At 60.6% G+C, this 52,864-nt stretch carries 61 protein-coding genes and 1 riboswitch (1 of these 62 cut by a window edge); of the genes, 36 read left to right on the top strand and 25 right to left on the bottom strand.

Translation table 11 applies throughout. From position 1 onward, the window contains the following. From ACZRN6_RS31305 to gatC, 4 genes are all read right to left on the bottom strand, one after another. Positions 1-368, bottom strand: partial view of a septal ring lytic transglycosylase RlpA family protein gene (locus tag ACZRN6_RS31305; protein ID WP_322147506.1) — the 5' portion only. Its footprint begins 4 nt before the window's first position; only the first 368 of its 372 coding nucleotides appear in the window; its start codon is at positions 366-368; the stop codon falls past the left edge of the window. A gap of 159 nt (positions 369-527) precedes the next feature. Beyond that, positions 528-1,973 (bottom strand): Asp-tRNA(Asn)/Glu-tRNA(Gln) amidotransferase subunit GatB, encoded by a 1,446-nt coding sequence (gene gatB, locus ACZRN6_RS31300; protein WP_322147504.1) that lies wholly within the window; start codon positions 1,971-1,973, stop codon positions 528-530. A gap of 10 nt (positions 1,974-1,983) precedes the next feature. Then, a complete protein-coding gene (gatA, locus tag ACZRN6_RS31295; RefSeq protein ID WP_464009646.1) occupies positions 1,984-3,435 on the bottom strand; it encodes an Asp-tRNA(Asn)/Glu-tRNA(Gln) amidotransferase subunit GatA in 1,452 nt (483 codons plus the stop codon). A gap of 16 nt (positions 3,436-3,451) precedes the next feature. Continuing rightward, on the bottom strand, positions 3,452-3,739 hold the full coding sequence (gene gatC / locus ACZRN6_RS31290; protein ID WP_032860102.1) for an Asp-tRNA(Asn)/Glu-tRNA(Gln) amidotransferase subunit GatC: 288 nt from the start codon (positions 3,737-3,739) through the stop codon (positions 3,452-3,454). A 210-nt stretch (positions 3,740-3,949) separates the two neighbouring features. Between gatC and mreB the strand changes: the two genes are divergently transcribed. From mreB to tldD, 8 genes are all read left to right on the top strand, one after another. After that, the gene (gene mreB, locus ACZRN6_RS31285) at positions 3,950-4,987 is read left to right on the top strand and encodes a rod shape-determining protein MreB (protein WP_002555108.1); all 1,038 of its coding nucleotides are present in this window, start codon (positions 3,950-3,952) and stop codon (positions 4,985-4,987) included. 140 nt (positions 4,988-5,127) lie between these two features. Then, positions 5,128-6,246 (top strand): rod shape-determining protein MreC, encoded by a 1,119-nt coding sequence (mreC, locus tag ACZRN6_RS31280; protein WP_464009650.1) that lies wholly within the window; start codon positions 5,128-5,130, stop codon positions 6,244-6,246. Beyond that, entirely contained in the window at positions 6,246-6,734 is a 489-nt protein-coding gene (mreD, locus tag ACZRN6_RS31275) for a rod shape-determining protein MreD (protein ID WP_322147457.1), read from the top strand. Before mreC ends, mreD begins: the two co-directional genes overlap by 1 nt. A 50-nt stretch (positions 6,735-6,784) precedes the next feature. Beyond that, positions 6,785-7,381, top strand: a complete 597-nt coding sequence (locus tag ACZRN6_RS31270; RefSeq protein ID WP_464009645.1) for a Maf family protein — start codon at positions 6,785-6,787, stop codon at positions 7,379-7,381. 70 nt (positions 7,382-7,451) lie between these two features. Continuing rightward, entirely contained in the window at positions 7,452-8,909 is a 1,458-nt protein-coding gene (gene rng / locus ACZRN6_RS31265) for a ribonuclease G (RefSeq protein ID WP_464009644.1), read from the top strand. Positions 8,910-8,985: 76 nt separating this feature from the next. Then, positions 8,986-12,801: a YhdP family protein gene (locus tag ACZRN6_RS31260; RefSeq protein WP_464009643.1), complete on the top strand. Its 3,816-nt coding sequence runs from the start codon at positions 8,986-8,988 to the stop codon at positions 12,799-12,801. A gap of 48 nt (positions 12,802-12,849) precedes the next feature. Continuing rightward, positions 12,850-13,698, top strand: coding sequence for a carbon-nitrogen hydrolase family protein (locus tag ACZRN6_RS31255; RefSeq protein WP_322147451.1), 849 nt, complete (start codon positions 12,850-12,852; stop codon positions 13,696-13,698). 16 nt (positions 13,699-13,714) lie between these two features. Then, entirely contained in the window at positions 13,715-15,157 is a 1,443-nt protein-coding gene (tldD, locus tag ACZRN6_RS31250; RefSeq protein WP_063027147.1) for a metalloprotease TldD, read from the top strand. Positions 15,158-15,202: 45 nt separating this feature from the next. Here tldD and yjgA read toward each other — a convergent pair whose 3' ends face one another. Continuing rightward, a complete protein-coding gene (gene yjgA, locus ACZRN6_RS31245; RefSeq protein WP_003216092.1) occupies positions 15,203-15,724 on the bottom strand; it encodes a ribosome biogenesis factor YjgA in 522 nt (173 codons plus the stop codon). Positions 15,725-15,832: 108 nt separating this feature from the next. Between yjgA and pmbA the strand changes: the two genes are divergently transcribed. From pmbA to ACZRN6_RS31215, 6 genes are all read left to right on the top strand, one after another. Further along, complete coding sequence (gene pmbA, locus ACZRN6_RS31240; protein ID WP_464009642.1) at positions 15,833-17,179, top strand: metalloprotease PmbA; 1,347 nt, start codon at positions 15,833-15,835, stop codon at positions 17,177-17,179. A 148-nt stretch (positions 17,180-17,327) separates the two neighbouring features. Beyond that, complete coding sequence (locus ACZRN6_RS31235; protein WP_010170602.1) at positions 17,328-17,723, top strand: hypothetical protein; 396 nt, start codon at positions 17,328-17,330, stop codon at positions 17,721-17,723. Next, on the top strand, positions 17,716-19,092 hold the full coding sequence (locus ACZRN6_RS31230; RefSeq protein ID WP_464009641.1) for a class II fumarate hydratase: 1,377 nt from the start codon (positions 17,716-17,718) through the stop codon (positions 19,090-19,092). Before ACZRN6_RS31235 ends, ACZRN6_RS31230 begins: the two co-directional genes overlap by 8 nt. A 27-nt stretch (positions 19,093-19,119) precedes the next feature. Next, positions 19,120-19,563 carry a hypothetical protein gene (locus ACZRN6_RS31225; RefSeq protein WP_322147448.1) on the top strand — a complete coding sequence of 148 codons (444 nt, stop codon included), beginning with the start codon at positions 19,120-19,122 and terminating at the stop codon, positions 19,561-19,563. Between the two features lies 1 nt (position 19,564). Then, positions 19,565-20,176 carry a superoxide dismutase gene (locus ACZRN6_RS31220; protein ID WP_322147447.1) on the top strand — a complete coding sequence of 204 codons (612 nt, stop codon included), beginning with the start codon at positions 19,565-19,567 and terminating at the stop codon, positions 20,174-20,176. A gap of 31 nt (positions 20,177-20,207) precedes the next feature. Next, positions 20,208-21,101: a ZIP family metal transporter gene (locus tag ACZRN6_RS31215; protein ID WP_322147446.1), complete on the top strand. Its 894-nt coding sequence runs from the start codon at positions 20,208-20,210 to the stop codon at positions 21,099-21,101. A 108-nt stretch (positions 21,102-21,209) separates the two neighbouring features. Here the strand turns inward: ACZRN6_RS31215 and ACZRN6_RS31210 are convergent, their stop codons facing one another. The 10 genes from ACZRN6_RS31210 to ACZRN6_RS31165 form a co-directional block, all read right to left on the bottom strand. After that, positions 21,210-21,482 (bottom strand): HPr family phosphocarrier protein, encoded by a 273-nt coding sequence (locus ACZRN6_RS31210; protein ID WP_233319858.1) that lies wholly within the window; start codon positions 21,480-21,482, stop codon positions 21,210-21,212. Between the two features lie 16 nt (positions 21,483-21,498). Beyond that, entirely contained in the window at positions 21,499-22,356 is an 858-nt protein-coding gene (gene rapZ / locus ACZRN6_RS31205) for an RNase adapter RapZ (RefSeq protein WP_322147443.1), read from the bottom strand. A 2-nt stretch (positions 22,357-22,358) separates the two neighbouring features. Further along, positions 22,359-22,823, bottom strand: a complete 465-nt coding sequence (gene ptsN / locus ACZRN6_RS31200) for a PTS IIA-like nitrogen regulatory protein PtsN (protein ID WP_322147441.1) — start codon at positions 22,821-22,823, stop codon at positions 22,359-22,361. 12 nt (positions 22,824-22,835) lie between these two features. Beyond that, positions 22,836-23,141: a ribosome hibernation-promoting factor, HPF/YfiA family gene (hpf, locus tag ACZRN6_RS31195; protein WP_017138237.1), complete on the bottom strand. Its 306-nt coding sequence runs from the start codon at positions 23,139-23,141 to the stop codon at positions 22,836-22,838. A gap of 75 nt (positions 23,142-23,216) precedes the next feature. Next, positions 23,217-24,710 carry an RNA polymerase factor sigma-54 gene (locus ACZRN6_RS31190; RefSeq protein WP_322147440.1) on the bottom strand — a complete coding sequence of 498 codons (1,494 nt, stop codon included), beginning with the start codon at positions 24,708-24,710 and terminating at the stop codon, positions 23,217-23,219. Positions 24,711-24,894: 184 nt separating this feature from the next. Then, positions 24,895-25,620: an LPS export ABC transporter ATP-binding protein gene (lptB, locus tag ACZRN6_RS31185; RefSeq protein ID WP_088422736.1), complete on the bottom strand. Its 726-nt coding sequence runs from the start codon at positions 25,618-25,620 to the stop codon at positions 24,895-24,897. Next, positions 25,620-26,192, bottom strand: coding sequence for a lipopolysaccharide transport periplasmic protein LptA (gene lptA, locus ACZRN6_RS31180; protein ID WP_464009640.1), 573 nt, complete (start codon positions 26,190-26,192; stop codon positions 25,620-25,622). The genes lptB and lptA overlap by 1 nt, the downstream gene beginning before the upstream one ends. After that, entirely contained in the window at positions 26,179-26,751 is a 573-nt protein-coding gene (gene lptC / locus ACZRN6_RS31175; protein WP_322147438.1) for an LPS export ABC transporter periplasmic protein LptC, read from the bottom strand. Before lptC ends, lptA begins: the two co-directional genes overlap by 14 nt. An 8-nt stretch (positions 26,752-26,759) precedes the next feature. After that, on the bottom strand, positions 26,760-27,284 hold the full coding sequence (locus ACZRN6_RS31170; protein ID WP_010170579.1) for a KdsC family phosphatase: 525 nt from the start codon (positions 27,282-27,284) through the stop codon (positions 26,760-26,762). Then, positions 27,285-28,259: a KpsF/GutQ family sugar-phosphate isomerase gene (locus tag ACZRN6_RS31165; protein ID WP_322147436.1), complete on the bottom strand. Its 975-nt coding sequence runs from the start codon at positions 28,257-28,259 to the stop codon at positions 27,285-27,287. Positions 28,260-28,305: 46 nt separating this feature from the next. Between ACZRN6_RS31165 and ACZRN6_RS31160 the strand changes: the two genes are divergently transcribed. The 11 genes from ACZRN6_RS31160 (at position 28,306) to hisC (ending at position 36,625) form a co-directional block, all read left to right on the top strand. Continuing rightward, positions 28,306-28,527 carry a hypothetical protein gene (locus ACZRN6_RS31160; RefSeq protein ID WP_322147435.1) on the top strand — a complete coding sequence of 74 codons (222 nt, stop codon included), beginning with the start codon at positions 28,306-28,308 and terminating at the stop codon, positions 28,525-28,527. 24 nt (positions 28,528-28,551) lie between these two features. Further along, complete coding sequence (locus ACZRN6_RS31155) at positions 28,552-29,361, top strand: ATP-binding cassette domain-containing protein (RefSeq protein ID WP_322147434.1); 810 nt, start codon at positions 28,552-28,554, stop codon at positions 29,359-29,361. Then, positions 29,361-30,158, top strand: a complete 798-nt coding sequence (mlaE, locus tag ACZRN6_RS31150) for a lipid asymmetry maintenance ABC transporter permease subunit MlaE (RefSeq protein ID WP_003216131.1) — start codon at positions 29,361-29,363, stop codon at positions 30,156-30,158. Before ACZRN6_RS31155 ends, mlaE begins: the two co-directional genes overlap by 1 nt. After that, on the top strand, positions 30,158-30,625 hold the full coding sequence (gene mlaD, locus ACZRN6_RS31145) for an outer membrane lipid asymmetry maintenance protein MlaD (RefSeq protein ID WP_010170575.1): 468 nt from the start codon (positions 30,158-30,160) through the stop codon (positions 30,623-30,625). The genes mlaE and mlaD overlap by 1 nt, the downstream gene beginning before the upstream one ends. Positions 30,626-30,636: 11 nt before the next feature. Then, positions 30,637-31,290, top strand: a complete 654-nt coding sequence (locus tag ACZRN6_RS31140; protein WP_322147432.1) for an MlaC/ttg2D family ABC transporter substrate-binding protein — start codon at positions 30,637-30,639, stop codon at positions 31,288-31,290. Next, entirely contained in the window at positions 31,287-31,592 is a 306-nt protein-coding gene (locus ACZRN6_RS31135; protein ID WP_322147431.1) for an STAS domain-containing protein, read from the top strand. Before ACZRN6_RS31140 ends, ACZRN6_RS31135 begins: the two co-directional genes overlap by 4 nt. 114 nt (positions 31,593-31,706) lie before the next feature. Beyond that, positions 31,707-31,946 (top strand): BolA family protein, encoded by a 240-nt coding sequence (locus tag ACZRN6_RS31130; protein ID WP_017477722.1) that lies wholly within the window; start codon positions 31,707-31,709, stop codon positions 31,944-31,946. A 23-nt stretch (positions 31,947-31,969) separates the two neighbouring features. Beyond that, positions 31,970-33,235, top strand: coding sequence for a UDP-N-acetylglucosamine 1-carboxyvinyltransferase (gene murA / locus ACZRN6_RS31125; protein ID WP_177084230.1), 1,266 nt, complete (start codon positions 31,970-31,972; stop codon positions 33,233-33,235). Between the two features lie 246 nt (positions 33,236-33,481). Continuing rightward, positions 33,482-34,117, top strand: a complete 636-nt coding sequence (gene hisG / locus ACZRN6_RS31120) for an ATP phosphoribosyltransferase (protein WP_003188599.1) — start codon at positions 33,482-33,484, stop codon at positions 34,115-34,117. 126 nt (positions 34,118-34,243) lie between these two features. Further along, positions 34,244-35,569 carry a histidinol dehydrogenase gene (hisD, locus tag ACZRN6_RS31115; protein WP_322147425.1) on the top strand — a complete coding sequence of 442 codons (1,326 nt, stop codon included), beginning with the start codon at positions 34,244-34,246 and terminating at the stop codon, positions 35,567-35,569. A 3-nt stretch (positions 35,570-35,572) separates the two neighbouring features. Beyond that, positions 35,573-36,625 (top strand): histidinol-phosphate transaminase, encoded by a 1,053-nt coding sequence (gene hisC, locus ACZRN6_RS31110; RefSeq protein ID WP_322147424.1) that lies wholly within the window; start codon positions 35,573-35,575, stop codon positions 36,623-36,625. Between the two features lie 192 nt (positions 36,626-36,817). On the opposite strand, the gene ACZRN6_RS31105 is transcribed toward hisC, so the two are convergent. Further along, a complete protein-coding gene (locus ACZRN6_RS31105; RefSeq protein ID WP_322147422.1) occupies positions 36,818-38,092 on the bottom strand; it encodes a uracil-xanthine permease family protein in 1,275 nt (424 codons plus the stop codon). A 2-nt stretch (positions 38,093-38,094) separates the two neighbouring features. Next, positions 38,095-38,733: a uracil phosphoribosyltransferase gene (upp, locus tag ACZRN6_RS31100; protein ID WP_003216149.1), complete on the bottom strand. Its 639-nt coding sequence runs from the start codon at positions 38,731-38,733 to the stop codon at positions 38,095-38,097. Between the two features lie 165 nt (positions 38,734-38,898). On the opposite strand from upp, the gene ACZRN6_RS31095 reads away from it, so the two are divergent. The 4 genes from ACZRN6_RS31095 (at position 38,899) to ACZRN6_RS31080 (ending at position 40,941) form a co-directional block, all read left to right on the top strand. Continuing rightward, a complete protein-coding gene (locus ACZRN6_RS31095) occupies positions 38,899-39,456 on the top strand; it encodes a hypoxanthine-guanine phosphoribosyltransferase (protein WP_003216150.1) in 558 nt (185 codons plus the stop codon). A 3-nt stretch (positions 39,457-39,459) separates the two neighbouring features. Beyond that, positions 39,460-39,927, top strand: a complete 468-nt coding sequence (locus ACZRN6_RS31090; RefSeq protein WP_322147421.1) for a WbuC family cupin fold metalloprotein — start codon at positions 39,460-39,462, stop codon at positions 39,925-39,927. A gap of 35 nt (positions 39,928-39,962) precedes the next feature. Next, positions 39,963-40,448 (top strand): hypothetical protein, encoded by a 486-nt coding sequence (locus ACZRN6_RS31085; RefSeq protein ID WP_464009639.1) that lies wholly within the window; start codon positions 39,963-39,965, stop codon positions 40,446-40,448. Between the two features lie 205 nt (positions 40,449-40,653). Then, on the top strand, positions 40,654-40,941 hold the full coding sequence (locus ACZRN6_RS31080; protein ID WP_322147418.1) for a PA4642 family protein: 288 nt from the start codon (positions 40,654-40,656) through the stop codon (positions 40,939-40,941). Between the two features lie 53 nt (positions 40,942-40,994). On the opposite strand, the gene mqo is transcribed toward ACZRN6_RS31080, so the two are convergent. Continuing rightward, entirely contained in the window at positions 40,995-42,503 is a 1,509-nt protein-coding gene (gene mqo / locus ACZRN6_RS31075) for a malate dehydrogenase (quinone) (protein WP_464009638.1), read from the bottom strand. Between the two features lie 726 nt (positions 42,504-43,229). Continuing rightward, the gene (locus ACZRN6_RS31070) at positions 43,230-43,463 is read right to left on the bottom strand and encodes a hypothetical protein (RefSeq protein WP_322147416.1); all 234 of its coding nucleotides are present in this window, start codon (positions 43,461-43,463) and stop codon (positions 43,230-43,232) included. Positions 43,464-43,647: 184 nt separating this feature from the next. Here ACZRN6_RS31070 and ACZRN6_RS31065 point away from each other — a divergent pair, with 184 nt between their 5' ends. Beyond that, the gene (locus tag ACZRN6_RS31065; RefSeq protein WP_464009637.1) at positions 43,648-44,232 is read left to right on the top strand and encodes a YajG family lipoprotein; all 585 of its coding nucleotides are present in this window, start codon (positions 43,648-43,650) and stop codon (positions 44,230-44,232) included. A gap of 143 nt (positions 44,233-44,375) precedes the next feature. Here ACZRN6_RS31065 and ACZRN6_RS31060 read toward each other — a convergent pair whose 3' ends face one another. Further along, a complete protein-coding gene (locus ACZRN6_RS31060) occupies positions 44,376-44,585 on the bottom strand; it encodes a hypothetical protein (RefSeq protein WP_464009636.1) in 210 nt (69 codons plus the stop codon). Between the two features lie 181 nt (positions 44,586-44,766). Between ACZRN6_RS31060 and ACZRN6_RS31055 the strand changes: the two genes are divergently transcribed. Then, positions 44,767-45,024 (top strand): hypothetical protein, encoded by a 258-nt coding sequence (locus tag ACZRN6_RS31055; protein WP_322147413.1) that lies wholly within the window; start codon positions 44,767-44,769, stop codon positions 45,022-45,024. A 97-nt stretch (positions 45,025-45,121) separates the two neighbouring features. Here ACZRN6_RS31055 and ACZRN6_RS31050 read toward each other — a convergent pair whose 3' ends face one another. Beyond that, a complete protein-coding gene (locus tag ACZRN6_RS31050; RefSeq protein WP_464009635.1) occupies positions 45,122-46,285 on the bottom strand; it encodes a 1-acyl-sn-glycerol-3-phosphate acyltransferase in 1,164 nt (387 codons plus the stop codon). 145 nt (positions 46,286-46,430) lie between these two features. Here ACZRN6_RS31050 and ACZRN6_RS31045 point away from each other — a divergent pair, with 145 nt between their 5' ends. The 4 genes from ACZRN6_RS31045 to ACZRN6_RS31030 all read left to right on the top strand — a co-directional run bounded on the left by ACZRN6_RS31045 (position 46,431) and on the right by ACZRN6_RS31030 (position 48,475). Further along, complete coding sequence (locus ACZRN6_RS31045) at positions 46,431-46,610, top strand: CPXCG motif-containing cysteine-rich protein (protein WP_464009634.1); 180 nt, start codon at positions 46,431-46,433, stop codon at positions 46,608-46,610. 11 nt (positions 46,611-46,621) lie between these two features. Beyond that, entirely contained in the window at positions 46,622-46,882 is a 261-nt protein-coding gene (locus ACZRN6_RS31040) for a putative signal transducing protein (protein ID WP_010170538.1), read from the top strand. A 36-nt stretch (positions 46,883-46,918) separates the two neighbouring features. Next, positions 46,919-47,539: an SOS response-associated peptidase gene (locus ACZRN6_RS31035; protein WP_322147409.1), complete on the top strand. Its 621-nt coding sequence runs from the start codon at positions 46,919-46,921 to the stop codon at positions 47,537-47,539. Between the two features lie 117 nt (positions 47,540-47,656). Beyond that, positions 47,657-48,475 carry a M48 family metallopeptidase gene (locus tag ACZRN6_RS31030; RefSeq protein WP_322147408.1) on the top strand — a complete coding sequence of 273 codons (819 nt, stop codon included), beginning with the start codon at positions 47,657-47,659 and terminating at the stop codon, positions 48,473-48,475. A 160-nt stretch (positions 48,476-48,635) separates the two neighbouring features. Here the strand turns inward: ACZRN6_RS31030 and ACZRN6_RS31025 are convergent, their stop codons facing one another. The 3 genes from ACZRN6_RS31025 to ACZRN6_RS31015 all read right to left on the bottom strand — a co-directional run bounded on the left by ACZRN6_RS31025 (position 48,636) and on the right by ACZRN6_RS31015 (position 51,471). Beyond that, a complete protein-coding gene (locus tag ACZRN6_RS31025; RefSeq protein WP_003216166.1) occupies positions 48,636-49,220 on the bottom strand; it encodes a TMEM165/GDT1 family protein in 585 nt (194 codons plus the stop codon). An 87-nt stretch (positions 49,221-49,307) separates the two neighbouring features. Next, a riboswitch (yybP-ykoY riboswitch) is annotated at positions 49,308-49,429 on the bottom strand. 50 nt (positions 49,430-49,479) lie between these two features. Continuing rightward, entirely contained in the window at positions 49,480-50,478 is a 999-nt protein-coding gene (locus ACZRN6_RS31020) for a class I SAM-dependent methyltransferase (protein WP_322147407.1), read from the bottom strand. A 30-nt stretch (positions 50,479-50,508) separates the two neighbouring features. Then, on the bottom strand, positions 50,509-51,471 hold the full coding sequence (locus ACZRN6_RS31015; RefSeq protein WP_464009633.1) for a 2-hydroxyacid dehydrogenase: 963 nt from the start codon (positions 51,469-51,471) through the stop codon (positions 50,509-50,511). 87 nt (positions 51,472-51,558) lie between these two features. On the opposite strand from ACZRN6_RS31015, the gene ACZRN6_RS31010 reads away from it, so the two are divergent. Then, on the top strand, positions 51,559-52,191 hold the full coding sequence (locus ACZRN6_RS31010) for a LysE family translocator (protein ID WP_464009632.1): 633 nt from the start codon (positions 51,559-51,561) through the stop codon (positions 52,189-52,191). Positions 52,192-52,206: 15 nt separating this feature from the next. Here ACZRN6_RS31010 and ACZRN6_RS31005 read toward each other — a convergent pair whose 3' ends face one another. Then, the gene (locus ACZRN6_RS31005; protein ID WP_464009649.1) at positions 52,207-52,692 is read right to left on the bottom strand and encodes a DUF3304 domain-containing protein; all 486 of its coding nucleotides are present in this window, start codon (positions 52,690-52,692) and stop codon (positions 52,207-52,209) included. Positions 52,693-52,864 lie beyond the last annotated feature (172 nt).

Here is a 52,864-nt window from a genome sequence, read left to right as displayed (position 1 = left end):
TTGCTGAGGGCTTGCACGCGAACGCGTGCGGTGCCGCTGCTGATCATACCCAGCTGTTCGGCGGCCTTGCGTGAAAGGTCGATGAGACGCCCACGGGTGTGCGGGCCGCGATCGTTGACGCGGACAACGACGCTTCTGTTGTTGTCGAGGTTGGTGACCTTCACCTGTGTGCCAAAGGGCAGGCGACGATGGGCGGCGGTCAGGGCATTCTGGTTGAACGGTTCGCCACTGGCAGTACGATTGCCGTGGTGTTTGGCGCCGTAGTAGGAGGCGGTGCCGGTTTCGTCGTAGCCGTTGGGGTCGATGAGGCCGCTGGCGCAGCCGGTGAGCAGTGAGAACAGGGCCCAAAGGCCGAGTAGACGCTTCATTTTCAAGGTGTCCCCGAAATTAATGCAGTAACCGGCTCCTGTAGGAGCTGGCTTGCCTGCGATGCAAGCGCCTCGGTCTTTCGGATGCACCGAGGTGAGGCTATCGCAGGCAAGCCAGCTCCCACACTGGAGCCGGCTATTGCAGTGAGACAGTGGCTATCAGCCTTCGAGCTTGCTTTTGAGCAGTTCGTTGACCTGTTGCGGGTTGGCCTTGCCTTTGGAGGCTTTCATCGCCTGGCCTACAAAGAAGCCGAACATTTTGCCGCGCTTGGCTTCATCCGCCGCACGGTATTGTTCAACCTGTTCGGCGTTGGCGGCCAGCATCTCGTCGAGCACGGCCGAAATCGCGCCGCTGTCGGTGACTTGCTTCAGGCCACGCTTCTCGATGATCTCATCAGCATTGCCTTCGCCGGCGGCCATGGCTTCAAACACGGTCTTGGCGATTTTGCCGGAGATGGTGTTGTCTTTGATCCGCAGCAGCATGCCGCCCAATTGCTCGGCGGTAACCGGCGCTTCGTCGATTTCCAGGCCCTGTTTGTTCAGCAGGCTGCCCAGCTCAACCATCACCCAGTTGGCCGCCAGTTTGGCGTCGCCGGCAATGCTCACGACTTTTTCGAAGTAGTTGGCTTGCTCGCGGCTCGACGCCAACACGCTGGCGTCGTACACCGAAAGGCCGAACTGTTCCTGGAAACGCTCGCGTTTTTGCGGTGGCAGTTCCGGCAGGGTGGCGCGCACGTCAGCCAGGAACGAGTCCTCGATGACCACGGGCAACAGGTCCGGGTCGGGGAAGTAACGGTAGTCGTTGGCTTCCTCCTTGCTGCGCATGGCGCGGGTTTCGTCTTTGTTCGGGTCGTACAGGCGGGTCTGCTGAATCACCTTGCCGCCGTCTTCGATCAGCTCGATCTGGCGACGCACTTCGGTGTTGATCGCCTTCTCGATGAAACGGAACGAGTTGACGTTCTTGATCTCGCAGCGGGTGCCGTACTCGACCTGGCCTTTTGGCCGCACCGACACGTTGCAGTCGCAACGCAGCGAGCCTTCGGCCATGTTGCCGTCGCAGATCCCGAGGTAACGCACCAGCGCGTGGATCGTCTTGACGTAGGCCACGGCTTCCTTGGCGCTGCGCATGTCCGGCTCGGACACGATCTCCAGCAACGGCGTGCCGGCGCGGTTCAGGTCGATGCCGGTGGCGCCGTTGAATTCTTCATGCAGGCTCTTGCCGGCATCTTCTTCCAGGTGCGCGCGGGTCACGCCGACACGTTTGATGGTGCCGTCTTCCAGAGGGATGTCCAGGTAGCCCTTGCCGACGATCGGCAATTCCATCTGGCTGATCTGGTAGCCCTTGGGCAGGTCCGGGTAGAAGTAGTTCTTGCGGGCAAACACGTTGTGCTGGCCGATCTCGGCCTCGATTGCGAGGCCGAACATCACCGCCATGCGTACCGCTTCCTGGTTCAGCACCGGCAGCACGCCGGGCATGCCCAGGTCTACCAGGCTGGCCTGGGTGTTGGGTTCTGCGCCGAACGTGGTGGCGCTACCGGAGAAAATCTTCGATTGGGTGGCGAGCTGGGTATGAATCTCCAGCCCGATCACGACTTCCCATTGCATAGTGTTCTCCTCAGAAGCCGGTTGGGGTGCGAGTGTGCCAGTCAGTGTTCAACTGGTACTGGTGCGCCACATTGAGCAGGCGGCCTTCCTGGAAATACGGGGCGAGCAGTTGCACGCCCACCGGCAAGCCGTCGACGAAACCTGCAGGCATGGACAAGCCCGGCAGCCCCGCGAGGTTGGCGGTGATGGTGTAGAGGTCTTCCAGGTACTCGGCGATCGGATCGCCGGTCTTGGCGCCGATCTTCCAGGCCGGGTTCGGCGTGGTTGGGCCGAGGATCACGTCGACTTCATTGAACGCTGCCATGAAGTCGTTCTTGATCAGGCGACGGATCTTTTGCGCCTTGAGGTAGTACGCGTCGTAGTAACCGGCCGACAGCGCGTAGGCACCGACCATGATCCGGCGTTGTACTTCCACACCGAAACCTTCGCCACGGGAGCGCTTGTAAAGGTCGGTGAGGTCTTTCGGGTTTTCGCAGCGGTAGCCGAAGCGCACACCGTCGAACCGCGACAGGTTGGAGGAAGCCTCTGCCGGAGCGATCACGTAGTAGGCGGGAATCGCGTGCTGGTTGTTCGGCAGGCTGATTTCCTTGATCACGGCGCCGAGCTTCTCCAACTCCTTGACGCTGTTGTGCACCAGTTCGGCGATGCGCGGGTCGAGGCCGGCGCTGAAATACTCTTTCGGCACGCCGATGCGCAGGCCTTTGATCGAGGTATTCAGGCTGGCGCTGTAGTCCGGCACCGGCTCGTCGATGCTGGTGGAATCCTGCGGATCGAAGCCTGCCATGCCTTGTAACAATATTGCGCAGTCTTCGGCCGTGCGTGCCAGGGGGCCGCCCTGGTCGAGGCTGGAAGCGTAGGCAATCATGCCCCAGCGGGAAACGCGACCGTAGGTCGGTTTCAAACCAGTGAGGTTGGTGAACGCGGCCGGTTGGCGGATCGAACCGCCGGTGTCGGTGGCCGTGGCGGCAGGTAACAGACGAGCGGCAACTGCTGCGGCAGAGCCACCCGAAGAACCGCCGGGCACGTGTTCAAGGTTCCACGGGTTTTTCACCGGGCCGTAGTGGCTCGATTCGTTGGCCGAACCCATGGCGAACTCGTCCATGTTGGTCTTGCCCAGGGTCACGGCCCCGGCAGCGGCCAGCTTGGCGACCACGGTGGCGTCGTAGGGCGCCTTGAAATTATCCAGCATCTTCGAACCGCAACTGGTGCGGATGCCCTGGGTGCAGAACAGGTCTTTGTGGGCAATCGGCGCCCCCAACAGGGCACCGTTCTCACCGTTGGCGCGACGTACGTCGGCGGCCTTGGCCTGGCTCAGGGCCAGCTCTTCGGTGATGCTGATGAAGCTGTTGACCGCAGGGTCCAGCTCGGCGATACGCGCCAGCAGGGTGGTGGTCAGCTCTTCGCTCGAAAACTTTTTGTCGGCGAGACCGCGGGCGATCTCGGCCAGAGTCAATTGATGCATTGCAGGCTCTTTCCCTTTAGTCGATGACTTTCGGTACCAGGTACAGGCCGTTTTCGACCGCTGGCGCGATGGACTGGTAGGCCTCGCGATGATTGCGCTCGGTCACGACGTCGGCGCGCAGGCGCTGGCTGGCTTCCAGCGGGTGAGCCAGGGGCTCGATGCCGTCGGTATTCACGGCTTGCATTTGGTCGACCAGCCCGAGAATGCTGTTCAGGGCTGCGGTGGTCTGTGGAAGATCGGCTTCATTGAGGCCCAGGCAGGCCAAATGAGCGATTTTTTCCACGTCGGAGCGTTCAAGCGCCATGGGATTCTCCAGTGGAAAACAGAACGGAAGCTATCCGTGTGTTAGATTGTAGGAACACTACCGCATTTCTAGGGTCATATGGCCGCGATTGTGGGGGTTGGTGCACAGAAAGTCGGCCAATTTAGCACATTGGCGCCTTGCCCAAAATCCCTGTCGTTGTTAGAGTTTGCCGCACTTTTTTACCCACGCGTTGCCTAGGGTCCTTTCCCCATGTTCAAGAAACTGCGTGGCATGTTTTCCAGCGATCTTTCCATCGACCTGGGCACTGCCAACACCCTTATTTACGTGCGCGAGCGCGGTATCGTTCTGAATGAGCCATCGGTTGTGGCCATTCGGACCCATGGTAATCAGAAAAGTGTCGTTGCCGTTGGCACCGAGGCCAAGCGCATGCTTGGCCGAACACCGGGCAACATTGCTGCCATTCGTCCGATGAAGGATGGCGTGATTGCCGACTTCAGTGTCTGCGAGAAGATGCTGCAGTACTTCATCAACAAGGTTCACGAAAACAGTTTCCTGCAGCCCAGCCCTCGTGTGCTGATCTGTGTTCCGTGCAAGTCCACCCAGGTGGAGCGTCGTGCCATCCGTGAATCGGCCCTTGGCGCCGGTGCCCGTGAAGTGTTCCTGATCGAAGAGCCAATGGCGGCTGCGATCGGTGCCGGCCTGCCGGTTGAAGAAGCCCGCGGTTCGATGGTGGTGGATATCGGTGGTGGTACCACTGAAATCGCCCTGATTTCCCTCAATGGTGTGGTGTATGCCGAATCCGTACGGGTTGGCGGCGACCGCTTCGACGAAGCGATCATCACCTACGTGCGTCGTAACTACGGCAGCCTGATCGGTGAATCCACCGCCGAGCGCATCAAGCAGGAAATCGGCACCGCTTACCCGGGCGGCGAAGTTCGCGAAGTTGATGTTCGCGGTCGCAACCTGGCCGAAGGCGTTCCACGTGCCTTCACCCTGAACTCCAACGAAGTACTGGAAGCTCTGCAAGAGTCCCTGGCTACTATCGTTCAGGCTGTGAAGAGCGCCCTGGAGCAATCGCCTCCGGAACTGGCTTCCGATATCGCCGAGCGTGGCCTGGTACTGACCGGTGGTGGCGCCTTGCTGCGCGACCTCGACAAGCTGTTGGCCCAGGAAACCGGCCTGCCAGTGATCGTCGCTGAAGACCCGCTGACCTGCGTCGCCCGCGGCGGTGGCCGTGCACTGGAAATGATGGATAAACACACCATGGACCTGCTCTCCAGCGAATAAGATTTTGCTGGTTTGCCCATGTTTCGCCCACAGGCAGCACTTTGCAGTGCTGCCTGTTGGCGTTTATCTTCTTCAATCTGCATCCAGGCCGGTTTGATGCCGTATGAATAAAGAAAACATTTGCCTGGGAGGAGCGGCTTATTAAACCGCTTTTTTCCAAAGGCCCCTCACTGGGCGTGCGCCTGTTGGTGCTGGTCGTGCTATCGGTTGCGCTGATGGTGGTCGATGCCCGCTTCACACTGCTCAAGCCAGTGCGTAGCCAGATGTCGCTGGTCCTGATGCAGACTTACTGGATCACAGACCTGCCGCAACGTCTCTACCAGGGTGTGGCCAGCCAATTTGGCAGCCGTACTGAACTGGTGGCCGAGAACGAAAAACTCAAGACCGAAAACCTGCTGCTGCAGGGACGCATGCAAAAGCTGGCGGCCCTCACCGAGCAGAACGTTCGGCTGCGCGAGTTGCTCAATTCCTCTGCGTTGGTCAACGAGAAGGTCGAAGTGGCCGAGTTGATCGGCATGGACCCGAATCCCTTCACCCATCGCATCATCATCAACAAGGGTGAGCGCGACGGCGTGGTCCTTGGCCAGCCGGTGCTTGACGCCCGTGGCTTGATGGGCCAAGTGGTGGAGTTGATGCCGTATACGTCGCGCGTCCTGTTGCTGACCGACACCACCCACAGCATTCCGGTGCAAGTTAACCGCAACGGCCTGCGGGCGATTGCCAGTGGTACGGGTAACCCGGAACGCCTGGAGTTGCGCCACGTCGCAGACACCGCTGACATCAAGGAAGGCGACCTGCTGGTCAGCTCCGGCTTGGGCCAGCGTTTCCCTGCGGGCTACCCGGTGGCGACGGTCAAGGAAGTGATCCACGATTCCGGCCAGCCGTTCGCCATCGTGCGTGCGGTGCCGACCGCCGCGTTGAACCGCAGCCGTTACCTGCTGCTGGTGTTCAGCGACAACCGCACCCCGGAAGAGCGCGCCAACGCAGCCGCCCAGGCCCAGGAAGCGGAAGACAAGCAAAACGGCACCACACCGATCATTCCGGCCACTGTACCTAAGCCTGCGGCACCCGCTGCACCGGCAGCCGTACCGGCCACACCAGCCACACCAGCCGCACCCGTCGCGACGCCAGCCAAGCCCGTGGCCCATAGCGCCCGCCCGGCGAAGCCTGTGGCGCCGGCACCTGCCGCGGCCAAGCCGCCCGCCGCCGCCAAACCACCGGCTGCGGCCCCGGCAACCACTCGGCAGAGGGAAGAATAATGGCCGGTACTCACTCGCGTAACGGCTGGATCGTCTGGCTGACATTCGCCATAGGCTTGCTGCTCAGTGTTTCGCCGCTGCCGCAGTTCATGGAAATCCTGCGCCCGCTGTGGCTCGCCTTGTTGCTGGCGTTCTGGGCCCTGGCGCTGCCGCACAGGGTTGGGATGGTCACGGCCATGTGCCTGGGTTTGATGGAGGATGTGCTGTACGGCACGTTGCTCGGCCAGAACGCGCTGATCCTCACCTTGATTACCTTCCTGGTGCTGTCGTTGCAGCAGCGCCTGCGCATGTTCCCGATGTGGCAGCAGTGCCTGGTGATCCTGGTGATCTTCGGCCTGGCGCAGTTGGTACAGCTGTGGCTCAGTGCTTTGACCGGCAACCGCCAACCGACCCTGGCGCTGGTGTTGCCCGCGCTGGTCAGTGCGCTGTTGTGGCCCTGGATCAGTTTTGGCCTGCGTGGATTACGTCGTCGCTATAAAATAAATTGAATGGATCGCGAGGCTCTGCCTGGTTATCGAACCCTACAGGGAGAGTCTGCATGAATTCGCTTTACCTGGCCTCGGGCTCCCCGAGGCGGCGTGAACTGCTGACACAGATCGGTGTGCCGTTCACCGTCGTCAGCGCCGCAATTGATGAAACTCCCCTTACGAACGAATCGCCCGTGTCCTACGTAGAACGCCTGGCGCGCGGCAAGGCTGCGGCCGGTCGCTCGGCCCTGGCCGATGCCGCTGGCGCCTGTGTGCTGGGCGCCGACACGGCAGTCATCCTCGATGGCCAGATCCTCGGCAAACCGCTGGACCAGGCCGACGCCCAGGCCATGTTGCTGGCCCTTTCTGACCGTGAACACGAAGTGCTTACCGCCATCGCCCTGATTGACGACCAGCGTTGCGAAACGCGGCTGGTCAGCAGTCGCGTGCGGTTTCGCAAGATATCAGCGGGCGAAGCCACCACTTATTGGCACAGCGGCGAGCCCCAGGACAAAGCGGGCGGCTATGCTATCCAGGGCCTGGCAGCGGTGTTTGTGGCCGGGCTCAATGGCAGCTACTCCGCCGTGGTTGGCCTGCCTGTCTGCGAAACCGCAGAACTGCTGGGCCAATTCGGCATACCCTGTTGGCAAAACCTTACCGTGCGCTAAACGCCGTATTCCAGCGCCAAGCCTTAAGCGATCGGTCACTATTGTGAAAACGCCTGAACGAGACCCAGCCATGAGTGAAGAGATTCTGATCAATATCACGCCGATGGAATCGCGCGTGGCGGTGGTAGAGAACGGTGTTCTGCAAGAAGTGCACGTGGAGCGCACCCAAAAGCGCGGGATCGTCGGCAACATCTATAAAGGCAAGGTCGTGCGCGTGTTACCGGGGATGCAGGCGGCTTTCGTCGACATCGGCCTGGACCGCGCCGCGTTTATCCATGCTTCGGAAATTTCCCTGCGCGAGGGCCCGGCGGTTGAAAGCATCAGTGCCCTGGTGCACGAAGGGCAAAGCCTGGTGGTGCAAGTCACCAAGGACCCGATTGGCTCCAAGGGCGCGCGCCTGACCACGCAACTGTCGATTCCCTCACGGTACCTGGTGTACATGCCGCGCACGGCCCACGTCGGCATCTCCCTGAAGATCGAAGACGAAGGCGAGCGCGAACGCCTGAAAAAGGTAGTCAGCGATTGCGTGGCGCTGGAAGGCATCAAGGAGGCTGGCGGTTTTATCCTGCGTACCGCCGCTGAAGGCGCCGGTGCCGATGAAATCCTCATGGACATCCGCTACCTGCGTCGCCTCTGGGACCAGATCGGCGCGCAGATCAAGACCATTGGTGCGCCCAGCGTGATCTACGAAGACCTCGGCCTGGCCCTGCGCACCTTGCGCGACCTGGTCAGCCCGAAAATCGAGAAAATTCGCATCGACTCGCGGGAAACCTTCCAGCGCACCACGCAATTTGTTTCCGAACTGATGCCGGAAATTGCCGACCGCCTGGAGCACTACCCCGGTGAACGCCCGATCTTCGACCTGTATGGCGTCGAAGACGAAATCCAGAAAGCCCTCGAGCGCAAAGTGCCGCTCAAGTCCGGCGGCTACCTGGTGGTGGACCCGGCGGAAGCCATGAGTACCATCGACGTCAATACTGGCGCCTTCGTGGGCCATCGCAACCTCGAAGAAACCATCTTCAAGACCAACCTCGAGGCGGCCACCGCGATTGCCCGGCAACTGCGCCTGCGCAACCTGGGCGGGATCATCATCATCGACTTCATCGACATGGAAGACGAAGAGCACCAGCGCCAGGTGCTGCGTACTCTGGAGAAGCAGCTGGAGCGCGACCACGCCAAGACCAACATCATCGGCATCACCGAACTGGGCCTGGTGCAGATGACCCGCAAGCGCACCCGCGAAAGCCTGGAGCAGGTACTGTGCGAGCCGTGCAGCAGTTGCCAGGGCCGCGGCAAGTTGAAGACCCCGGAAACGGTTTGCTACGAAATTTTCCGGGAAATCCTGCGGGAGGCGCGTGCCTACCAGGCCGAGGGCTATAGAGTGCTGGCCAACCAGAAGGTGGTCGACCGGTTGCTGGATGAAGAGTCCGGCAACGTGGCCGAGCTGGAAGTTTTTATCGGGCGCACCATTCGCTTCCAGGTCGAAACCATGTATTCCCAGGAACAATATGACGTGGTGCTGCTCTGATTCGCGTTAGTTCTTATCAACGAGACGGGCAGGCCTTGATCTGCCGTCCGACTATTGCCTTTGAGGGTCGCCTGACATGGAGCGTCTGATACGCTTTTTTGCCGCATTGACCCGCTGGGGCCTTGGCTTGTGCGCCTTGCTGCTGGTGTTGGCAGCGGTGTACGTGAGCCTTGGCCGTGAATTGACGCCGCTGGTGGCGGAATACCGTGGCGAAATCGAAGCCAAGGCCCGCGCGGCGCTGGATATGCCCCTGAGCATCGGCAGCCTGGAAGGGCGCTGGAGCGGTTTTGCACCGATTTTAATGGCTCACGACGTGATGGTCGGCGAGGGCAACAGCGCCCTGCGCCTGGACCAGGTGCAAGTGGTGCCCGACATCTGGGCCAGCCTGCTGGCGCGTGAAGTGCGTATCGCCCATCTGGAAGTCAGCGGCCTGCAAGTCAGTGTGAAGGAAGACCAGGACGGCCATTGGGCGCTGCAAGGCCTGCCGGTGCAGGATGACCAGCCGCTGGATCCCGAACAACTGCTGACGCACCTGCAACGGGTCGGGCAAGTCTCATTGCTCGACAGCCAGGTCACGCTGCAACCATTCGACCAGGCGCCGCTGACCTTGACCTATGTCGGCGTGAGCCTGCAGGCCGGTGCCAACCGCCAGCGCCTCGACGCGCGCCTGACCTTGCCCGACGGCCAGCCCCTGGCGTTGAACCTGCGCACCCGAATCCGTGCCAGCCAGTGGAAGGACGGCGAAATCCAGGCCTACCTCAGCTTGCCCCAGAGCGACTGGGCAAAGTGGGTCCCGGCGAAACTGACTCAACAATGGAAGCTCACCGAATTCAAGGCCGGCGGCGAATTCTGGCTGACCTGGGCCAAGGGCACCGTGCAAAGCGCCGCCGTGCGCCTCAACGCGCCGCAACTCAAGGGCAGCTATGCCGACCGCAAACCTACGCACATCGAAAACCTGGCCCTTACTGCGTACCTGCAACGCAGTGACAATGGCCTCAAGGTGCTGTTTGACTCGCTGGCGATGAACCTCGGTGACACCCGCTGGGAGTCGCGTCTGCAACTGCAACAAACCCTGGCAACCGACAAGGCGCTGGAAGTCTGGAACCTGCAGGCCGACCGCCTCGACCTGACGCCGATCACGCCGTTGCTGCATGCCCTGGCACCCTTGCCGGAAGCATTCGCCACTACCCTGGATCACCTGAAGGCCACCGGCACGCTGCGTAATGTATTGCTGGATTATCGCCCTCAAGACACCACCGACCAACGTGTGAGCTTCGCGGCCAACCTGGACCGCATCGGTTTTGATGCCTACTTCGGCGCACCGGCAGCGCGTAATGTCAGCGGTAGCATCAGCGGTGACCTGGGCAAGGGCGAGTTGCGCATGGACAGCAAGGACTTCTCCTTGCACCTGTTTCCGATTTTCGCCAAGCCCTGGCAGTACATTCAGGCCAATGCCCGCCTGACATGGAAGCTGGATAAGGAAGGCTTCACCCTCATTGCACCGTACATCAAGGTACTGGGTGAGGAGGGCAAGGTTGCGGCCGACTTCCTGATTCGTCTGCATTTCGACCATAGCCAGGAAGACTATATGGACCTGCGGGTCGGTATGGTCGATGGCGATGGCCGCTTCACCCCCAAATACCTGCCGGCGGTCTTGAGCCCGGCACTCGATGAATGGCTGCGCACCGCAATTCTCAAGGGCGCCGTGGACGAGGGCTTCTTCCAGTACCAGGGCTCGCTGAACCACGACGCGTTGCCTGCTTCGCGCAATATCAGCCTGTTCTTCAAGGTGCATGACGCCGAGTTGGCGTTCCAGCCGGGCTGGCCGCACGTGAGTAAGGTCAAGGGTGAAGTGTTTGTGGAGGAGAGCGGCGTGCGTATCCTGGCCAGCAAGGGCCAGTTGCTCGACACCAAGGTCAATGACATCTACGTCAACATTCCCCATGCCCCCGAAGGCAAGGACAGCCACCTGCTGCTCACCGGTAATTTCGCCGGTGGCCTGGGCGATGGCCTGAAAATCCTTCAGGAAGCACCGATCGGCACGGCCTCGACCTTCGCCGGCTGGAAAGGTGACGGTGACCTGCAAGGCAAGCTCGACCTGGATATTCCCCTGGCCAAGGGCGCCGACCCCAAGATTGTGGTGGACTTCAAGACCGACAAGGCACGCCTGCAACTGGCCGAGCCGACGCTGGACCTGAGCCAACTCAAGGGTGACTTCCGCTTCGACAGCGCCAAGGGCCTGAGTGGCCAGAACATCAGCGCGCAGGCCTTCGACCGGCCGATTACCGCGCAGATTTTTGCCGATGGCAAACAGGGCGATCTCAATACCCGCGTCACTGCCAAAGGCCAGGTCAGCGTCAAGCGGCTGACCGACTGGCTGAAGGTCAGCCAGCCGCTGCCGGTGTCGGGTGATATCCCCTACCAATTGCAGCTGAACCTTGACGGCGCCGACAGCCAGCTAATGGTCAGTTCCAACCTCAAGGGCGTGGCTGTGGACCTCCCGGCACCGTTCGGCATGCCGGCGAGCCAGGGCCGAGACAGCGTGTTCCGCATGACCCTGCAGGGCAAGGAGCGCCGCTACTGGTTTGATTATGGCGAGTTGGGCAGCTTCACCTTCGCCGCCCCGGCTGACAATTTTGCCGATGGTCGTGGCGAACTGTTCCTGGGCGATGGCGATGCCGTGTTGCCGGCCAGCAAAGGCTTGCGTATTCGTGGTGTGTTGTCGGAGCTGGACATCGACCCCTGGAAAAAACTCGTGGACCGCTACGCCGGCAACGACCCGGGCGGCAGTGCCAAGCAGCTGTTGAGCGGGGCCGACTTCAAGGTTGGCAAGCTGACCGGCTTCGGCACCCAGTTTGACCAGGTCAACTTGCAACTGGATCGCAAACCCGCCGCCTGGGGCTTGCAGTTCGACAGCCAGCAGGCCAAGGGTACCGTGGGGCTACCGGATGCCAAGGGCGCGCCGATTGCGATCAACTTGCAGTACGTGAAGTTACCTGCGGTGGACCCGACGGTGCAGGCGGATGAAAATGCGCCGGACCCGTTGGCTGATGTCGATCCCAAAGACATTCCGGCGCTGGATATCTCGATCAACCAGTTGTTCCAGGGCCCTGACCTGATAGGTGCGTGGTCGTTGAAAGTGCGGCCAACCACCAAAGGCATGGCGTTCAACAGTCTCAATTTGGGACTCAAGGGCATGTTGCTTCAGGGCGCCGGTGGCTGGGAAGGTGCTCCCGGTGCCAGCAGCAGTTGGTACAAGGGCCGCCTGGATGGCAAGAACATTGGCGACGTGCTCAAGGGCTGGGGGTTTGCGCCGAGCGTGACCAGTGAAGATTTTCACGTGGATGTGGACGGACGCTGGCCAGGCTCGCCGGCCTGGGTCGGCCCAAAACGCTTCTCCGGCAGCCTGGACGCAAGCTTTCGCAAAGGCCAGTTCGTTGAAGTGGACGGCGGCGCCCAGGCACTGCGGGTGTTTGGCTTGCTGAACTTCAACTCCATCGGTCGCCGGTTGCGCCTGGACTTCTCGGACCTGCTCGGCAAAGGCTTGAGTTATGACCGGGTCAAGGGCTTGCTGGCGGCCAGCAATGGCGTGTTTGTGACCCGTGAGCCGATCACCATGACGGGCCCGTCGAGCAACCTGGAGATCAATGGCACCCTGGACCTGGTGGCTGATCGGGTGGATGCCAAGTTGTTGGTGACGCTGCCGGTCACCAACAACTTGCCGATTGCCGCGCTGATCGTCGGCGCGCCGGCGATTGGCGGTGCGCTGTTTTTGATCGACAAGTTGATTGGTGACCGCGTTTCGCGTTTCGCCAGCGTGCAGTACAAGGTAGAAGGCCCTTGGAAGGATCCGAAAATCACCTTCGACAAGCCATTTGAAAAGCCAAACTGAGTACCTGTGGAGTAGCATGGCCTCATGCTTTTTATGGAGTGTGGGCCCATGTCCTTTGCGGTAATTCAAATGGTCAGCCAAAGCGATGTGCTGGCCAACCTGGCCCAGGCCCGGCGCCTGCTGGAGCAAGCGGCGGCGGGCGGTGCCAGGCTTGCCGTACTCCCGGAAAACTTCGCCGCCATGGGCCGTCGCGACGTGGCCGATATTGGTCGCGCCGAGGCTTTGGGCGAAGGTCCTATCCTGCCATGGTTGAAACAGACCGCCCGCGACCTCACCTTATGGATAGTGGCCGGCACGTTGCCGTTGCCTCCTAAGGACCAACCCAACGCCAAGCCCAACGCCTGCTCGTTGCTGATCGATGATCAGGGCGAAATCGTTGCCCGTTACGACAAGCTGCACCTGTTCGATGTCGACGTGGCCGATGCCCGGGGCCGTTATCGTGAATCCGATGACTATGCTCATGGTAGCCAGGTGGTGGTGGCGGATACCCCGGTGGGCCGCCTGGGGCTGACGGTGTGCTACGACTTGCGCTTCCCGGAGCTGTACAGCGAATTGCGCGCTGCAGGGGCCGAACTGATCACCGCGCCCTCGGCCTTTACGGCGGTGACGGGCGCCGCGCACTGGGATGTGCTGATTCGTGCGCGGGCCATCGAGACCCAGTGCTACCTGCTGGCGGCCGCCCAGGGTGGTGTGCATCCAGGGCCACGGGAAACCTTCGGGCATGCAGCGATCATCGACCCATGGGGGCGCGTGCTGGCACAACAAGATCAAGGCGAGGCGGTGTTGCTGGCCGAACGCGATAGCAGTGAACAGGCGTCCATACGGGCGCGCATGCCGGTGGCGGGCCACCGGCGCTTTTTCTCGCAGGGCGCGCAGCGACCTGCTTCAGAACGATGAATTTAAGGCCAAACCTATGAGCGAGTTGTTGTCCTCAGTCAGTGAACACCTCCTGGCGCCCGGTGGCGTGACCATCGAAAGCTTGCAAGCGGTCCTCGGCGATCTGGCCGGGCCAGGCATCGATGCTGCCGACCTGTATTTCCAGGGGCAGATTTCCGAGTCCTGGGCCCTGGAAGACGGGATCGTCAAGGAAGGCAGTTTCAACCTCGACCAAGGCGTGGGCGTGCGGGCACAGTCCGGAGAAAAAACCGGTTTTGCCTACAGCAACGCCATCACCCTGGAGGCCTTGGGCCTGGCGGCTCGCGCCGCCCGTTCGATCTCTCGTGCCGGCCAAAACGGCACGGTGCAGGCGTTCAGCACCCAGGACGTGGCCCAGTTGTATGCCCCGGATAACCCGCTGGAAGTGATCAGCCGTGCCGAAAAGGTCGAGCTGCTCAAGCGCGTGGACGCGGCAACCCGCGCCCTGGACCCGCGTATCCAGCAAGTCACCGTGAGCATGGCCGGTGTGTGGGAGCGCATTCTCGTAGCCTCCACCGATGGCGGCCTGGCGGCGGATGTGCGGCCACTGGTGCGGTTCAACGTCAGCGTCATCGTTGAGCAGAACGGCCGCCGCGAGCGCGGTGGCCATGGCGGCGGCGGGCGTACCGACTACCGTTATTTCCTCACCGAAGACCGCGCCATGGGTTATGCCCGTGAAGCGCTGCGCCAGGCGCTGGTCAACCTGGAAGCGATTCCGGCGCCGGCCGGTACGTTGCCGGTGGTGCTGGGTTCCGGCTGGTCTGGCGTATTGCTGCATGAAGCGGTGGGCCACGGCCTGGAAGGTGACTTCAACCGCAAGGGCAGTTCCGCCTACAGCGGGCGCATGGGCGAGATGGTTGCGTCCAAGCTCTGCACCATCGTCGATGACGGTACCCTGGCCGGGCGTCGCGGTTCATTGAGCGTCGATGACGAAGGCACGCCCACCGAGTGCACCACGCTGATCGAAAACGGTGTGCTCAAGGGCTACATGCAAGACAAGCTTAACGCCCGCCTGATGGGTGTGGCGCGTACCGGTAACGGGCGTCGCGAGTCCTACGCGCACCTGCCGATGCCGCGCATGACCAACACCTACATGCTGGGCGGCGAAAGCGACCCGGCCGAAATCATCGCTTCGGTGAAGCGCGGTATCTACTGCGCCAACCTCGGCGGCGGGCAGGTGGACATCACCAGCGGCAAGTTTGTGTTTTCCACCAGCGAAGCGTACTTGATCGAAGACGGCAAGATCACCGCGCCGGTCAAGGGTGCAACGTTGATTGGCAATGGCCCGGAAGCCATGAGCAAGGTATCGATGGTCGGTAACGACCTGTCGCTGGACAGCGGCGTAGGCACGTGCGGGAAAGATGGGCAGTCGGTGCCGGTGGGTGTTGGCCAGCCAACCTTGAAAATTGATGCGATCACCGTGGGTGGCACGGGGTCGTAGGAGCGGGAGCTTCGGGTGGCGAAGGTCGCCACCCGGGGAAGAGGGTCAGCGCAGGCCGCGTTGACTATCGTCCAGCTCACGGATGTACTTGAAGATTTTTCGGCTGGAGGCCGGTGGCTTGCTTTGCGCCAGTTCGTGCTGGGCCTGACGGATCAGGGAGCGCAATTGTTGGCGATCGGCATCCGGGTACTCGATGACGAACTTCTCCAGTACCGCGTCATCGCCGGCGATCAGGCGATCACGCCAGCGTTCCAGGTTATGGAAGCGCTCGTTGTACTGGCGAGTGGAGGCATCGAGTTGATCGAGCAAGGTCAGAATGGCGTCAGTGTCCTGGTCGCGCATCAGTTTGCCGATAAACATAAGGTGCCGTTTACGCGCGATATTCGCGGTGTGCTTGGGCGCATCGTTCAGAGCCCGGCGCAGGGCGTCGGTCAATGGCAGTTTTGCACACAAGTCAGGCTTGAGTGTTGTAAGGCGCTCGCCGAGGTCAACCAGAGCATGCAGCTCGCGTTTGACCTGAGATTTGCTTTTCTCCCCATCGAGGGAGTCGTCGTAAGAATCAACCATGGTGGCAGTCCGCAAAGAAACGCCGCCATGATAACCAGTCGGGGGCCGCTTGTCCGGCCCGGTCGCTCGAAGGCCTTAACCGAAAGCAGAATTTGAGTGGAGAAAACCATGAGTGCAGCCCAAAGCGTCGGTCCGCAAGCGTTACCGGCACTGCAGGAACAAGTCGAGCAGATCATTGCCGAGGCCAAGCGCCAGGGGGCCAGTGCCTGTGAAGTGGCGGTGTCCCTGGAGCAGGGGTTGTCGACATCGGTGCGTCAGCGGGAAGTGGAAACCGTCGAGTTCAACCGCGACCAGGGGTTTGGCATCACGTTGTATGTGGGCCAGCGCAAAGGTTCTGCCAGCACCTCCGCCAGTGGCCCGGACGCGATTCGTGAAACCGTCGCCGCCGCACTGGCGATTGCCAAGCACACCTCTGAAGACGAAAGCTCGGGCCTGGCCGATGCGGCCTTGATGGCTCGTGACTTGAAGGATTTTGACCTGTTTCATGCCTGGGACATCACCCCGGAGCAGGCCATTGAGCAAGCGCTGACCTGTGAAGCGGCGGCATTTGATGCCGACAGCCGGATCAAGAACGCTGATGGCACCACCTTGAGCAGCCATCAGGGTTGCCGCGTGTATGGCAACAGCCACGGCTTTATCGGCGGTTATGCCTCGACACGTCACAGCCTGAGCTGCGTGATGATCGCCGAAGCCAACGGCCAGATGCAGCGTGATTACTGGTACGACGTTAACCGCCAGGGCGATTTACTGATGGACCCGGTACTTATCGGCCAACGTGCCGCGCAGCGTGCGGCCAGCCGCCTGGGCGCGCGCCCGGTGCCGACCTGCGAAGTGCCAGTATTGTTCTCGGCAGAACTGGCCGGCGGTTTGTTCGGCAGCTTCCTCGGGGCGATTTCCGGCGGCAATTTGTACCGCAAGTCGTCGTTCCTGGAAGGCGCGATCGGCCAGAAGCTGTTCCCGGAGTGGCTGACCATCGATGAGCGCCCGCACCTGATGGGCGCCATGGGCAGTTCGTCGTTTGACGGTGATGGCCTGGCGACCTACGCCAAGCCGTTCGTCGAGAACGGTGAGCTGGTGTCCTACGTGTTGGGCACCTACGCCGGTCGCAAGCTTGGGCTACCCAGCACGGCCAACTCGGGCGGGGTGCACAACCTGTTCATCACCCATGGCGACGAAGACCAGGCGGCATTGTTGCGACGCATGGGCCGCGGCTTGCTGGTTACCGAGTTGATGGGCCATGGCCTGAACATGGTCACGGGCGATTACTCCCGTGGCGCGGCAGGTTTCTGGGTAGAAAACGGTGAAATCCAGTTCGCCGTGCAGGAAGTGACCATCGCCGGCAACATGCGCGACATGTTCAAGCAGATTGTCGCGGTGGGTAATGACCTGGAACTGCGCAGCAACATCCGCACCGGTTCGGTGTTGATCGAGAAGATGACCGTCGCCGGCAGCTGACCCGCCGACAGACGCTGTAAAAAAGGCGCGCCACCCATTGGGTGGCGCGCCTTTTTTATGCCCGAAATTCCGTGTGATCACCTCAGGCGCTTGTTTTGATTCTCAATATCATTTAATAATAAATATCATTACCGAATGAGCGTGGATCATGAGTTCTGTCCTGCATGAGGATCCTTACCTGGAAAGCTGGCGCTGGATGAGTCGTCAGATTCGCTGCGGCCTTGATCCCGACGAGCCCCGCCTGATCGAACATTACCTGGCCGAAGGCCGGTACCTCGCCTGTTGCACTGCGACCCATCCGTGGACCATCGGCGAAACCTCATTTCGCCTGCTGCTCGACACCGCCTCCGACATCGCCTTGCCCTGGCATTGGCGGTCCATGTGCCTGGACCAGGCCTGGCGCCCGTTGCGTGACCTGGAAAAACTTTCTCACTGTGCCTGCCGCCTCAAGCGCTGGCAGACCTTTGCCTGGCAATTGGCGACCTGCGAATTGCTTCCATCGATTTCTCACTCCGACCTGGTGCAAGGATCTTCCGATGAGTAACACCCGTATCGAACGCGACAGCATGGGCGAACTGCAAGTGCCCGCCGAGGCCTTGTATGGCGCGCAAACCCAGCGTGCGGTGAACAACTTTCCCATCAGCCACCAGCGCATGCCGGCGCAGTTCATCCGTGCGCTGATCCTGGCCAAGGCGGCCGCCGCCAAGGCCAACGTTGAGCTCAAACAACTGAGTGAAGCCCAAGGCAAGGCCATCGTCGATGCTGCCCAGGGTTTGCTGGAAGGCGACTTCATGCAGCACTTCCCGGTGGATATCTTCCAGACCGGTTCCGGCACCAGCTCCAACATGAACGCCAACGAAGTGATTGCGACCCTCGCCAGCCGTTTGCTGGGTGAGCCGGTCAACCCCAATGACCACGTCAATTGCGGCCAGAGCAGCAACGACATCATTCCGACCACCATTCATGTGAGCGCGGCGCTGGTGCTGCATGAACAGACCCTGCCGGCATTGCTGCACTTGGTGCAGGTGATCGAGCACAAGGCTGAAGAGGTGCACCGCTTCGTCAAGACCGGCCGCACGCACCTGATGGACGCCATGCCGGTGCGCATGAGCCAGGTACTCAACGGCTGGGCCCAGCAGCTCAAGGCGAATATCGGCCACCTGCAAGACCTGCTGCCGAGCTTGCAGGCGCTGGCGCAGGGCGGCACGGCCGTCGGCACCGGGATCAATGCGCATCCTGAGTTTGCGGCGCGCTTCAGCCAACAACTGAGCAACCTGACCCAGGTTCAGTTCACGCCCGGCAAGAATCTGTTTGCGCTGATTGGCTCCCAGGACACTGCCGTCGCGGTCTCCGGGCAGCTCAAGACCACCGCCGTGTCCTTGATGAAAATCGCCAACGACCTGCGCTGGATGAACTCCGGCCCGCTGGCCGGCCTCGGTGAAATCGAACTGGAAGGCCTGCAGCCGGGCTCCTCGATCATGCCGGGCAAGGTCAACCCGGTGATTCCGGAAGCCACCGCGATGGTTGCCGCACAAGTCATCGGCAATGACACGGTGATCACCATCGCCGGCCAGTCCGGCAATTTCGAACTCAACGTGATGTTGCCGATCATCGCCCAGAACCTGCTCAACAGCCTGGAATTGCTGGCCAACTCCAGCCGCCTGCTGGCCGACAAGGCCATCGCCAGCTTCAAGGTCAACGAAGCCAAGCTCAAGGAAGCGCTCTCACGCAACCCGATCCTGGTGACCGCACTCAACCCGATCATTGGTTACCAAAAGGCCGCCGAAATCGCCAAGAAGGCCTATCAACAGGGCCGCCCGGTAATTGACGTGGCGCTCGAACACACCGACTTGCCCCGCAGCCAACTGGAAACCCTGCTGGATCCGGAAAAGCTCACGGCCGGCGGCGTGTAATCACCGACCCTGCTTTGGAGGCTCACCATGGAGCACTGGAAACGCACGATCGAACGGGCCAATCGCTGCTTTATGGCAGGCGAGCTGGTAGATGCCCGCGAGGCCTACCTGCAAGCCCTGGCCCTGGCTCAAGTGTTGTTTGAGCGTTGGGCGGATGCCGACGAAGCGGTGGCGGCTTGCGTCATTTCCCATCACAACCTGGCAGACCTGCACCTGCGCCTTAACCAGCCGGAGGAAAGCGCGGAATACCTCTGTGCCATTCACCAGCGCCTGCTGCAGACCCTGCAGGACACCCGCCTTAACCCGCTATTGCGCGAGGCGGCCCTGCGCCAGAGCAGCAAGACCTACGTCGAACTGCTGAATTTCATCAGCGATCACGGTGAGTACCCGCGTACCCACCGCCTGCTGGGCAGCAACGTGGCGCCCTCGGATGCGTCGACCCGCAACAGCCCTTTTTATGGAGCTCATTGATATGTCCTACACCTTGCCGGCCTTGCCTTACGCCTACGACGCCCTTGAACCGCATATCGATGCGCAAACCATGGAGATCCACTACACCAAGCACCACCAGACCTATATCAACAACCTCAACGCGGCCGTCGAAGGCACCGAGTTTGCCGGGTGGCCGGTGGAGAAGTTGGTGTCCAGCGTGCAGCAACTGCCGGAAAAACTCCGGGCGGCGGTGATCAACCAGGGCGGCGGCCACGCCAACCACTCGTTGTTCTGGGCCGTGATGTCGCCCAAGGGCGGCGGCAAGCCAGAGGGTGCGCTGGGTAAAGCCATCGACGAACAATTGGGTGGTTTCGACGCCTTCAAGGAGGCATTCACCAAAGCCGCATTGACCCGGTTCGGCAGTGGCTGGGCGTGGTTGAGCGTTACCCCACAAAAGACCCTGGTGGTGGAGAGCAGCGGCAACCAGGACAGCCCGCTGATGAACGGCAACACGCCAATCCTCGGTCTGGACGTCTGGGAGCACGCTTACTACCTGCTGTACCAGAACCGGCGTCCGGAATACATCAACGCGTTCTACAGCGTCATCAACTGGCCGGAAGTTGCCGGACGCTACCAGGCTGCGCTGGGCTGAAACTCCTCTATAACAAGATCTAAGGCCGACTATGGGCACTGAAACACTGGCGATCAGCAGCGTGCGGATGTTTCGTTATGCGTTTGGCTCGCTGCTGCTATTGGCAGGAACGGCATTGCTGGTGGCCCAAGGGCTGGCCTGGCTTGACCTGGAACCACGCATCCTGCGGGCCTTGCAGGGTGGTGCCATTTGCGCGCTTGGCACCGCCTTGGGCGCCGTGCCGGTACTGGTAATTCGCCGGATGCCGTTGGCGGTGAGTGACACGCTGCTCGGCTTTGGTGCGGGGGTGATGCTGGCGGCGACTGCGTTTTCGCTGATCGTGCCGGGTATCGCGGCGGCTGAAAGCCTGGGGCTGACGCCCTGGGCCGCCAGTGGCCTGATCAGTTTCGGCATCATGCTAGGCGCTTTCGGGTTGTACCTGGTAGATCGCAAGGTCTCCGGCGCCAGCCCGGAAATGCTGGTGGGCAGTGCGGAACATCCGGTGATACCGCCGCGCATCTGGCTGTTTGTGTTCGCCATCATTGCCCACAACATTCCTGAAGGCATGGCGGTGGGTGTCTCGGCGGGTGGCGGCATGCCCGATGCCGACAGCCTGGCCATGGGCATTGCATTACAGGATGTGCCGGAGGGTTTGGTTATCGCGCTGGTGCTGGCCGGGGCAGGGATGTCGCGGGTCAAGGCGTTCCTGATTGGCGCGGCGTCTGGCCTGGTGGAGCCGGTGTTTGCGGTGCTGTGCGCCTGGCTGGTGAGCCTGGCGCAGGTGCTGTTGCCGCTGGGGTTGGCATTGGCTGCCGGGGCGATGCTGTTGGTGGTGACGCACGAAGTCATACCCGAGTCGCGGCGCAATGGCCATGACAAGCTCGCCAGCCTCGGGTTGTGCATCGGGTTTTGCTTGATGATGGTGATGGATACAGCGTTGGGCTAGGAACTCTGCCAAATTCCTTGTAGGAGCCGGCTTGCCGGCGATGGCGTTCCTGAGGTCAGTGCAAGACTTGTGGGCCAATCGCCGGCAAGCCGGCTCCTACAGAGGGTGTTACTCGCCTTCGTCAAAGAAGTTGTTGATCAACGCCACCAGCGCATCCAGGGCTTCCTGCTCTTGTTCGCCTTCGGTCTTCAAATGAATCTTTGTGCCCTTGCCCGCAGCCAGCATCATCATGGCCATGATGCTTTTGCCGTCGACCATGGATTCCGGGGTGCGCCCGGCGCGGATCTGGCAAGGGAACTGCCCGGCAACGCCGACGAACTTGGCCGAGGCCCGGGCGTGCAGGCCCAGCTTGTTGATGATTTCAATTTCCAGAGCGGGCATCGCGGGGGTGTTCCTTTCAGCTGAGGTCGCGGTGGCGAACCTGGACGTTCTTGAGGGTTTGGTGCAGCACCTTGCCCAGGCGTTCGGTCAGGTAGACGGAACGGTGATGGCCGCCGGTGCAGCCAATGGCGATGGTGACATAAGCCCGGTTGCTGGCCGCAAAACGCGGCAGCCACTTGAGCAGGTAGCTGGAGATGTCCTGGAACATCTCCTCCACATCCGGTTGCGCCGCCAGGTACTCGGCCACAGGCTCGTCCAGCCCGGACTGATCGCGCAATTCCGGCTTCCAATACGGGTTGGGCAGGCAGCGCACGTCAAACACCAGGTCGGCATCTACCGGCATGCCACGCTTGAAGCCAAACGACTCCACGAGGAACGCCGTGCCCGGCTCTGGCTGGTTCAGCAGGCGCAGCTTGATCGCATCACGCAGTTGATACAGGTTCAGGCTGGTGGTGTTGATCTTGAGGTCAGCCAGGTCAATGATCGGCCCCAGCAGCTTGGTCTCGTCTTCGATGGCTTCGGCCAGCGAGCGATGCGGGCTGCTAAGAGGGTGGCGTCGACGGGTTTCGGAGAAGCGCTTGAGCAGGGTCTCTTCGTCGGCGTCCAGGTACAGCACATCGCAATGGATGTGCTTGGCGCGCACTTCTTCGAGCAGCTCAGGGAAGCGTGTGAGGTGGCTGGGCAGGTTTCGGGCGTCGATCGAGACAGCGACCAGTGGTTGCGCGAGCTCAGTGTGAATCAGTGCGCGTTCCGCCAGTTCCGGCAGCAGGCCGGCGGGCAGGTTGTCGATGCAATAGAAGCCGTTGTCCTCAAGAACATTGAGGGCCGTGCTTTTGCCTGAGCCGGACCGGCCACTGACGATGATCAAACGCATGATTAATGCCTGCTTTGTTCATCCAGGACGACCTGATAGAGCGCCTCGTTGCTGGAGGCGCTGCGCAGTTTGTCGCGTACTTCCTTGCGGTCGAGCATGCTGGCGATCTGCCGAAGCAGTTCCAGGTGCGCATCGGTGGCAGCTTGCGGGACCAGCAGTACAAACAGCAGGTCGACCGGGGCGCCATCGATGGCGTCGAAATCGATTGGGGCATCCAGGTGCAGCAGGGCGCTGACTGGAGATTCACAGCCTTGCAGGCGGCAGTGAGGAATGGCGATTCCGTTGCCAAAGCCGGTCGAGCCGAGCTTTTCACGGGCGATCAGAGCCTCGTACACAGCTTGCGTATCCAGCTCGGGCACTTCGCGGCCGATCAGGTTGGCAATTTGTTCGAGGGCACGCTTTTTACTGCCGCCCGGCACGTTCACGAGGGAACGGCCGGGGGTCAGGATGGTTTCAAGTCGAATCATGGGTGGGGAGTGTTAGCGGCCGGTGCCTTGAAGAAGGCTCTGCTGCTTTTCCTTATGCTTTTTAAGTTGGCGGTCAAGCTTGTCAGTCAAGGCATCGATCGATGCATACATGTCTTCATGCTCGGCATTGGCGACCACTTCGCCACCGGGTATCTGCAAGGTCGCTTCGATTTTCTGCTGAAGCTTATCGACCTTCATGATGACCTGCACATTGGTGATCTTGTCGAAATGACCCTCAAGTCGTTTCAGCTTCTGCTCGACGTATTCGCGCAATGGAGGGGTGACTTCTACATGGTGTCCACTGATGTTGACTTGCATACAGCTTCTCCTTCGTTGCCAGTGCATAAAGCGGCAGGCCGGGGTGCCTGCCACTGGAACGCTATGGCCCGCCCGTCACATCAAACGCTTACGCTCGCTGGAAGGCGCGATCCCAAGGGACTCGCGGTACTTGGCGACGGTTCGACGGGCGACCTGAATGCCTTGTGCCTCCAGTAAACCAGCGATCTTGCTGTCACTCAACGGCTTTTTCTGATTTTCCGCGGCAACCAGTTTTTTGATGATCGCGCGGATCGCCGTGGACGAGCATTCGCCGCCTTCGGAGGTGCTGACGTGGCTGGAGAAAAAGTATTTCAGCTCATAGATACCCCGTGGGGTATGCATGAATTTTTGTGTGGTTACCCGGGAAATCGTTGATTCGTGCATGCCCACCGCCTCGGCGATGTCGTGCAATACCAGCGGCTTCATCGCTTCATCGCCGTATTCCAGGAAACCGCGCTGGTGTTCGACGATCTGGGTGGCGACTTTCATCAGGGTTTCGTTGCGGCTTTGCAGGCTCTTGATGAACCAGCGGGCTTCCTGCAACTGGTTACGCATGAAGGTGTTGTCGGCGCTGGTGTCGGCGCGGCGCACAAAGCCTGCGTATTGCGGGTTGACCCGCAGGCGCGGCACCGATTCCTGGTTCAACTCCACCAGCCAGCGCTCGTTGTCCTTGCGCACGATCACGTCGGGCACCACATATTCGGCTTCGCTGGACTCGATCTGCGAGCCAGGGCGCGGGTTCAGGCTCTGCACCAGCTCGATGATCTGGCGCAGGTCATCTTCCTTGAGCTTCATGCGGCGCATCAGCTGGCTGTAGTCGCGGCTGCCGAGCAGGTCGATGTAGTCGGTGACCAGGCGCTGCGCCTCGGCCAGCCAAGGGGTCTTGGCTGGCAATTGGCGCAGTTGCAGCAGCAGGCATTCGCTCAGGGTGCGCGCGCCGATACCGGCGGGCTCGAACTGCTGGATGCGGTGCAGGACGGCTTCGATTTCGTCCAGTTCGATGTCCAGTTCCGGGTCGAAGGCCTCGAGGATCTCCTCAAGGGACTCGTCCAGGTAGCCCTGATTGTTGATGCAGTCGATCAGGGTCACAGCGATCAGTCGATCGGTGTCAGACATCGGTGCCAGGTTCAGTTGCCAGAGCAGATGGCTCTGCAGGCTCTCGCCGGCGGAGGTTCGGGTAGTGAAGTCCCACTCGTCATCATCATTGCTGGGCAGGCTGCTGGCGCTGGTCTGGTAGACGTCTTCCCAGGCGGTGTCGACGGGAAGTTCGTTGGGAATGCGTTCGTTCCATTCACCTTCCTCAAGGTTGTCCACCGTGGGGGCGGTTTCCTGGTAGGAGGTTTCCTGTACGTCGGGGTTGGGTTTTTGCTCGATGTTGTCGGCAAGCGGGTCTGCATTATCGAAGTCGTCGCCTTCTTCCTGGCGTTCGAGCATCGGATTGGACTCCAGGGCCTCCTGGATTTCCTGTTGCAGGTCCAGGGTCGACAATTGGAGCAGGCGGATGGCCTGTTGCAGCTGAGGTGTCATCGTCAGCTGCTGGCCCATTCTCAGGACTAGCGATGGTTTCATGGCAGGGGCTTAACACCTTATTCGCCGGCGCAATGCGCCATCCACGACAGGGCGCGTGAGCGCCAAACATAAGCAAATTATATGCCTGATATCGGGGGCTTTGCCTAGAGCGCGGTAACAATAAAAATACTGAGGTTTTTATTGACTCCCGCGCTCCATGGCGAATGGCCTGATACCACCGTGTTTACAGGCGGAACTCGTGACCCAAATACACTTCCTTGACCAGTTCGTTGGCCAGGATGGTGGCCGAGTCACCTTCGGCAATCAGTTGCCCATCGTTGACGATATACGCGGTTTCGCAGATATCGAGGGTCTCGCGGACATTGTGGTCGGTGATCAATACACCGATGCCCTTGGCCTTGAGGTGATGGATGATCTGCTTGATATCGCCGACCGAGATCGGGTCGACACCGGCGAAAGGTTCGTCCAGCAGGATGAACTTCGGCGCAGTGGCCAGGGCGCGGGCGATTTCCACGCGACGACGCTCACCGCCGGACAGGCTCATGCCGAGGTTGTCGCGAATGTGGTTGATGTGGAATTCCTGCAGCAGGCTTTCCAGCTCTTGCTTGCGCCCGGCGCGGTCGAGTTCCTTGCGGGTCTCGAGGATGGCCATGATGTTGTCAGAAACCGACAGTTTGCGGAAGATCGACGCCTCCTGCGGGAGATAGCCAATGCCTGCTTGGGCGCGACCGTGCATGGGCTGGTGGCTCACGTCCAGGTCGTCGATCAGCACGCGGCCCTGATCGGCCTGTACCAGGCCCACGATCATGTAGAAGCAGGTGGTCTTGCCCGCACCGTTGGGGCCGAGCAAGCCGACGATCTGCCCGCTGTCGATCGACAGGCTCACGTCGCGCACGACCTGCCGGCTTTTATAGGCCTTGGCCAGATGCTGGGCTTTCAGGGTTGCCATTAATTCGCCTTCTTCGCGTCGGGTTTCGGCGCCGGCTGGGCTGCGGCCGGTTTCGGCTTCGGCTGGATAACCATGTCGATGCGCGGCTTCGGCGTGCCGATTTTGGAACCGGTGGCACGACCGGCCTGGGCAATCTGCTTCACCGTGTCGTAGACGATTTTTTCGCCGTCGGTGGTGTTGCCGTCATTGATCACCCGGGCCTGGTCGATCAGTACGATGCGATTTTGCTGTGCATGGTACTGGATCGTCTTGCCGTAGCCTTTGACTGGCGTAGGGTCGCCCACTTTTTGCAGCTGTTCGAAATACGCCAGGTTGCCAACCGAGGTGACCACGTCGATATCGCCTGCCGGGGTGCGAGTCAGCGTCACGGTATTACCCGTCACTTTCATCGAGCCCTGAGTGATGATCACGTCGCCGGTGTAGGTCGCAATACCTTTCTTGTCATCCAGTTGCGCGTCATCGGCCTGGATATGGATCGGTTGCTGGCTATCGTTCGGCAGAGCCCAGGCGCTCACGCTTCCCAGTGCTGCGCCCAGGCCGAGCAAAATAGGGAGGGTTTTAACGAGCCTCATACTGTCCTCTTACGTTCGATAGCAGGTGTATCCTGCTTTCTTTCAAATACGCTTTCATTCCCTTGCCAGTCGATACACCGCCAGCGCCGTCAATTCTAACGTCTTGCTCGGTCTGCGCATATTGCTTCTGTGGGAATACGGTCATGCGACTGCTGGTAATAATGGTGTCGCGGTCCTTGGCGTCGGTGCGGGCTACACGTACCGAGTCAATCAATTCCACTTGGGTGCCGTCCGGGTTGACCTCGCCACGCTCACTGGTGACGTGCCATGGGAATTCGGCGCCGCGATACAGGTTCATGTCCGGCTTGGTCAATAACGTGACCTCGGATGCCTTCAGATGTTCGACCTTGTCCGAGGTCATTTCATACTGGACCTTGCCATCGGGCAGGTACTGGATGCTGTGGGCGTTAATGGCGTAATAGTCGATAGCGCTCTCGTCCACCTGTGCGACGGGCTTGTCGAGGAAGCGCTCCGGGCTGATATTCCAGTAGCCTACCGCCAGGAATACGGCGGCGATGACAGCGAATATCAGGAAATTGCGAATCTTTTTGCTCAACATAAAACGCTCTATAGGTAGGCGGCGTGGGCCGCTTCAAGGCTGCCTTGGGCGCGCAGAATCAGTTCGCAGAACTCGCGGGCGGCGCCTTCGCCGCCACGGGCTGTCGTTACGCCATGGGCATGTTCGCGAACGAACGCCGCCGCATTGGCCACGGCCATGCCCAGGCCGACCCGGCGAATCACCGGCAGGTCGGGTAGGTCGTCACCGAGGTAGGCAACCTGCTCATAGCTTAGGTTGAGTTGGCCAAGAAGCTCGTCCAGGACCACCAGTTTATCCTCGCGGCCCTGATACAGGTGAGGAATCCCCAGGTTTTGTGCGCGGCGTTCCACAACCGGAGTCTTGCGACCGCTGATGATCCCGGTTTGCACGCCCGCCGCCATCAGCATCTTGATGCCCTGGCCGTCGAGGGTGTTGAACGTCTTGAATTCGCTGCCGTCTTCCAAAAAGTACAGGCGGCCATCTGTGAGTACACCGTCGACGTCGAAAATCGCCAGCTTGATGTTTTTGCCCCGTTGCAACAGGTCGGTGGTCATTTACATCACTCCTGCACGCAGCAAGTCGTGCATGTTCAGGGCGCCAACCGGGCGGTCGTCGCCGTCGACCACCACCAGCGCCAGAATTTTATGGTCTTCCATGATCTTCAGCGCTTCGGCCGCGAGCATGTCAGGGCGTGCGGTCTTGCCGTGAGGCGTCATGACTTCGTCGATGGTTGCGGTCTGGATATTGAGGTTGCGGTCCAGTGTGCGGCGCAGGTCGCCGTCGGTGAATACCCCGGCCAGGCGCCCGTCATCTTCCAGTATCACCGTCATGCCCAGGCGCTTGAGGGTCATTTCCATCAAGGCATCCTTAAGCAAGGTGCCGCGCGCCACTTGAGGCAACTCTTCGCCGGCGTGCATCACGTTTTCCACTTTCAGCAGCAGGCGACGGCCCAGGGCGCCACCTGGATGGGAAAATGCGAAGTCTTCGGCGGTAAACCCACGGGCTTCCAGCAGTGCCACCGCCAGCGCGTCGCCCATGACCAGGGCCGCAGTGGTGGAGGAGGTGGGTGCTAGGTTCAGCGGGCAGGCCTCGTGGGCAACGTGCACGTTCAAATTCACTTCGGCGGCTTTTGCCAGGGTTGAGTCCGGGTTGCCGGTCACGCTGATCAACTGGATGCCCAGGCGCTTGATCAGCGGCAGCAGGGTCACGATTTCGTTGGTGGTGCCGGAGTTGGACAGCGCCAGGATGATGTCATCCCGGGTGATCATGCCCATGTCGCCGTGGCTGGCTTCGGCCGGATGCACGAAGAACGCGGTGGTCCCGGTGCTTGCCAGGGTGGCGGCGATCTTGTTGCCGACATGCCCGGATTTGCCCATGCCGACCACGACAACGCGGCCCTTGCTGGCCAGAATCATCTCGCATGCGCGTACGAAATCCGCGTCGATATGGGCCAGTAAACCTTCTACGGCTTCAAGCTCAAGGCGGATGGTGCGTTGTGCGGATTGAATAAGGTCGCTGGATTGGCTCATGTCTGAAATCGTATAGCCTGACGAAAAGTCGGCGATTATAGCGGTAATGAACAATTCCCTCACGCAAGTTCGTCAGGCTTTATTCATTCCGCCTGTGGTTGAGATTCAACCTCAGCAAGGTTTTTTTAGCTGTCCTGTTTCTGAACAAGCTCTGTTCCGGCCTTGGGGGCGCTGTACCAGCAGTGATATAGTTCGCCGCCAGTTCGGTCCGCACAGCCTTTTTGTCTATTCGGCGCAAGCATTTGTCGAAAACAAGGTGTCTGAGTGAAAGGCTGCATCCCAAGGAGTTTAGATGAGTGCCGATAACGCCTACGCGGTCGAGCTGAAGGGCCTTTCCTTCAAGCGCGGTACGCGCAGCATCTTCAATAATGTGGATATTCGCATTCCCCGCGGCAAAGTCACGGGAATCATGGGGCCTTCCGGCTGCGGCAAGACGACGCTGTTGCGCCTGATGGGCATGCAGCTGCGCCCCTCCGCCGGTGAAGTCTGGGTCAACGGCCAGAACCTGCCGACGCTGTCGCGCAGCGATCTGTTCGATGCCCGCAAGCACATGGGCGTGCTGTTCCAGAGCGGCGCATTGTTCACCGACCTCGACGTTTTTGAAAACGTGGCGTTCCCGCTGCGGGTGCATACGCAGCTGTCCGATGAAATGATTCGTGACATCGTGTTGCTGAAATTGCAGGCCGTGGGGCTGCGTGGTGCCATCGATTTGATGCCCGACGAGCTGTCCGGTGGCATGAAGCGTCGGGTGGCCTTGGCGCGTGCCATTGCCCTCGACCCGCAGATTCTCATGTACGACGAACCTTTCGTTGGCCAGGACCCGATCGCCATGGGTGTCCTGGTGCGCCTGATCCGCCTGCTCAATGATGCGCTGGGTATCACCAGTATCGTGGTCTCCCACGACCTGGCCGAGACCGCGAGCATTGCCGACTACCTCTATGTAGTGGGCGATGGCCAGGTATTGGGGCAGGGCACGCCTGAAGAGCTGATGAACGCAGATAACCCGCGCATTCGCCAATTCATGACTGGCGACCCCGATGGCCCGGTGCCTTTTCATTTTCCGGCAGCGGACTACCGCTCAGATTTTCTGGGGAAGCGCTGATGCGCAAGACATCCTTACTCGAAAAGGTTCGCCTTTTCGGCCGCTCCGGCATCGATATCATTGGTGTGCTGGGCCGTTCGACGATTTTCCTGTTTCATGCCTTGCTCGGCCGCGGCGGTATTGGCGGCGGCTTTGGCCTGCTGATCAAGCAACTGCACTCCGTGGGCGTGATGTCCCTGGTGATCATCGTGGTTTCCGGTGTATTCATCGGCATGGTGCTGGCGCTGCAGGGTTTCAACATCCTTTCCAGCTACGGTTCCGAGCAGGCGGTGGGGCAGATGGTGGCCCTGACCCTGTTGCGTGAGTTGGGCCCCGTGGTGACCGCGCTGCTGTTTGCCGGGCGTGCCGGTTCTGCGCTGACGGCCGAAATAGGCAACATGAAAGCCACCGAGCAGCTCTCCAGCCTGGAAATGATCGGTGTCGATCCACTCAAGTACATTGTTGCCCCACGCCTGTGGGCCGGCTTCATCTCCCTTCCACTGTTGGCGATGGTGTTCAGCGTGGTCGGGATCTGGGGCGGCTCGTGGGTGGCGGTTGACTGGCTGGGCGTCTACGACGGCTCCTACTGGGGCAACATGCAGAACAGCGTGACCTTCAGCGGCGACGTGCTCAACGGCATCATTAAAAGCATCGTTTTCGCCTTTGTAGTGACCTGGATCGCCGTATTCCAAGGCTACGACTGTGAACCCACTTCAGAAGGGATCAGTCGCGCCACCACCAAGACCGTTGTGTACGCCTCGCTGGCGGTACTGGGCCTTGACTTCATTTTGACCGCCTTGATGTTTGGAGATTTCTGATGCAAAACCGCACTGTGGAAATCGGTGTCGGCCTTTTCTTGCTGGCTGGCATCCTGGCTTTACTGTTGCTCGCCCTGCGAGTCAGCGGCCTATCGGCCAGCCCCACCGCCGATACTTATAAACTTTACGCCTACTTCGACAATATCGCCGGTTTGACTGTCAGAGCTAAAGTGACCATGGCGGGTGTAACCATCGGCAAGGTCACGGCGATCGATCTGGACCGCGACAGCTTCACCGGCCGGGTGACGATGCAAGTGGACAAGAAGGTGGATAATCTGCCGACAGACTCCACGGCGTCTATTCTCACCGCTGGTTTGCTGGGCGAGAAGTACATCGGTATCAGCGTGGGCGGGGAAACAGCTCTGCTCAAGGATGGTTCGACCATTCATGACACACAGTCGTCGTTGGTGCTGGAGGACTTGATCGGTAAATTCCTGCTCAACACCGTCAATAAAGACGCCAAATGAGGAATGTGTTCATGATCTCTACTTTGCGACGTGGCCTGTTGGTACTGCTGGCGGCACTGCCGTTGATGGCTAACGCCGCTGCCGGCGGTTCTGCACACGACCTGGTGCAGGACACGACCAACAAAATGTTGGCTGACCTGAGTGCCAACAAGGAAAAGTACAAGCAGGACCCGAGTCAGTTTTACAACGCGCTGAATACGATCGTGGGGCCTGTGGTTGATGCTGAAGGTATTTCCAAAAGCATCATGACCGTCAAGTACTCGCGCAAGGCGACCCCGGAGCAGATGACCCGCTTCCAGGAAAACTTCAAGCGTGGCCTGTTCCAGTTCTATGGCAACGCATTGCTCGAGTACAACAACCAGGGCATTACGGTTGATGCGCCTAAGTCCGAAACGGGTGACCGTGCCGAAGTCGGCATGACCGTTAAGGGCAGCAATGGTGCGGTGTACCCAGTGTCGTACACCCTGACGAAGATCAATGGCGAGTGGAAGCTGCGTAACGTTGTCATCAACGGCATCAATATCGGCAAGCTGTTCCGTGACCAGTTTGCCGACGCAATGCAGCGCAATGGCAACGATCTGGACAAAACCATCAACGGTTGGGCCGGTGAAGTGGCCAAGGCCAAGGAAGAAACCGACAAAGCTGCCGGGAAGCCTGCCCAATGACCGAGTCGGCCATTCGCCTTGGCGAGTCCGGTGAGCTGTTGCTCAGCGGCGTGCTGGATTACAGCACCGGGCCAGCCCTGCGCAAGCAGGGCCAGGCGCTGATCAATGCCAGCACCTCTGCGGCGCTGGTGCTCGATTGCTCGGCGGTGGTGAAGTCCAGTAGCGTCGGCTTATCGTTGCTGCTGTGTTTCATGCGTGATGCGCAGGCCGTCAAAAAGCCGGTGAGCATCCGTGCGTTGCCCGAAGACATGCGTGAAATTGCTGAAGTTTCCGGGCTGACCGAGTTGTTGGCGCATCCTTAATACACATTATTAAAGAAGCCCCCCGTCAGAGTCCTGCTATGCGGGGTTCGCAGGCGCGGGGCTTTTTTGTATGATGTGCGACCCGCGCGCACTGGGCGCCGATAGAGGTTGAGCATGCAGGCCTTAGAAGTGAAGCGCTTTCTCGAAGAAAAGCTCCCCGAAACTCAAGTAGAAGTTGAGGGCGAAGGCTGTAACTTCCAGCTGAACGTGATTAGCGATGAACTGGCGGCATTGAGCCCGGTCAAGCGTCAGCAGCAGATCTATGCCCATTTGAACCCGTGGATCACCGATGGCAGCATCCATGCGGTCACTATGAAATTTTTCAGCCGCGCGGCCTGGGCCGAGCGCACCTGAGCCCCCAAGGCGTCGAGATTCTTATGGATAAATTGATTATTACCGGCGGTGCTCGTCTTGATGGCGAGATCCGTATTTCCGGGGCGAAGAACTCCGCCCTGCCGATCCTGGCAGCTACCTTGCTGTGCGATGGCCCGGTTACCGTGGCCAACCTGCCGCACCTGCACGACATCACCACCATGATCGAGCTGTTCGGTCGCATGGGCATTGAGCCGGTGATCGACGAGAAACTCAGCGTCGAAATCGACCCGCGCACCATCAAGACCCTGATCGCGCCGTACGAGCTGGTGAAAACCATGCGCGCCTCGATCCTGGTTCTGGGCCCGATGGTTGCTCGTTTCGGTGAAGCCGAAGTCGCGTTGCCTGGCGGTTGCGCCATCGGTTCGCGTCCGGTGGACCTGCACATCCGTGGCCTCGAAGCCATGGGTGCAACCATCGACGTTGAAGGCGGCTACATCAAGGCCAAGGCACCAGAAGGCGGCCTGCGTGGCGCGAACTTCTTCTTTGATACTGTCAGCGTGACCGGTACCGAGAACATCATGATGGCCGCTGCCCTGGCCAACGGCCGCAGCGTGCTGCAAAACGCCGCGCGCGAGCCGGAAGTGGTCGACCTGGCGAACTTCCTGATCGCCATGGGTGCCAACATTACCGGCGCCGGCACCGACACCATCACCATCGAAGGTGTGAAGCGCCTGCATTCGGCCACCTACAAGGTGATGCCGGACCGCATCGAGACCGGTACCTACCTGGTGGCTGCTGCTGTCACCGGCGGCCGCGTCAAGGTCAAGGACACCGACCCGACCATCCTTGAGTCCGTCCTGGAAAAACTCAAGGAAGCGGGCGCCGAGATCACTACTGGTGAAGACTGGATCGAGCTGAACATGCACGGCAAGCGGCCAAAAGCCGTCAACGTGCGTACTGCGCCGTACCCGGCGTTCCCGACCGACATGCAAGCGCAGTTCATTTCCCTGAACGCGATTGCCGAAGGCACCGGCGCTGTGATCGAGACCATCTTCGAAAACCGCTTCATGCACGTGTATGAACTGCACCGCATGGGCGCCAAGATCCAGGTCGAAGGTAACACTGCCATCGTCACCGGCATCGAGAAGCTCAAGGGCGCGCCAGTAATGGCCACCGACCTGCGTGCCTCGGCCAGCCTGGTGATCTCGGCGCTGTGCGCAGACGGCGACACCCTGATCGACCGCATCTACCACATCGACCGTGGTTACGAGTGCATCGAAGAGAAGCTGCAGATGCTCGGCGCGAAAATCCGCCGCGTACCGGGCTAACCCCTCGGACTTCGAACGCTGTCACTGTGGTGAGCGGGCTTGCCCCGCGCTGGACTGCGCAGCAGTCCCGTTTTTGGGGTCGCTACGCAACCCAGCGCCGGGCAAGCCCGCTCACCACAGGAAAGTGTTTGTTGTTAGCTGAACGGTATTGGATTTGTTTCAAATCGAGGCTGTAATGGCCTCGATCTGTGTCTGGCGCCGATTGCGACCGGACAGCAATAGCCTGATGAAGGACTGACGTTTCCCATGTTGACCATCGCACTGTCCAAGGGCCGTATCCTTGACGACACACTGCCGCTTCTGGCTGAAGCGGGCATCGTGCCGACCGAGAATCCGGACAAGAGCCGCAAGCTGATCATCCCCACGACCCAGGACGACGTTCGTCTGTTGATCGTGCGTGCCACCGACGTGCCCACCTACGTTGAGCATGGCGCGGCCGACCTTGGCGTCGCGGGCAAAGACGTGTTGATGGAATACGGTGGCCAGGGCCTGTACGAGCCGCTGGACCTGCGTATTGCCCTGTGCAAGCTGATGACCGCCGGCCGTGTCGGTGACGTCGAGCCCAAAGGCCGCCTGCGGGTGGCGACCAAGTTCGTCAACGTTGCCAAGCGTTACTACGCAGAGCAAGGTCGCCAGGTCGACATCATCAAGCTCTACGGTTCGATGGAGCTGGCGCCGCTGATCGGCCTGGCCGACAAGATCATCGACGTGGTCGACACCGGCAACACCCTGCGCGCCAACGGCCTGGAGCCCCAGGACTTTATCGCCGACATCAGCTCCCGGCTGATCGTCAACAAAGCGTCGATGAAAATGCAGCACGCTCGTATCCAGGCGTTGATCGACACCCTGCGCAAGGCAGTGGAGTCTCGACACCGCGGTTGACTCACCTGCGCGGCCCTGAGCCGCGCCCGTCTATCCGCCTCATAGCCAGAATTCTCGGGTGCCCAAGCGGATCGACTGCTAACTTTCGGCGCCTGAGTTTTTGCCAATTCTATTGAGGCCCTCGCTATGACCACGTCCACTGCAATTGCCCGACTCAACGCTTGCGACCCGGATTTCGCCCATCATCTGGATCATCTGCTGAGCTGGGAAAGTGTGTCCGACGATTCGGTCAACCAGCGGGTGCTCGACATCATCAAGGCCGTGCGCGAGCGCGGTGACGCAGCGCTGGTGGACTTCACCCGCCAGTTCGATGGCCTGGACGTCGCCTCCATGGCCGACCTGATCCTGCCTCGCGAACGCCTGGAACTGGCGCTGACCCGCATCACCGCACCCCAGCGCGAAGCCTTGGAAGTGGCGGCCACGCGAGTGCGCAGCTATCACGAAAAACAAAAGCAGGACTCCTGGAGCTACACCGAGGCCGACGGCACGGTACTGGGCCAGAAGGTCACGCCGCTGGATCGTGCCGGTCTATACGTGCCGGGCGGCAAAGCGTCGTACCCGTCCTCGGTACTGATGAACGCGATTCCGGCCAAGGTCGCCGGTGTGACCGAAGTGGTCATGGTGGTGCCCACGCCGCGTGGTGAAATCAACGAACTGGTGCTGGCAGCGGCCTGCATTGCGGGCGTTGACCGCGTGTTCACCATCGGCGGCGCCCAAGCGGTAGCTGCCCTGGCCTATGGCACCGAGAGCGTGCCGAAGGTCGACAAGGTGGTGGGCCCGGGCAACATTTATGTGGCCACCGCCAAGCGCCACGTGTTTGGCCAGGTCGGCATCGACATGATCGCCGGCCCTTCGGAAATCCTCGTGGTGTGTGACGGCCAGACCGACCCGGACTGGATCGCCATGGACCTGTTCTCCCAGGCCGAGCACGACGAAGACGCCCAGGCGATTCTGGTCAGCCCGGACGCCGAGTTCCTGGACAAGGTGGCCGCGAGCATCGCCAAGCTGCTGCCGACCATGGAACGCGCCGAGATCATCGAGAAATCGATCAATGGCCGCGGCGCCTTGATCCAGGTGCGAGACATGGAACAAGCCATCGAGGTGGCCAACCGTATCGCCCCGGAACACCTGGAGCTGTCCGTCGCGGACCCACAAGCCTGGCTGCCGCTGATTCGTCACGCCGGGGCGATCTTCATGGGCCGCCACACTAGCGAAGCCTTGGGCGACTACTGCGCCGGTCCCAACCACGTGTTGCCGACTTCAGGCACGGCACGATTTTCCTCGCCACTGGGCGTGTATGACTTCCAGAAGCGTTCGTCGATCATCTTCTGCTCGCCCCAGGGCGCGTCGGAGCTGGGCAAGACCGCATCCGTGCTGGCCCGTGGCGAGTCGCTGACCGCCCACGCTCGCAGTGCCGAATACCGCATCGTTGACGATAAGCAGGGGAACTGAAACATGAGCAAATTCTGGAGCCCGCTCGTCAAGGAACTCGTGCCTTACGTGCCCGGTGAGCAGCCGAAGCTGACCAAGCTGGTGAAGCTCAACACCAACGAAAACCCTTACGGGCCGTCGCCCAAGGCGCTGGCCGCCATGCAGGCCGAGTTGAACGACAACCTGCGGTTGTACCCGGACCCCAACAGCGACCTGCTCAAGCAGGCGGTGGCGAAGTATTACGCAATCGACGCGGGCAAGGTGTTCCTCGGCAACGGTTCCGATGAAGTCCTGGCGCACATCTTTCACGGTTTGTTCCAGCACGACCTGCCGCTGTTGTTCCCGGACATCAGCTACAGCTTTTACCCGGTGTACTGCGGCCTCTACCGCATCGCGTTCGACGCGGTACCGCTGGACGAGCAGTTCCAGATCCGTGTGTCGGACTACGCCAGGCCCAATGGCGGGATCATCTTCCCAAACCCCAATGCGCCAACCGGCTGCGTGATGGCGCTGGACGCCGTGGAGCAAATCCTCAAGGCCAGCCCGGACTCGGTGGTGGTGGTGGATGAAGCCTATATCGACTTCGGCGGCGAAACCGCCATCAGCCTGGTGGACCGTTACCCGAACCTGCTGGTGACCCAGACCCTCTCCAAGTCGCGATCCCTGGCCGGATTGCGGGTGGGCCTGGCCGTGGGCCATCCGGACCTGATCGAGGCGCTGGAGCGGGTCAAGAACAGCTTCAACTCATACCCGCTGGATCGCCTGGCGATTGCCGGTGCGGCGGCCGCGTTTGAAGACCGCGAACACTTCCAGAACACTTGCCGGTTGGTGATCGACAGCCGTGAAAAGCTGGTGGCACAGCTGCAGGCCAAAGGCTTTGAGGTGTTGCCGTCTGCGGCCAACTTCATCTTCGCCCGTCACCCACGGCACGACGCTGCCGGGCTGGCGGCCAAGGTGCGGGAGCAGGGGGTGATTGTGCGGCATTTCAAGCAGGAGCGGATTGCCCAGTTCCTGCGGATCAGCATCGGCACACCGGAGCAGAACCAGGCGCTGATCGATGCGTTGGGCGAGCTGTAATCTTTATTGACTGAACCGGCGCCATCGCGGGCAAGCCCGGCTCCCACAGGGAACTGCATTCTTTCTGACAATGCATTCCAATGTGGGAGCCCGGCTCCCACAGGGAGCTGCATTCTTTCTGACAATGCATTCCAATGTGGGAGCCGGGCTTGCCCGCGATGAGGCCATCAGCAACACCAAAAAGCTAAAGCCTTACAGCAGCGGCTCATCCGGCTTCTTGTTCTTCCAGCCGTCATTGCCCGGCAGCAGCAGATTCAATGCAATCGCTACCACCGCACACAGGGCGATGCCCTTCAGGCCGAAATCATCCGGGCCGGTGCCGGTACCTACCAGCACGCCGCCAATCCCGAACACCAGGGTTACCGACACAATCACCAGATTGCGCGCCTCCCCAAGGTCGATCTTGTGACGGATCAGCGTGTTCATGCCCACCGCCGCAATCGAACCGAACAGCAGGCACAGGATCCCGCCCATTACCGGAATTGGAATGCTCTGCAGCAGTGCGCCGAACTTACCGATAAACGCCAGGCTGATGGCAAACACGGCCGCCCAGGTCATGATTTTCGGGTTGTAGTTCTTGGTCAGCATCACCGCGCCCGTCACTTCCGCGTAGGTGGTGTTGGGTGGGCCGCCGAACAGGCCGGCTGCGGTGGTGGCGATACCGTCACCCAGCAGCGTGCGATGCAGGCCGGGCTTCTTCAGGTAGTCGCGACCGGTCACGCTGCCCACCGCAATCACACCACCAATGTGCTCGATCGCCGGGGCCAGGGCCACCGGGACGATAAACAGAATGGCCTGCCAGTTGAACTCCGGCGCGGTGAAGTGGGGCAGGGCGAACCACGGTGCGGCGGCGATCTTTGCGGTGTCCACCACGCCGAAGTAGAACGCCATGGCGAAACCCACCAGCACGCCGGAGATGATCGGCACCAGACGGAAAATGCCTTTGCCGAACACTGCCACGATCAGCGTGGTGAGCAGCGCCGGCATCGAGATCAGCATGGCTGTCTGGTAGTGGATCAACTCGCTACCGTCACCTGCCTTGCCCATCGCCATGTTGGCGGCAATCGGCGCCATGGCCAGGCCGATGGAAATGATCACGGGGCCGATCACCACCGGCGGCAGCAGCCGGTCGATGAAACCGGTGCCCTTGATCTTCACCGCGAGGCCCAGAAAGGTGTAAACGAAACCCGCCGCCATCACGCCGCCCATGGTCGCCGCGAGGCCGAACTGGCCCTTGGCGAGAATGATCGGGGTGATAAACGCGAAGCTCGACGCCAGGAACACCGGCACTTGGCGCCCGGTGACCACTTGGAACAACAAGGTGCCCAAGCCTGCGGTAAACAGGGCGACGTTTGGATCGAGACCGGTGATCAGCGGCATCAACACCAGCGCGCCAAATGCTACGAAGAGCATCTGTGCGCCAGACAGGATCTGGCGCCAAAGCGGGTCGTTGAACTCATCCTGCATGGTCACGCGTCCTTCTGCTTGGTACCGAAGATCTTGTCGCCGGCATCGCCCAGGCCCGGGATGATGTAGCCGTGTTCGTTCAGGCGCTCATCGATCGACGCGGTGTAGATCAGCACGTCCGGGTGGGCTTTCTCGACGGCGGCGATGCCTTCGGGAGCGGCCACCAGCACCATGGCGCGGATGTCCTTGCAGCCGGCTTTTTTCAGCAGGTCGATGGTCGCAACCATAGAGCTGCCGGTGGCGAGCATCGGGTCGATGATCATCGCCAGGCGCTCGTCGATTTCCGGTACGAGTTTTTCCAGGTAGGTGTGGGCCTGCAGCGTTTCTTCGTTGCGGGCCACGCCCACGGCGCTGACCTTGGCGCCCGGGATCAGGCTGAGGACGCCTTCGAGCATGCCGATACCGGCGCGCAGGATGGGCACCACGGTAATCTTCTTGCCGGCGATTTTCTCGACCTGCACGGGACCACACCAACCGGCGATCTCGTAGTTTTCCAGGGGCAGGTCTTTGGTTGCCTCGTAGGTGAGCAGCGCTCCGACTTCCTGAGCAAGCTCACGGAAGTTCTTCGTGCTAATGTCGGCGCGGCGCATAAGGCCGAGTTTATGTCGGATCAGCGGGTGGCGGATCTCACGGATGGGCATGGGGAAAGGCTCCGGCGGCGGGCAAAAAAACCGGCCTAGATTAATCTATCCGAGGGTGTTGTCCTATAGACATCTAGTACGTTAGTCCATTAAGGCTTGAACGTTGCGCCTCACATGCGTACCTTTGCCCGCTTTTCTTGCCACAGCACCCCCTTGGAGAGCGCCATGTCCGCTGATCTCGAGCATATCCGTCAAATCATGCGCGAGGCTGACTGCCTGTACACCGAAGCGCAAGTCGAAGAGGCCATCGCCAAGGTCGGCGCGCACATCTCCCGCGAAATGGCCGACACCAACCCGGTGGTCTTTTGCGTGATGAACGGTGGCCTGATTTTCGCCGGTAAGCTGCTCACTCATCTGCAATTCCCGCTGGAAGCGTCCTACCTGCACGCCACCCGCTATCGCAATGAAACCAGCGGCGGCGACCTGTTCTGGAAAGCCAAGCCGGAAGTCTCGTTCATCGACCGCGACGTGCTGATCATCGATGACATCCTCGATGAAGGTCACACCCTGGGCGCGATTATCGACTTCTGCAAACACGCCGGTGCACGCAAAGTGCACACCGCCGTGCTGATCGACAAGGACCACGACCGCAAGGCTCGCCCGGACCTGAAGGCCGACTACGTGGGCCTGCCGTGCATTGACCGTTACATCTTCGGTTACGGCATGGATTACAAAGGCTACTGGCGTAATGCCAATGGGATCTACGCCGTTAAAGGTATGTAATCAATGGCCAGCTTTCTTGATCAAACGCTGTTTGCGGAGCTGGCCGAAAAAGCGGCCCAGAGCCCCCGTGGCCGGCATCACCATAACTTCCACCAGATGGAAGAGCCGTGCCACCGCATGGCGGTGGGCATGCAGCCCGGCACTTATGTGCCGCCGCATCGCCATCTGAGTGCCGACAAGGCGGAAACCTTGCTGGTGCTCAAAGGCAGCCTGGGGTTGCTGATTTTCAGCGAGACCGGCGAGGTGCTTGCCAAGCGCGTGATGCAGCCCGGCGGTGAATGCCAGGGCGTGGATTTGCCTCCGGGTGTGTTTCACGGCCTGGTGGTGCTGGAGCCCGATACCTTGATGTTCGAGTGCAAGGCCGGACCGTATCGACCGGTGAGCGAGGGTGAGCTGGCCAGTTGGGCTCCCCGTGAAGGCGATGCTGAAGTGGCCGAGTATCAGCGCTGGATGCTTGCCCAGTTCGATTGAGCTAAAGTGCCGGGCCATCTTCCACGGAGCGGCCCATGCGCTTTTTGATCCGCAGTTGCGCCGTACTGGCGCTGACCCTCAGTTTGCCCCTGGCGGCGGCTTCTGCGCCGCTGCATAGCCAGTTCCTGCCGCCCGACGACCTTTCCCTGAGGGCCGAAGCGCCGGACCAGCAGCAGTTGCTGCAAGTCACCGAGTATTCGGTGGTGGTGGGTAACCAGCGTCAGTCCACCCAACAGCCGATTCCGGTGACCTCACCGTTGATGATTCGCCTCAAGGGCAAGTCCCTGAACAAGGGCGCGACCATTGCCCAGGTGGTCCTCAACTTCGACGCCGAGAGCAAAAGCCTGAAAAAGCCGGTGTTCGACGATAAAAGCAAAACCCTGACCTTGTCGTATCCGGTGACCCAGTACCGGGTGATCGTCGACTTGTTGCGCAATGACACGGTGTATGTGCAATTCCTCAGTTACGCCAATGGCCATATCTGGGCTGATTTGCACACCGGGGCGGTGCGCGCCAAATAACACGTGCGGCCCCCCGTAGCAGCTGTCGAGCGCCAGCGAGGCTGCGTCGGCCGCGACACGGTCCAAGCCTGTCAGCGCGGCCCACGCAGCCTCGCTGGCGCTCGACAGCTGCTACGGGGTTTAGGCGTGTAACGGCGCTTTCGAAGAAAGGGCCTCGCAGGTAGACTTTAACCCCCGTGTAAATGTCTGCAGGCTGGAGTCGGTAATGCGTAAAGATAAGAAACAGCTGATTGGTGATGAAATCGGCGACGAGCAAATCAAGCTGTTCCTGAATTTCGAGCCGGTAGACGCCACATCGCCGTCCCTGCACAAACTGGTCAAGGCTTACCGTGGCCTGCGCATCGACGACTTCGAGCGTTTCCTGGGCTTTTTCAAGGAGGCCGGCCTGGACCTCGACGGCAAGGACGAACATGGCCTGACCTTCGTAGACGTGATCAAGGACCAGCGCCACGCTGCGGATTACATCGAGTTGATCGAACAAGCCCGCGGCTGATTGTTGCGGACGAAAAAAAACGCCCCATCGGGGCGTTTTTTTATGGCGAGGCCTCAAGCGTAGCTTTCGGTCTCGCTGCTCTGCTCAACCAGTTCCAGGCTGATGTTGTTCTGCGTGTTGATCTTGCGATACAGCTCGGCATCGGTCTCCAGGACCTTTTCGCGAGCCGGGAAGATCTCGTGCAGCTTGGTCGCCCACTCGCCGGCGGTTTTTTCCGGGAAGCAGCGTTCGATCAGTTCCAGCATGATCGAAACAGTCACCGAAGCACCCGGGGATGCGCCCAGCAGGGCGGCCAACGAACCGTCCTTGGCCGCAACCAGTTCAGTACCGAATTGCAGCACGCCGCCTTTCTTCGGGTCTTTCTTGATGATCTGCACCCGTTGGCCAGCCACTTCCAGGCGCCAGTCTTCGGCTTTCGCTTCAGGGTAGAAGCGGCGCAGGGATTCCAGGCGCTGTTCCATGGACTGGCGCACTTCGCTGACCAAGTACTTGGTCAGGTCCATGTTGTCCCGGGCCACGGCCAGCATCGGGCCGATGTTGCCGGCACGAATCGACAGGGGCAGGTCGAGGAACGAGCCGTGCTTGAGGAACTTGGTGGTAAAGCCGGCGTATGGTCCGAACAACAGGGACTTCTTGCCGTCGACCACGCGGGTGTCCAGGTGCGGCACCGACATTGGTGGCGAACCTACGGCGGCCTGGCTGTAGACCTTGGCCTGGTGGTGCTTGACCACTTCCGGGTTGTCGCAACGCAGCCACTGGCCGCTGACCGGGAAACCGCCAAAACCTTTGCTTTCTTCGATGCCCGAGGCTTGCAGCAGCGGCAGGGCCGCGCCGCCGGCGCCGAGGAACACAAACTTGGCGTCCACGTCACGGGAATTGCCGCTGTTGACGTCCTTGATGCTCACGGTCCAGCCGGCGCCGTTGCGCTTGAGGCCGGTGACGCGCTTGCTGTACTTGACCTGGGCGTCCGGCGCGCTGGTCAGGTGCGAGAGCAACTGGTTGGTCAGGGCGCCGAAGTTGACGTCGGTACCGTTCATTACGCGGGTGGCCGCAATTTTTTCGTCGAGCGTGCGGCCGGGCATCATCAGCGGCATCCACTCGGCCATCTCGCTGCGGTCTTCGGTGTAGTGCATGTCCGAGAACGCATGGTGCTGGCTGAGGGTTTCAAAGCGCTTTTTGAGGAACGACACGCCCTTTTCGCCCTGCACGAAGCTCAGGTGCGGCACGGGGCTGATAAAGGACTTGGACGAGCCAAAGGTGCCTTTCTTGGTCAAGTAGGCCCAGAACTGCTTCGACACCTCGAATTGGGTGTTGATGTGCACGGCTTTCTTGATGTCGATGGAGCCGTCGCCCGCCTGCGGCGTGTAGTTCAGCTCACACAGCCCGGCGTGGCCGGTACCGGCGTTGTTCCACGGGTTGGAGCTTTCCGCGGCACCCGAATCCATCAGCTCAACGACTTCCAGCTTGAGGCCGGGGTCGAGCTCTTTGAGCAGTACGGCGAGGGTGGCACTCATGATGCCCGCACCTACCAGTACTACGTCGACTGCTTCGTTATGCGCCATTTAACGCGTCTCCAAAATCTGCAGCACCAAATTGACGGCATGGCTGCCAGGAGTGACGGGGCGGTTCACGTGATGCCCCAGGTTACCCATGGCCAGGATCGCCATGTCCGATTCTTCGCAATTTATCGCAAGCGGACGCTGCCGGCCGGGCCTGATGTGCGTATGAACGCATTTAAGGGCACCTGTGGCAATTCGACTTATGGTCAAGTTCGTCCGATCGTGCAACCAAATCCGTAGCGGACAGGCTTCAAGCTCCGGTTTTTGAGGAGTACTCGGTCCTGTGTGGTGGGGCGGTTCCAGACGCTGATGGTGCTTGTACAAACGCAAAACTATTCATTTGCTCGCCACACTCTTGTGAAGTTGTGAAAACCCGTTTTTTTCACGCTCTTTTGAAGACGTGAACCTCAAAAAAGGGCTGCCCCAGCCTGGCACCTGGCCCGAAATCACTGCCGGCAAGCGGCAAAACGGGCGAACAACTCAAGTGGCCGAGCGCATGGCAGCTCTGGCAGATTCGGGTAAAGACGAAGGTTTGCAGAGAACACTGCACGCTCGCCAGCTTCACTCGATCTGTGTGGGCGGCTCTCTGTGGGCGGTGCGGGGAGCTAATACAAGTGCATTAGCGATGCTGCGAGGCCCGATCAGGAGACGTCCTTATAATCGGGGGGAGATTGTAGCGAAGAAATGCGCGCAAATGGACGTGTTTAATGACTTTTATTAGCACTCTGGTCAGGAGGCCAACGCGTGCCGTGGCTGTGGCGGTGAAACGCGAGGGCTGACACGGGCGCTGGCGGGCAGCGGACGGTGCATCCAGCTCAAGCGGGCCTCTTGGACTTCGACCCAACCTTCGCCGACGGGCGGCAGGCTGCACTCCTTGAAGGCTTTGCAGCAGCCTTGCGCGTCGAGCAGCGCGAAGTGGCGATGACTGGCGTGGGAAAAGAACAACGACTTGAGAAGGCGCATGGTTTTGTACCCGGTTCGTTACATGCTGCGAAGGTTGGCAGTCTGGCATGACAGTGGGGTGACGGTTCTGTGTGGAAATTGTAATTTCGCCGACAGTTCAGCCGGCGTTCAGGAATTCTGGTGAGTGGCGAGCGCTCACCGTTATACTGGCGCCCTGTTTGCATCTAGTCCTGGAGAAATGAGTATGTTGCAACGCCTGTTGTTCGGTTTGATCACTGTGACCAGTTTGACCCTGCTTGGCTGCGCCCACAGCCCGCAACAACTCAGCCCGCAACCGAAAATCACCACTCAGTTGGCGCCTGTTGGTCATGGCCAGCCGGTGTCGGTGCGTGTGGTTGACGGGCGTCCATCGCCGACCCTCGGCACCCGTGGCGGGTTGTACCCGGAAACCAGCGCCATCACCGTGACCGGTGCCGATGTGCTGCCTAAGTTGCAAGCCCAGGCCGAAGCGGCTGTGCGCCTGCTGGGCTTTACCCCGGCCAACTCGCCCGGCGCTCCGCAATTGACCATTACCCTGGCCGAGCTGAAGTATCAGTCGCCCAAGGAAGGCCTGTACGTGACTGAAGCCACCATCGGCGCAACCTTCAAGTCTGATGTCACCGCCGGCACCCGTCGCTACAGCGGCCGCTATGGTGCCTCCCTGGACCAGCGCTTCGGCATGGCGCCGAACCAGGAAACCAACACCAAGCTGGTCAGCGACGTGTTGAGCGATGCGCTGACGCGTCTGTTCAAGGACCCGAGCATCGGCCAACTGCTTAGTTCCCAGTAAGAGCAAGCTTGCTCGCGATGGCGGTTAACGATAACGCGCCCATCCAGAAGTAACGCGGCGGGCTGGCGTTTTTCGCGAGCAAGCCCGCTCCCACAAAAAAACCGGACTCAGCGATGAGCCCGGTTTTTTTACGCCTGTAGTGTTCATGCAGCTGTTTCGACATAAAAGTCCAGCACGCTCACCCCGGTCAGCAAATCCAACTCCGGCAGGTCAGCATGCTGATGCCCTCCGAGGGCGCAATACACCAGCCAGTGGCGGTCTTGCACATTGAACGCGAGGCCGCCCACCAGCGCCTCTTGCTCCTCGCTTGGGGCAATCAGATACAGCCAATCCTGGTTTTGCGCATGCAGCATGACAAGCTCCCGGCCTTTCGAAGGGCAACAGAGTGGCTTGTTAAGGTGACGTTCAGGTGACGCTGTAAATTACTGGATACATTAGCCGTCAATGGGGAAGGAGCAATCACGCGCAGGCGGCGCATATCATTCAGGTTTGTATCTGAACCGATACCAAGACACTGATACATCGAGGTTTGCGATGTCGCTGACCGCACTACTGCTCAATTCCCTTGCCCTGTTGTTAGCCTGTCCGGCGGCTTGGCTGCTGTTTGTCACACGCCTGCGCGAACAACGCGCGATGGCCAGGCTTGCTGCGCAAAGCGAAATGCGCGCCATTGATCAACCAATGCTGTTTCTTGATGTGCTGACGCAGCGTACCCACCGCCTGTTCTACCGGCTGGGGTTTGCCTGGCTCGGGCTGGCGTTGCTGGTTTCCTGGATCAGTACCCGATTGTAAGAGCACCTTAAAACAGATGTGGGGCTTGCCCGCGATGGCAGTGAGTCAGCCGATAGATTCGGGGGCTGACACTCCGTCATCGCGGGCAAGCCCCACATTACAGGGCGATCCCCGCTTTAACCCGGTACTGATTCCTCACCGGCGTTGCGTATTGCAGCACCAGGTACGGCCGGTGCTCGGCCGGGCACGCATTCAGGCGTCGCTCCCACTCGGCTTTCGCCTTGGCCAACTCATCCGCCGGGAACACCTCGGCTGCGCTCGGCACCTGCAATTGCGGGTCGGCGTCGCTCCATTGGGCGTAAGCCAGGTAGTGCACCGGGAACAATCGATAACCGCCCAGAATCTGCCGGTCCATCTCAATGGCCAACAACTTGGTGTCTTCGAATGCCTCGGTGATCGGCGGCGCGAAGTTGACGTGCACCCGGCCCTTGTAGCCGGTGATGCCCAGGGCAATGCTCACGTCATCTTCCCCGGGCGCCTTGCTGTAGGTGCCGGTGGTGGCGCGGATGTACAACTCGCGGGCCTTGGCGGCATCGCACGGGTCGTACTCGTAACTGATGGACACCGGCGTCAGGTTCAGCGACTGGATGACCTCGGCGAACGGCTCGTCCTTGCGGCTCATGTGGAACATCTTGAGGATCGCCGACTCGGTTCGATCATCCCCATCCTTGGCGCGGCCTTCAGCCTGGGCGATCCAGATCGACTGGCAGTCGTTGCGAATCGAATGGTTGATGTAGGCCGACAACAGTTGGTACGCCGCCATCTTCTCTTTGCGCCCGGTGATCGAGCGGTGCACGATGAAACTCTTGTTCAGGCGCATCAGGTCGCTGACAAACGGCTTTTGCAGCAGGTTGTCGCCGATGGCGATGCGCGGCGTCGGCAGGCCGGCGTGGTACACGGCGTAGTTGACGAAGGCCGGGTCCATCACGATGTCGCGGTGGTTGGCCAGGAGCAGGTAGGCACTGCCGGACTTGAACTGCTCGACGCCGGTGTAGGTCACGCCGTCGGTTGCGCGCTCGATGGTGTGGTCGACGTAAAACTCGACTTTGTCCTGCAGCGTGGCCACGGTGGTGACGCCGGCGAACTCACGGCGCAGTTTATGGGCGATCATTGGCTTGAGCAGCCAGCCGAACGCGCCGGCAAAGCGCGGGAAGCGAAAGTGGGTCAGGATGTCCAGAAAGGCCTTGTCACTGAACAGTCGGGCCAGCACCGCCGGGACTTCGCTGTCGTTGTAAGGTCGGATGGTATCGAATTCGCCCATCATGCTCTCTTGTTAGAAACGGCTAGGGTAAGTAAAGGTTTGGATCAATAAATATCAGGGCGTGGTCCGGGCAAATTGGCCGGGACGAAAAATAGCCCTGTAAATAGACCGGCGATTATACGCACAAGTCACCTGGGAGACCGCGATGGAAGAGGAGTCGTACGAATGTCCTTATTGTGGAGAGGTAGTCACCGCGCTACTGGACCTGTCGGCGGGGGATCAGGAATATATAGAGGACTGCCCGGTGTGCTGCCGGCCCATTGTGTTCGACCTGCAGGTGCATGACGGCGAATGGATGCTCAACGTGCGCAGCGAGAACGAATAAAAGGTACGCCCATGCAGCGAATCTACGAACCGGAAAACCTGATGGAAGGCGAGCTGCTGCAAGGCATGCTCGAAAGCGAGGGCATCACCGCGCACCTGGTGGGGCGTGATTTGCTCGGAGGCACTGGCGAGCTGCCAATCTACGGCCTCCTGGCGTTGGCGGTTGAGAACGACCAGGCCGCCTACGCCCGTGAGCTGATCACCGCCTACAACGGTGCGCAGCCGGTGCCGGGGGATGAACCCGACAGCTTCCCCGACGTGTTGGTCTGTTAGGCTGTCGGCCAGTTTCTCCAAGAGTCGTGTTGCCCCATGTGTGGACGTTATGCCCTGTTTCGCTGGAACCCCACGTTTGCTGGCTTGCCGGGCTTTCCGGCCGACCAGCAGGCCCAGTGGAACATCTCTCCCAATGATTCGGTACTGATCCAGCGCCTGAGCGAAGGCCAGCACACCCTGGCGCGGGCGCGCTGGGGGCTGACGCCGCCCTGGCTGACCGATCTCTCTCGCACCCCGGCCCATGCCCGCGCAGAAACCCTGGCCGAGCAACCGATGTTTCGCGAGGCCTTTCGCCAGCGCCGCTGCCTGTTGCCGGCCAATGGCTTCTACGAATGGCGCGGCACCCAGCGCAAGCGCCCGTACTGGCTGACGCCGGGGGAGGGCAGCACACTGTTCTTCGCGGCGATCTGGGAAGCGTATCCGGTGCAGGAGCAGGTGTGGCTGAGTACGGCAGTGGTGACCCAGGCGGCGCAGAGTCAGCGGCGGCCGCTCATTCTGGATGCTGCGGGGCAGGCCGCCTGGCTGAACCCCGAGACGCCGCTGCACACCTTGCAGGCCTTGTTGGCCAGTGAACCCACCGCGTTGCGCGAGCGGGTATTGGCCAATATGGTCAATGACCCGAAGCTGAACGGGCCGGAGTGCCTGACGCCGGGTTAAACCTTGAAGGCGCCGGTGTGGGATATGTCTTAAATCAGGCGGCTACACGTCTGTTGTATCTGGCGCCGATACAATTGGCCGACTACGATACGCGCCATGTTTTCAGGGAGCAGGTTGATGAAAAAGACAGTGGCGGTATGTGCATTGGGCGCGGCGGTATTGCTCGCCGGTTGCCAGTCGGTCAACACCACCAGCGGTGGCGCGGTTGGGGTGGAGCGCAAGCAGTACATGTTCAGCATGTTGTCGAGCCAGGAAGTCGACCAGATGTACGCGCAGTCGTACCAGCAGACCCTGGGGGAGGCCAGCGGCAAAGGCCTGGTGGACAAGACCAGCGCCAACGCCAAGCGTGTGCAGGCGATTGCCAACCGCTTGATCGCCCAGGCGCCTACGTTCCGGCCGGATGCGGCACAGTGGAAGTGGGAAGTGAACCTGATCAAAAGTGACGAGATGAACGCCAACTGCGGGCCTGGCGGCAAGATCTTTGTCTATAGCGCGCTGATCGACAATCTCAAGTTGACCGACGATGAACTGGCCGCGGTGATGGGCCATGAAATCGCCCACGCCTTGCGTGAACACGGCCGCGAAGCCATGTCCAAGGCCTACGGTATCGAGATGGCGAAGCAGGGTGCCGGTGCGTTGTTCGGCCTGGGGCAGGACAGCATGGCGCTGGCCGATACCGTGGCCAACTATGGCATGACCTTGCCCAACAGCCGCAGCAATGAAAACGAAGCAGACCTGATCGGCCTGGAGTTGTCGGCCCGTGCCGGTTACAACCCGAACGCGGCGATTACGCTGTGGAACAAAATGGCCAAGGCCTCGGAAGGCTCGCCGCCTGAGTTCATGAGTACTCACCCGGCCTCCAGCAGCCGGATCGCCTCTTTGGAAGCGGCAATTCCGAAGGTGATGCCGTTGTATCAGCAGGCCAAAAAATCCTGATTTATAAGACTGAAATGCAAATCTGAATGTGGAAGCCCGGCTTGTGTGGGAGCCGGGCTTGCCCGCGATGCAGGCACCTCGGTGTGTCAGTTGCACCGAGGTGATGCTATCGCAGGCAAGCCAGCTCCCACAAAAGCCCAGCCCCCATATGGGGTTGAGTTTAGATCCAGCCGCTGCTCTGCATGGCCTTGTACACCGCAACAATGGCCAGGATGAAGAATGCCGTAGCCGCCAGTCGACGAATCAGCGTCAGCGGCAATTTGTCTGCGGCAAAATTCCCCGCCAGTACCACCGGCACGTTGGCAATCAACATGCCCAGGGTCGTGCCGATAATCACCAGCCACAGTTCCGGGTATTGCGCCGCGAGCATCACGGTAGCGATCTGGGTCTTGTCGCCGATTTCTGCGAGGAAGAACGCGATCAACGTGGTCAGGAATGGCCCGAACTTGCGTGAAGTACTGGCTTCGTCATCGTCGAGCTTGTCGGGCACCAGGGTCCACAGCGCCGTGGCGCAGAAGCTCGCCGCGAGGATCCAGTGCAACACCGCATCCGAGAAGAAACTCCCGAACCAGGCCCCCACGGCACCGGCGGCCGCATGGTTGGCCAGGGTCGCGGCAACAATGCCGGCGATGATCGGCCAGGGTTTGCGAAAGCGTGCAGCGAGAATGAGTGCGAGCAGTTGCGTCTTGTCGCCAATTTCGGCCAAGGCAACGATTGCGGTAGGGACGAGCAGGGAATCCAGCATCAGGTAAGTTCCAGGGGCGGGTCGACACGGCTATGACACGTACAGCCTTCCCGCCCCGGGTAAGGTGTTCGTGTCATAGGTCTTGTCAAACCCCGGTCCGTCTGTGCGGACTCCTGGGTCGCATACGCCATGGCCTGTTGACCAAGTATGTTGACGTATGCCGGACGAGCGTGGCGCTCGTGGGAGACTACTCCCCTAGGACGGAGCGGATTCTGCCTAGGCAAAATCCATTCGGCAAGCCTTCTTTTGGAAAAAGATTTCAGCCGCGCTTGGCACGGTAAATGCGGAAACCCTGGCCTTCTGCCTTGATTGCGCACACGCCCAGATGCTCTTCGATCAGCGGTTGGTACTTCAGGAAGCTGTTCGCAACCAGGCGAAGTTCGCCGCCTTTTGCCAGATGTTTGGCCGCTTTTCGCAGCAGGTTCTCGGTGGCGAAATAATCGGTGTGCACCCCGACATGGAACGGCGGGTTGCTCAGAATCGTGTTCAGGTTCATTGGCGCGGCGTCGATGCCATCGCCAGTCAATACCTCTGCTTCCAGACCATTGGCCGCCAATGTCAGGCGACTGCTGGCAGCGGCGAAGGCATCCACGTCGAGCAGCGTGACGGTGTTATGCGGATAACGACGCTTGACCGCCGCGCCGAGCACGCCCGCACCACAACCGAAATCCAGCACGTGACCACTCGGCAACTTGTCCAGGTGTTCCAGCAGCAGCGCAGTGCCGCGATCCAGCCGACCGTGGCTGAATACGCCCGGCAGGCTCACTACCTTCAGCGGGCCTTCAGCCAACGGCACCTCGAACACCTGCGCCAGGCTTTCCAGCTCAACCGGCTCGGGAGCATTGGCCACCGTCACCAGCCACAACTGGCAATGCCGCGCATTGTCGAGCTTGCGCGGTTTGCCGAACGGGTTCAGTTGCTTGGCCGCGCTTTCGATGCCGCCTTTCTTTTCCCCGACCAGATACAGCTCTTTGCCGGGCAAACGTGCGGCTACGGCATTGAGCAGGTAGTCGGTGAGCTCCTTGGACTTGGGCAGGAACACCACCGCCGTCTCAAACGAACGCTCGGGCACGTTCACCCCAAACTGGCTGCGCTCGGCAAAGCGCGCGTCCAGTGCCGCCTGGTCGCCGGCGTGCCAGCTCCAGCCATGGGCATTGGGCAGGCGGCCCAGCAGGTCGTCGGCGGGCAAGCCCACCAGCAGCACGTCGCCTTGAAAAAGTTCGGCCTGGCGAAGCAGTACTTCACTGCGCGGATCCATGGTCTGCTCCTTGAAAAGGGGCGCAGTTTATCAACTGACGACGCGCAGCGGGGCGCCGCTGAAAAAGCCCTCGGCGTTTTCGATCAATTGGCCGACGATCCGCTGCCGGGCTTCGCGGCTGCCCCAGGCATTGTGCGGCGTGACGATCAGCCGCGGAATATCGCCGGCCAGCAGCGGGTTGCCATTGACCGGCGGTTCCACACTCAATACATCGGTCGCCGCGCCGCCCAGGTGCCCGTTGCGCAAGGCATCTGCCAGGGCCTGTTCATTGATCAAGCCACCGCGCGCGGTGTTGACGATAAACGCGCCCGGCTTGAGCAGCGCCAGTTCACGGGCACCGATAAAGTCGCGGGTGTGCTCGTTGAGCGGGCAGTGCAGGGTCAGCGCGTCGACCTGCGCCAGCAGCTCGTCCAGCGGCACGCGATCGGTGCGGGCCGGGCGGCCCGGAATGGCCCCGAGAATCACGCGCATGCCAAAGGCTTCAGCCAGGCGCGCAACGGCACCGCCCAGTTCACCATGGCCCAGCAGGCCGAGGGTTTTGCCTTCCAGCTCGACGATCGGATGGTCCAGCAGGCAGAACTGCTTGGCTTGTTGCCAGAGCCCCGCCTGCACATCCCGCTGATAGTCGTTCAAGCGCGTCGCCAGGTTGAGCAACAGCATGATCGTATGCTGCGCCACCGACGGCGTGCCGTAACCCTGACAATTGCTCACGGTAACGCCATGGGCGCGGGCCGCGTCGAGGTCGACGTTGTTGGTGCCGGTGGCAGTGACCAGGATCAGTTTCAATTCAGGGCAGGCCGCCAGGGTCTCGGCATTCAGCGCGATCTTGTTGCTGATGGCCACCTGCGCGCCTTGCAGGCGTTCGATAACGTTCTGCGGGGTGGTCTGCTGGTGCAGGCTCAGTTCGCTGAAGATGGCCCGCAAACCGGTGAGGTCCAGGTCCCCGAGGTCCAGGGAAGGGTGATCAAGGAAGACGGCGCGACGATTGTTCATTATCAACTGTACCTTTTGCGGCGAGGTTCGAAGGCGTAATCTGCCGAGCCTATCAGATGAAATAATCAGTTACTTCCTGGAGCGTGCATGTACCTCACCGAGTTCTTGACCGTGGCACTGATTCACCTGTTGGCGGTGGCCAGCCCTGGCCCGGATTTCGCCGTGGTGGTGCGTGAGAGCGTGACCCATGGCCGGCGTGCCGGCACCTGGACGGCGCTGGGCGTAGGCTCGGCGATTTTCCTGCACGTGGGGTATTCGTTGCTGGGCATCGGCTTGATCGTGTCCCAGTCCATTGTGCTGTTCAACGCGCTCAAATGGGCGGCGGCGGCCTACCTGCTGTACATCGGCTTCAAGGCCCTGCGCGCCAAGCCGGCCAAGCCTGCCAGTGAAGAAGACCTGCACCTGGAAGTGGGTGAACGCACTCCCCGTGGTGCGTTTACCTCGGGTTTTGTCACCAACGGCCTGAACCCCAAGGCCACGCTGTTCTTCCTGTCGCTGTTCACCGTGGTGATCAACCCCCACACGCCGCTGGCGATCCAGGCCGGGTACGGGGTTTACCTGGCCGTGGCCACTGCGCTCTGGTTTTGCCTGGTGGCCATGTTGTTCAGCCAACAGCGCGTGCGCGCCGGTTTTGCACGCATGGGGCATTGGTTTGATCGGACGATGGGCGCGGTGCTGATTGCCATTGGTGTGAAGCTGGCGTTTACCAGTATGAAATAAGCCACTCGGCGTATTTTATTTAGGGCATGACTGGGGTTCCGGCAAATGCAGCGGCGTTTTGATTGGGTAGTCGGGGCTGCCGTAGGCGTAGCAGGAGGTGGTGACTTGAAGTTCGTCGCAAGGTAGGAAGTGGACGGTGAGACCGCAGACTTTTTGGCCGGTGTAGTCAGGTACCGGAACCATTTTGCTGTGTTGACGCTTCTGCGAATTTACTTTTTCCTTCCAATCCAAATATTTGGGCCAATCAATGAAGCCAGGAAAATCATCGGAATAGGCAGAGCCACTTTCCCAATCAACCCGCACCACCATTCCTGGCTTCCACTTTGAGGGGGCGACATAACAACAACCTCCGCCGCCTCCCTGATACGGCCCAATAATGTCGATACCCGAGCGCCCATCAACACTGAAGTGGTTGATCGCCCAGTGCGTGTGGTTGATCGCCTCAAGCGTGCTGGCCTGTGCATTTGGAATAACTACGACCCCAGCCAACCCACAGGTCATGCCGATCAGTAAACGCCACGGCTGGGGCTTAGGCATGGATTTCGCGTCTTGTGTAGGCAGGCGGGAAACAGGTTCAAACCGGCACATTGTTCGCCTCCTTGACCTTGTCGTCATAGGCCTGCCAAATCTCATCAATGGCTTTTTGAGCGTCGGCAAGGCGTTCGGCAGTCAT

It is taken from the genome of Pseudomonas sp. A125 (assembly GCF_055409485.1).
Note: the sequence above shows the minus strand (reverse complement) of the source record. Positions and strands in the feature narration are given on the sequence as shown.

What these genes read in the sequence shown, in the direction of transcription:
- gatB (WP_322147504.1), bottom strand. Translation starts at nt 1,973, where the DNA reads ATGCAATGGGAAGTCGTGATCGGGCTGGAGATTCATACCCAGCTCGCC.
- gatA (WP_464009646.1), bottom strand. Translation starts at nt 3,435, where the DNA reads ATGCATCAATTGACTCTGGCCGAGATCGCCCGCGGTCTCGCCGACAAA.
- gatC (WP_032860102.1), bottom strand. Translation starts at nt 3,739, where the DNA reads ATGGCGCTTGAACGCTCCGACGTGGAAAAAATCGCTCATTTGGCCTGC.
- mreB (WP_002555108.1), top strand. Translation starts at nt 3,950, where the DNA reads ATGTTCAAGAAACTGCGTGGCATGTTTTCCAGCGATCTTTCCATCGAC.
- mreD (WP_322147457.1), top strand. Translation starts at nt 6,246, where the DNA reads ATGGCCGGTACTCACTCGCGTAACGGCTGGATCGTCTGGCTGACATTC.
- ACZRN6_RS31270 (WP_464009645.1), top strand. Translation starts at nt 6,785, where the DNA reads ATGAATTCGCTTTACCTGGCCTCGGGCTCCCCGAGGCGGCGTGAACTG.
- rng (WP_464009644.1), top strand. Translation starts at nt 7,452, where the DNA reads ATGAGTGAAGAGATTCTGATCAATATCACGCCGATGGAATCGCGCGTG.
- ACZRN6_RS31260 (WP_464009643.1), top strand. Translation starts at nt 8,986, where the DNA reads ATGGAGCGTCTGATACGCTTTTTTGCCGCATTGACCCGCTGGGGCCTT.
- ACZRN6_RS31255 (WP_322147451.1), top strand. Translation starts at nt 12,850, where the DNA reads ATGTCCTTTGCGGTAATTCAAATGGTCAGCCAAAGCGATGTGCTGGCC.
- tldD (WP_063027147.1), top strand. Translation starts at nt 13,715, where the DNA reads ATGAGCGAGTTGTTGTCCTCAGTCAGTGAACACCTCCTGGCGCCCGGT.
- yjgA (WP_003216092.1), bottom strand. Translation starts at nt 15,724, where the DNA reads ATGGTTGATTCTTACGACGACTCCCTCGATGGGGAGAAAAGCAAATCT.
- pmbA (WP_464009642.1), top strand. Translation starts at nt 15,833, where the DNA reads ATGAGTGCAGCCCAAAGCGTCGGTCCGCAAGCGTTACCGGCACTGCAG.
- ACZRN6_RS31235 (WP_010170602.1), top strand. Translation starts at nt 17,328, where the DNA reads ATGAGTTCTGTCCTGCATGAGGATCCTTACCTGGAAAGCTGGCGCTGG.
- ACZRN6_RS31230 (WP_464009641.1), top strand. Translation starts at nt 17,716, where the DNA reads ATGAGTAACACCCGTATCGAACGCGACAGCATGGGCGAACTGCAAGTG.
- ACZRN6_RS31225 (WP_322147448.1), top strand. Translation starts at nt 19,120, where the DNA reads ATGGAGCACTGGAAACGCACGATCGAACGGGCCAATCGCTGCTTTATG.
- ACZRN6_RS31220 (WP_322147447.1), top strand. Translation starts at nt 19,565, where the DNA reads ATGTCCTACACCTTGCCGGCCTTGCCTTACGCCTACGACGCCCTTGAA.
- ACZRN6_RS31215 (WP_322147446.1), top strand. Translation starts at nt 20,208, where the DNA reads ATGGGCACTGAAACACTGGCGATCAGCAGCGTGCGGATGTTTCGTTAT.
- ACZRN6_RS31210 (WP_233319858.1), bottom strand. Translation starts at nt 21,482, where the DNA reads ATGCCCGCTCTGGAAATTGAAATCATCAACAAGCTGGGCCTGCACGCC.
- rapZ (WP_322147443.1), bottom strand. Translation starts at nt 22,356, where the DNA reads ATGCGTTTGATCATCGTCAGTGGCCGGTCCGGCTCAGGCAAAAGCACG.
- ptsN (WP_322147441.1), bottom strand. Translation starts at nt 22,823, where the DNA reads ATGATTCGACTTGAAACCATCCTGACCCCCGGCCGTTCCCTCGTGAAC.
- hpf (WP_017138237.1), bottom strand. Translation starts at nt 23,141, where the DNA reads ATGCAAGTCAACATCAGTGGACACCATGTAGAAGTCACCCCTCCATTG.
- ACZRN6_RS31190 (WP_322147440.1), bottom strand. Translation starts at nt 24,710, where the DNA reads ATGAAACCATCGCTAGTCCTGAGAATGGGCCAGCAGCTGACGATGACA.
- lptB (WP_088422736.1), bottom strand. Translation starts at nt 25,620, where the DNA reads ATGGCAACCCTGAAAGCCCAGCATCTGGCCAAGGCCTATAAAAGCCGG.
- lptA (WP_464009640.1), bottom strand. Translation starts at nt 26,192, where the DNA reads ATGAGGCTCGTTAAAACCCTCCCTATTTTGCTCGGCCTGGGCGCAGCA.
- lptC (WP_322147438.1), bottom strand. Translation starts at nt 26,751, where the DNA reads ATGTTGAGCAAAAAGATTCGCAATTTCCTGATATTCGCTGTCATCGCC.
- ACZRN6_RS31170 (WP_010170579.1), bottom strand. Translation starts at nt 27,284, where the DNA reads ATGACCACCGACCTGTTGCAACGGGGCAAAAACATCAAGCTGGCGATT.
- ACZRN6_RS31165 (WP_322147436.1), bottom strand. Translation starts at nt 28,259, where the DNA reads ATGAGCCAATCCAGCGACCTTATTCAATCCGCACAACGCACCATCCGC.
- ACZRN6_RS31160 (WP_322147435.1), top strand. Translation starts at nt 28,306, where the DNA reads ATGAACAATTCCCTCACGCAAGTTCGTCAGGCTTTATTCATTCCGCCT.
- ACZRN6_RS31155 (WP_322147434.1), top strand. Translation starts at nt 28,552, where the DNA reads ATGAGTGCCGATAACGCCTACGCGGTCGAGCTGAAGGGCCTTTCCTTC.
- mlaE (WP_003216131.1), top strand. Translation starts at nt 29,361, where the DNA reads ATGCGCAAGACATCCTTACTCGAAAAGGTTCGCCTTTTCGGCCGCTCC.
- mlaD (WP_010170575.1), top strand. Translation starts at nt 30,158, where the DNA reads ATGCAAAACCGCACTGTGGAAATCGGTGTCGGCCTTTTCTTGCTGGCT.
- ACZRN6_RS31140 (WP_322147432.1), top strand. Translation starts at nt 30,637, where the DNA reads ATGATCTCTACTTTGCGACGTGGCCTGTTGGTACTGCTGGCGGCACTG.
- ACZRN6_RS31135 (WP_322147431.1), top strand. Translation starts at nt 31,287, where the DNA reads ATGACCGAGTCGGCCATTCGCCTTGGCGAGTCCGGTGAGCTGTTGCTC.
- ACZRN6_RS31130 (WP_017477722.1), top strand. Translation starts at nt 31,707, where the DNA reads ATGCAGGCCTTAGAAGTGAAGCGCTTTCTCGAAGAAAAGCTCCCCGAA.
- murA (WP_177084230.1), top strand. Translation starts at nt 31,970, where the DNA reads ATGGATAAATTGATTATTACCGGCGGTGCTCGTCTTGATGGCGAGATC.
- hisG (WP_003188599.1), top strand. Translation starts at nt 33,482, where the DNA reads ATGTTGACCATCGCACTGTCCAAGGGCCGTATCCTTGACGACACACTG.
- hisD (WP_322147425.1), top strand. Translation starts at nt 34,244, where the DNA reads ATGACCACGTCCACTGCAATTGCCCGACTCAACGCTTGCGACCCGGAT.
- hisC (WP_322147424.1), top strand. Translation starts at nt 35,573, where the DNA reads ATGAGCAAATTCTGGAGCCCGCTCGTCAAGGAACTCGTGCCTTACGTG.
- ACZRN6_RS31105 (WP_322147422.1), bottom strand. Translation starts at nt 38,092, where the DNA reads ATGCAGGATGAGTTCAACGACCCGCTTTGGCGCCAGATCCTGTCTGGC.
- upp (WP_003216149.1), bottom strand. Translation starts at nt 38,733, where the DNA reads ATGCCCATCCGTGAGATCCGCCACCCGCTGATCCGACATAAACTCGGC.
- ACZRN6_RS31095 (WP_003216150.1), top strand. Translation starts at nt 38,899, where the DNA reads ATGTCCGCTGATCTCGAGCATATCCGTCAAATCATGCGCGAGGCTGAC.
- ACZRN6_RS31090 (WP_322147421.1), top strand. Translation starts at nt 39,460, where the DNA reads ATGGCCAGCTTTCTTGATCAAACGCTGTTTGCGGAGCTGGCCGAAAAA.
- ACZRN6_RS31085 (WP_464009639.1), top strand. Translation starts at nt 39,963, where the DNA reads ATGCGCTTTTTGATCCGCAGTTGCGCCGTACTGGCGCTGACCCTCAGT.
- ACZRN6_RS31080 (WP_322147418.1), top strand. Translation starts at nt 40,654, where the DNA reads ATGCGTAAAGATAAGAAACAGCTGATTGGTGATGAAATCGGCGACGAG.
- mqo (WP_464009638.1), bottom strand. Translation starts at nt 42,503, where the DNA reads ATGGCGCATAACGAAGCAGTCGACGTAGTACTGGTAGGTGCGGGCATC.
- ACZRN6_RS31070 (WP_322147416.1), bottom strand. Translation starts at nt 43,463, where the DNA reads ATGCGCCTTCTCAAGTCGTTGTTCTTTTCCCACGCCAGTCATCGCCAC.
- ACZRN6_RS31065 (WP_464009637.1), top strand. Translation starts at nt 43,648, where the DNA reads ATGTTGCAACGCCTGTTGTTCGGTTTGATCACTGTGACCAGTTTGACC.
- ACZRN6_RS31060 (WP_464009636.1), bottom strand. Translation starts at nt 44,585, where the DNA reads ATGCTGCATGCGCAAAACCAGGATTGGCTGTATCTGATTGCCCCAAGC.
- ACZRN6_RS31055 (WP_322147413.1), top strand. Translation starts at nt 44,767, where the DNA reads ATGTCGCTGACCGCACTACTGCTCAATTCCCTTGCCCTGTTGTTAGCC.
- ACZRN6_RS31050 (WP_464009635.1), bottom strand. Translation starts at nt 46,285, where the DNA reads ATGGGCGAATTCGATACCATCCGACCTTACAACGACAGCGAAGTCCCG.
- ACZRN6_RS31045 (WP_464009634.1), top strand. Translation starts at nt 46,431, where the DNA reads ATGGAAGAGGAGTCGTACGAATGTCCTTATTGTGGAGAGGTAGTCACC.
- ACZRN6_RS31040 (WP_010170538.1), top strand. Translation starts at nt 46,622, where the DNA reads ATGCAGCGAATCTACGAACCGGAAAACCTGATGGAAGGCGAGCTGCTG.
- ACZRN6_RS31035 (WP_322147409.1), top strand. Translation starts at nt 46,919, where the DNA reads ATGTGTGGACGTTATGCCCTGTTTCGCTGGAACCCCACGTTTGCTGGC.
- ACZRN6_RS31030 (WP_322147408.1), top strand. Translation starts at nt 47,657, where the DNA reads ATGAAAAAGACAGTGGCGGTATGTGCATTGGGCGCGGCGGTATTGCTC.
- ACZRN6_RS31025 (WP_003216166.1), bottom strand. Translation starts at nt 49,220, where the DNA reads ATGCTGGATTCCCTGCTCGTCCCTACCGCAATCGTTGCCTTGGCCGAA.
- ACZRN6_RS31020 (WP_322147407.1), bottom strand. Translation starts at nt 50,478, where the DNA reads ATGGATCCGCGCAGTGAAGTACTGCTTCGCCAGGCCGAACTTTTTCAA.
- ACZRN6_RS31015 (WP_464009633.1), bottom strand. Translation starts at nt 51,471, where the DNA reads ATGAACAATCGTCGCGCCGTCTTCCTTGATCACCCTTCCCTGGACCTC.
- ACZRN6_RS31010 (WP_464009632.1), top strand. Translation starts at nt 51,559, where the DNA reads ATGTACCTCACCGAGTTCTTGACCGTGGCACTGATTCACCTGTTGGCG.
- ACZRN6_RS31005 (WP_464009649.1), bottom strand. Translation starts at nt 52,692, where the DNA reads ATGACCTGTGGGTTGGCTGGGGTCGTAGTTATTCCAAATGCACAGGCC.